The sequence below is a fragment of the Panacibacter microcysteis genome (genome assembly GCF_015831355.1).
GTDB lineage: Bacteria > Bacteroidota > Bacteroidia > Chitinophagales > Chitinophagaceae > Panacibacter > Panacibacter microcysteis.
Genome location: NZ_JADWYR010000001.1, coordinates 749,728 through 807,398, shown reverse-complemented (window position 1 = coordinate 807,398; position 57,671 = coordinate 749,728). Strand labels below are relative to the sequence as shown.

Genomic DNA, 57,671 nt, shown 5'->3' with positions numbered 1-57,671 from the left:
CGGCTTTTGGAACAATATATCATTCTTTTTGAATTGATAAAATTATATTCTTAAAGTATCCACAATTAATGCACAACCTGCATAAGAGAGCGAAAACCAACTGTTTTATCACCCCATTTATCTGCTACCGCCTGCCTCAGTCTGGCTGCATAAATACTGGTATACCGGTTATATGCTGCTTTACTGTCCGCGTAGTACTGTACAGCGTAAGTTATTCCTTCTGTTTCATCCGTTTCCAGCAGCTTTACAAGCTGGTGATTGGTGAAACAGCCTGTATTTAACACTTCAGGAATATGCTCTTCCTGCATCCACTTTAGCCATGCATCGTGCACCGAATGGTCTACGTGGGTTGTAACGTTGTAAATAATCATGCTTCATTTTTTATTTCAGCAAAAACAGGGCAGTGGTCGCTGTGCTTCACATCCGGGTAAATATCTGCAGCCACAATGCTTTTTTCCATGTTTGCTGTCACTGTTATGTAATCAATGCGCCAGCCCTTGTTATTCAGTCTTACAGACGGAAACCGCTGGCTCCACCAGGAGTAGCGGTGCCGCTCATCAGGTCTTATAACCCTGAAAGAGTCTACAAAACCATGTTGCAAAAACTTATCCATCCAGGCTCTTTCTCCGGGCAAAAAACCAGATGAGTTTTTATTGCCCTTTGGGTCGTGAATATCGATCTCTTTGTGTGCAATATTGTAATCGCCTGTTACCACAATTTTTGTGCGTGATTGCTTCAATATTTCAATGTAATCAAGAAACTCATCCAGCCACTGGTATTTATAAGTTTGCCTTATATCTCCGCTTGTGCCCGAAGGAAAGTAAGCGTTGATCAACGTTATATCGCCAAAGTCCAGGCGTATTACCCGGCCTTCTGCATCGCTTTGCATAATACCATTTCCAAACTGCACATTATCCGGTTGCATTTTTGTAAAAACTGCCACACCGCTGTAACCTTTTTTTTCTGCAGAAAACCAATAGGTGCTGTAGCCAAGCGCTTCTATTTTTTTGTAATCCACATCATCTTTCCAGGCTTTTGTTTCCTGCAGGCAAATAACCTCGGCAGGGTCTGTCTGCAACCAATCAATCAAACCTTTTTTTATGGCTGCTCTTATACCGTTTACGTTGTATGAAATAATACGCATCATCAATAATTAGTGGCGCAATTTATCAATAATCGTTAAAGTGCTGCGTGTAATTGTTATGGGCCGGGCAGTTGTATTACTATTTAGCATCGTTGCGTCGCACTCTTGTACAACATAACATTATTCAGCAGTTCAGGGTATGCCGGCGCATGTATCTTACCCACACAAAAAATAATTTATGCAGGAACATGCTGTTGCAACATTTGCCTGTAAAAAATTGTATTTCTATAACACACCTTTTGTTGATATTTAATTTTATTTATTGCATATGGATCAAAGAATAATACCGGCGCACGAACAGGTTTACCTGGATGGCCCAAAGAGCAGAACCTACGAACTGAAGTTTGCATTCCAGGTTTTCAGGCAGTTTATTAAAGGCTTCAGAACATTGCATTTTGTTGGCCCTTGCATTACCGTTTTCGGGTCTGCAAGGTTTAAAGAAGATCATCCTTATTACGAAGCAGCAAGAACTTTTGGTAAACGTATAGCAGGGTTAGGTTTTACAACAATGACAGGCGGAGGCCCCGGCATTATGGAGGCTGCCAACCGTGGCGCTTTCGAAACTGGTGGTACCTCGGTTGGTTGCAATATTGTACTGCCGCACGAGCAAAAGGAGAATCCTTACCTCACCAATTCTGTAACCTTTGACCACTTCTTTGTAAGGAAGGTTTTGCTGGCAAAATATTCTTATGCGTTTATTATAATGCCAGGTGGCTTTGGTACAATGGATGAATTTTATGAGATTCTTACGCTGGTACAAACAAAAACAGTAACACAATTTCCTATTGTAGTGTATGGTACAGCATACTATAAAACGCTTATTGACCAGATCAACTATATGAATGAGCAGGGAACGATCTCTCCCGAAGATTTAAAACTTGTATTGTTTACTGATGATGTGAATGAAGCGATGCTGCATGTAACAAAATATATTGAGACAAACTATAAAATAAAACGCAGAAAAAAAGCCTGGTGGCTGTTTGAAAAACGTTAACTCCAGGCCTTTTGTGAACGATCGCTTTTTGCAATTGTTATTGGAAAACGCTGTTTGTCTTTCGCCGGAAAATCTGCAACAACAATTCTGAGCCTTTTTTGTAAAAAGCCAATGACGGTTTAAGCAAGCTAACAAATAAAGCATGGGCACCTGGTGTGTCTGCTATATGTTTACCGTTACAAACAGCATGTTGTATCTTAAACAATACAGTAACTTCTTCATTGAAACTGACTTTACCAATGCCTTGTAATACGAGGGAGTCTGGAATGTTTTTATTGTAAAAATGCAATTCGCCTGCAAAAGATTGCCACTGTATTTCAGTAACCGGTAAATGTGTTGCTATGAAAGTTATGGAGTCATTATTGCAAAAAGTAAAATGTTTTACTATACCTACCGGAACGCGCTGAGAAGATGTATTGTAACAAAAGAAAACTGCCTGGTCTATTTGTGTTACTTTACTTTGATACGTAGGAACTCTTTCTTTTTGCTGTACGTGGTTTTTCATATTTATCAGGTTTTTGGTTAGGTATTCTTGTTAAAGGTTGGGGTTTGTAATTATCTGGATTTCTGTATACAAGTTATAGAAAAAAGAGTTTGGTTGCTAATAGTATTTAATGATTTACGAGGGAATACATTAGCAGGTTTGCTTCTGATAACATAAGCAAGCAGAAATTTTTACAGGCAGAGTTTGTTGGTTGCACTTAACAGACCATTGTTACTATTATTCAGCTAAAGCGCTTATTTTCGTTAAGCATACATCATTACTTACTTTAATATCTTCATTAATGATTGCGGCACTGGCGAAAGGTTTGGCATTGGGTCTTATATTAAGCATTTCTGTGGGGCCGGTAATCTTTTCTGTGATAAAACAAAGCCTGACCAACGGCCATAAGGGTGGTTTTGCCTTTATTGCCGGGGTTTCTGCAAGTGATATATCGGTCGTGCTGATCTGCAACCTTTTTACCTCCATTTTTGAATCGATCCTCACGCATGAAACCATACTGGGCAGTATTGGAAGCGGCTTTCTTGTATTGATGGGTATTTATACGATTTTTTTTAAAAAGGTAGTTGTGGCTGATGATGGAAAAAACCAGATCAGCGTGATGCGAAAGCGTGATATTATAGGTGTATTTCTCTCGGGTTTTTTTATGAATCTTTTAAACCCGGGTGTACTGTTGTTCTGGATTGGCGCATCTACTGCGGTAATTTCAGGTGCGGCTAAAGAGCGACACCCCGACCAGTATATTCTTGTAGCTTTTTCTGTTTGCCTTTTGCTGAACTTGTTTGCAGATATCTTAAAAGTTATGCTGGCTGGAAAAATACGGGAGAAATTAAACCCGCATAACATTCATATTGTTAACCGCATTGCAGGTATTATTTACATTGTATTTGGGATAGTGCTTGTTTATGGAATTGCCACACATACAATTGTGCATTGATGTTCATTGAATGATGAGATCATCTGGTTATAAGCTGAGTTCACTACGATGTTGCTGAAACTGATCGCTTCAGCCGACATATGAACGGAACGTACAAGTGAGTGACACAACAGGTGATGCCATGAAATACTACTGCCGGCAACATACTTTTAAATCGTTGTTCAGGGAACAGTTAATTTAAGATGTAGCTGTGTTGAAATCGATTACTCTTAGCTGAAGATTTTGCTGCCCGTTCCATTCATTTACATCCAGTGTATATACAATATCGAAAGCGATATCTTTTTTTAGTAATTGAAATTTATAGGCGAGATTGAACCCGATGCCCGTAAGGGTTGTATTGTTTTGCCTGACAACAAACCGTACATGTTTTTCTTTAACGATTTTTGAAAAACCAGTGTCTAACACTCCTTTTGTTAAGAAGACAGGACGCATGTTTTCCGGACCGTAGGGTTCCATTTGTTGTATGATGCTATAGAAGGACGGAGTTATATCTTTGAGCATAATTGATGCGTCGATGATAATCTCTGGTGTGAGTAACTCCGGGTCTATCGTTTGTTGTACGATGTCTTCAAATTTATCAGCAAACTGCTGCACGTTTTCTTCGAGGAGTGTCATACCTGCAGCGGCGAAATGACCGCCATAGCCAAGCAGGGAATCCCTGCATGCGTGTATAGCTTCGTAAAGATTGAAACCCGGAACACTTCTTGCGCTTCCGGCAACGATGTCTCCGCTTTTTGTAAGCACGATGGTTGGCCGGTAAAAATTTTCAATCAACCTTGATGCAACAATACCCACCACACCTTTATGCCAGTGATCTCTGTATATAACGGTGGTTTTACGGTTGATGAGCGTTTGATCGTTCTGGATGATCGACAATGCTTCTTCTGTAATGTTTAAATCTGCTTCTTTCCTGTCTGTATTGTCATTGTGCAGCATTTCTGCATATTCCATTGCTTTTACATAGTCTGTTTCTATAAAAAGCTGTACTGCTTTTCTTGCATCATCCATTCTTCCTGCTGCGTTGATGCGTGGTGCAACGATAAAAACGAGATTGGTGATATGTACTTCTTTTTCCTGTGCGGCAAGCTTTAAAAGAGCTTTTATGCCAATGCACGGGTTTTCATTCACTTTTTTTAATCCGTAGAAGGCGAGAATCCTGTTTTCGCCGGTGAGCGGCACTATGTCTGCTGCAATAGCTGTTGCCACAAGGTCGAGGAACTCCAGGAAATAGGTGTCAGGTAGCTGCCATATCCCGCAAAGCGCCTGGATAAGTTTGAAACCGACACCACATCCACAAAGTTCTTTATAAGGGTAATTGCAGTCTGATTGCTTTGGGTTCAAGATCGCAACGGCAGGCGGTAATTCCTGATCGGGCATGTGATGGTCGCACACGATAAATTCGATGCCCAATGTTTTTGCATATGCAATTAAGTCAATGGACTTGATACCGCAATCCAATGAGATGATCAACGTAAAATTGTTTGAGCAGGCATAATCTATCCCGGCTTTGGATATACCGTATCCTTCGCGATACCGGTGTGGAATATAAAACTCCACATTGGGGTAATGATTTTTAAGAAAACGATACATACAAGCCACAGCAGCTGTGCCGTCAACGTCGTAATCCCCAAATACCAGGATATTTTCTTCCGAAGCAACAGCTTCCTCAATTCTCCTGGTAGCAGCCTTCATGTCCTTCATTAGCCATGGATCATGCAGTTGTGAAAGATCTGGTCTGAAAAAACTTTTTGCTTTTTCGAAAGTATTGTGGCCTCTCTGGATAAGTATTTTGCAAAGTGCGCGATGAATTTTTAAAGCATGGTACAAAACAGTTACTTCATCTTCGTTCGCTGTTAACAGTTTCCATCTTTTTTGCATTGCTATTTCCATTCTTTTCAAACAAAATTTATGCGCTGTTGCTGTTCCTGGTTTTAGGCTGTGATTAAAAACTTCTGTCAGTAGTAAATCTCACAAGGTCTTCCAAGGCGTCCCTGGCTTCAGTTTTTTCAAAAGTGTACAACATTTCAAGGGCTTCGTCTCTGAAAGAGAGCATTTTCTTGTGGGCGTAATCAATGCCGCCCGACTTATATACATTGTCTATAACGAATTTAACTTTTTCCTTATCGGTATTATTGTTTTTTACTATGTATATTATTTTGTTTTTAATGATTTTATCGCAATTGTTAAGCGTATATATTAAAGGTAGGGTTAACTTTTTTTCCTTTATATCATTACCCGTTGGCTTGCCAATGTTTTCATTGCCATAGTCAAACAAATCATCTTTTATCTGGAATGCCATGCCTGTTAATTCACCAAACCGTTTTAATTTTTCTACAGCGTTGTTGTCTTTAAAGGTCGTGCAAGCGCCAGCTCCGCAGGCCGAAGACAACAAAGAAGCAGTTTTACCTTTAATGATATCGTAATAGATGTCTTCACTAATATTCAGGTTTCTTGCCTTTTCAATTTGAAGCAATTCTCCCTCGCTCATCATTTTAACTGCTTCAGACAGGATTTTTAGCACCTCAAAGTCGTTGTTGTCAAGAGAAAGAAGAAGCCCTTTTGAGAGAAGATAGTCGCCCACCAACACGGCAACTTTATTCTTCCAGAGCGCGTTTACCGAAAAAAAACCCCGGCGTTCGTCTGAATCATCTACCACATCATCATGTACAAGAGTGGCTGTATGCAGCAGTTCTACCAGGGAGGCTGCTCTTAAAGTTGAAAGATTTATATCACCGCCAAGCCGGGCGCTCAGTAGAACGAACTTGGGTCGTAACTGTTTACCCTTTCTGTTAACAATATAGCGCATAATGCGGTCCAGCAAAGGAACTCTGCTCTTAACTGCCTCCTTAAAATAATCTTCAAACTGAGCTATTTCGTGCTGAATTACTTGTGTTGCCTTGTCCATTTTTATTACTTGAATGCAAGATTACATCAATTAATATTTATTGTCATGCATCATTTTATTTATAGAAGATGTCTTCAGGAAGGGAGAAAATATATTGTAAAAATTTGGTATTTCATAATCTATCTATAAATTTGTCGGTAGATTTTAAGTGGGAAACATTACAAACAAATCAATTATTACCTATGGCAAGCGGAAAGTTTTTATCAATCTTAGCCCTATCAGGGTTAGTCGCTACTGCTTCATTTGCTCAAAAAAGTGATGCAGATTATGGCTGGGTGCTTGATTCTTCGAAAAGATCAGTGAAGAACATGCCTCAGCAAAATGAGTTTTTAAACAACCAGTATCCTTATCCTTCTAAACCACGCAGCATGTGGGAATTAGGATTAAGTGGCGGTGGTTCTTTTCTTTTTTCTGATATCGACCCTGCATTAGGCTTTGGCGGTGGTATCTCTTTAAGAAAATCTCTGGGACATGTATTATCTGTTAGGGGTAGCTATAATGGTTCTATCAATAAAGGCCTCGACTACCGTTTAAGAAATACAAATGATGGTCTGGCAGGTCCATGGAGAAACAACTACCTCAACAATGGTGACAAATATGTAGCTAACTACAGAACAAAAATTCACCAGCTTTCAGTTGACTTCATCGGAAGCCTTAATACTGCTTCTGGTTACAGAGGTAATCCGAAAACTAACATTTATGTTTTAGCGGGTTATAGCGTTTTAGGCGCTGATATTGATGTTGATGCGCTTAATGGAAATGGTACTCCATATACCTATAGCGGCATTGACTTCACCGGCAAGAGAAGTGATATTAAGAGCGATCTGAAAGATCAACTTGATGGTGAATACGAAACCAACGGCGGTGTTCTCAATGGTAGCAGAGATGCTGTTGGCCGCAGCCAGGATAACTGGTTAATACGCCACGCATTAAACCTTGGTGCTGGTATAGCATTTAAAGTTTCTGAGCGTGTGAACATTGGTCTTGAGCAGAAATTTACTATGCCTTTCGATGATAACCTTGATGGTGTAAATACAGGCCTTGCAAACGATTTCCTTAGTTCAACACAGTTCAGACTGAACTTTAACCTGGGCAATTCTTCTAAAGCAGTTGCTCCTCTTTGGTGGCTTAATCCAAATAACTACGTATACAACGAAGTTAATACTCCAAAACACATGAAGATCCCTACACCAGTATTACCAGATGCTGACGGTGATGGTGTAACTGATCAGTTCGATATGGAGCCTAACACTCCGGCTGGTGCAAAAGTTGACAGCCATGGTGTTAGCGTAGATACTGATGGTGATGGTGTTCCTGATTATAAAGACAAAGAACCTCTTACTGCACGTGACTGCTTCCCTGTAGATACTGATGGTGTTGGTAAATGTCCTGAACCACCATGCTGCACTGAATTGCGTAATGCGATTGATAGCATGAAAACAACATGTGCTATTACTTCATTACCAAGTGTACAGTTTAAATCTGGTAGCCTTACAATCAGCGCGACAACTAAAGCTTTACTGACAAACGTTGCTCAGCAAATGAATGCTAATCCTAATTGTAAAGTAAAACTTACAGGTTACTACAAAGGATCTGACAAGCGTTCTATGCAGCTTGGTTGGGATAGAGTAAGCACTGTGCAGAAATATCTTGTTGAACAGGAAGGTATTGCTGAAAACAGAATCATCTTCAGCTTAAGTGATGGTGGCGATCCTAATACTGTTGACCTTGCGGGTACAACTGAAGAAGGTCCAAACACTATTCCTGCTCCGTTCCCTCAGTTCAAAAAATCTAAATAAGATCTTTATATAAGAGCAGTAAAAAAAGGCCACCATTTTGGTGGCTTTTTTTTGCCTACTTTTTTATTGTTCCAATAACGCGTATACAAACCCATCCACAATTCAGCTGCATTAGTCATTCAGCTGTCATGTTTTACCATGTAGAACAAAGGTTAGTCTTCAATTGTATTAACTTGCATTTTCAAATTCAAAGTAATAATCATGGAAAGTCAGCAATATGATTTTGGTATGATTGGTCTTGGTGTTATGGGGCGTAACCTGCTTCTTAACATGGCTGATCATGGATTTGCGGTAATTGGTTTTGATCTTGATGCACAAAAGGGTGTATCATTAGAAAGTTCGGCAACGAAAGGAACAAGTGTAAAAGGCGTGACAGCGCTGATTGATCTTGTAAACAACCTGAAAGCGCCAAAAAAAATAATGATGTTGGTACCAGCAGGAAAGCCGGTAGATGATGTAATAGAAAGCCTTTTACCACTAATCAGTAAAGGTGATATTATTATTGATGGAGGCAACTCTCATTATACGGATACATTACGTCGTGTAAATTATTTGCATCCTAAGGGCATCCATTTTATGGGTATGGGCGTTAGCGGAGGTGAGCAGGGCGCCAGGAACGGCCCAAGTATTATGCCCGGTGGCGATGCAGAAGCTTACCAGCATGTTAAACCATTACTCGAAGCAATCGCTGCAAAAGTGAACAACGAACCGTGCACAGCTTATATGGGTAAAGATGCGGCGGGTCATTATGTAAAAATGGTACACAACGGTATTGAGTATGCTATTATGCAACTTATAAGTGAGGTGTATGACATTCTCAAAAGAGGCGCTGGATTAAGTAACAGCGAACTTCATGAAGTCTTTAAACAATGGAATGATGGAGAACTGCAATCATTTCTCGTAGAAATTACACGGGATATATTTCTGCAAAAAGATGACCTTACCGGCAACGATTTGCTGGATGTGATTCTTGACAAAGCCGGTTCTAAAGGCACGGGTAAGTGGACAAGCCAGGATGCAATGGATCTGCCTGTTGCTATTCCAACCATAGACATGTCTGTATCACTGCGTACTGTGTCTGCTTATAAAGATGAAAGAGTACTTGCTGCTTCGCTTTATAAGCCCGTAGTCAAGATAATGAAGGGCAACAAAGAAGCAATCATTAAACAACTGCATGACGCATTGTATTTTGCCACAATCATCTGCTATGCGCAGGGCCTGGCAATGCTGCACAAGGCTTCTTATGAACTAAAGATGGATATACCTTTAAAAGATGTGGTAAAAGCATGGCGCGGAGGCTGTATTATCCGTTCCTCTTTACTTGAGGTATTTTACAATGCCTACAATAAAAAAGGTAACAAACTGCCCAATATTTTGTTAGACAAAAGTATAGCAGGCATTATAAAAAAGAAAGACCGGAATATGCGTGCAGCTGTAAAAATAGCATCTCAAAACAAGCTGTCATGTGCATGCCTTATGAGTGCGCTGTCCTATTTTGATGCTTACACAACAGAACGTATGCCAACCAATCTTATACAGGCACAAAGAGATTATTTTGGTGCACATACTTACCAGAGAACAGACAAGGAAGGTACATTTCACACAGTATGGGGCAGTAATGAATAGTTCTTTTATGAGCCAGGCTAAAGAATAACTATGAAGCTTCCGTTGCGTCGCACTCTTGTGCGTTTAGCACTATATGAAGCAAATGCGAAGACCAGTGCAAAGATTTTATTGAAGCCAGCATTCCGGTTATTTGGCCACTTATAATAAACCTGGCTTGTAAGTTTGTCAAGTTGGTGAACATAAGCTTTTAGTATAGCAGTATCGTTGTTGACCATAGCGAAAGCGCACAAGTGAGTGACACAACAGGCGATGAGCAGGGAACCAATTGCCCGTTCCAAAAATATAAACAGATTCAATTTTTAGCAATGTCGAACATCAATAATCATAATCGCCCACCAGCCTCCGTTATCTTCATTTTCGGTGGCAGCGGCGATTTGAATCAACGTAAATTAATACCTGCTTTATACAATCTATTTTTAGATGAATGGCTGCCGGAAAAGTTTGCGGTAGTTGGCCTTGGCCGTACGCCTTACGAAAATGATACTTTCCGCAGCCATCTGTACGAGGCAGTACAGGAATTTTCCAGGAGAAAAGGTGAATTGAATGGTCACTGGAAAGCTTTTTCCAATTTTGTTACTTACCTGCAGATGGATGCAGAAGACCAGGACTCGTACAATAAAATAACGGAGCGTGTAAAAGAGTTTGAAGAAGAGTTTGGAGAACACCCAAATGTTATCTTTTATCTCGCTGTAGCTCCACAACTGGTACCCGATATTGCAACCAAGCTTGGCGCCCTAAATATTTGTAAAGACAGGCGATGTACACGTATTGTTGTTGAAAAGCCCTTTGGGCATGATCTTAAGAGTGCGCAGGAACTAAATGGTTTGCTGGCCAAGCTTTATGACGAAGACCAGATTTATCGCATAGATCATTACCTGGGAAAAGAAACCGTTCAGAATATTCTGGCATTGCGTTTTGCCAATGCACTTTTTGAGCCAATATGGAATAGAAATTACATAGATCATGTACAGATAACCGTTGCCGAGACAGTTGGTGTAGAGGGGCGCGGAGGATATTATGAACAGAGCGGTGCGTTAAGGGATATGGTACAAAACCATATTCTGCAGTTGCTTTGTATGATTGGAATGGAGGCTCCGGTAAGTTTCGATGCCAATGAAATTCGCAACAAGAAAGTTGATGTACTGAATGCTATACGCAAAATAAAGCGTGATGAAGTGCAGGCATATGCCGTGCGTGGTCAGTACGGCGAAGGATGGATGCAGGGAAAAGAAGTTAAGGGATACCGGCAGGAGGAGAAAGTTGATCCGCAGTCTCCCGTGGAGACCTTTGCTGCAGTTAAGTTTTATATAGATAACTGGCGCTGGCAGGATGTGCCATTTTATGTACGTACCGGTAAATCGATGCATCAGAAAACGTCTATTATAACTATCCAGTTTAAGCCGGCACCGCACTATGCTTTTCCACCTGAAGCTGCTGAAACCTGGAGGCCAAACAGGCTTACAATAAGCATACAACCAGAAATGGATATACGCCTGCGTTTCCAGGCTAAACGCCCGGGCCAAACCATGACGCTTAACCCTGTTGACATGATCTTTAGTTACCAGGATGCTTACGAGGCTGGCCATGAGCCGGAGGCTTACGAAACTTTACTGCTCGATGTAATGGAAGGAAATGCTACACAGTTTATGCGTGCAGACCAGGTAGATGCTGCATGGAAAGTGGTAATGCCAATTATTGAAACATGGGAGCAAAGGCCACCGGTTGATTTTCCCAATTATGCACCCGGAAGCTGGGGACCCGAGGATGCTGAGGCACTAATTGCAAGGGATGGGCATAACTGGATAACATTGCCCGCACCGCACAAAGAATAAGAAGGATAGAGTAAAATATATTTAGACGCAAAGAAAATTACTCTTTGCGTCTTTGTTTAAATAACTTAATCATCATGAATCAATTTCATATATCAGAGGATGCGGCGGCTTTCAGTAAAACCGTGGCGGACTGGATGGTAGCTTACATTAGTAAAAGATTGGAAACGCAGGATAGATTTACGTTGGTATTAAGCGGTGGCAGCACGCCTAAAAAGCTACACGAACTACTGGCCGGCGAACCTTACAAAAGTAAAATCGATTGGAGGAGAATACACTTCTTTTGGGGCGATGATCGGTTTGTACCTTTTAATGATGACCGAAATAATGCCAAGATGGCTTTTGAAACATTGCTTGATCATGTGCCGGTGGTGAAAGGCCAAATACATGTAATGCAGACGGAAAACATTACGGCCCCCGATTCTGCCAAAGCATACGAGGCGGTATTGAAAGCCTATTTCCCCTCTTTTGATAAGTCCGGCTCAGCAACAACGTTTGATCTTGTGCTACTTGGAATGGGAGATGATGGACATACACTTTCTTTATTTCCCGGGCAAACAAGTGTGATACACGAAACTGAAGTACTTTGTACTTCTTTATGGCTTGAACAGCAGGAAATGCACAGGGTTACTTTAACGCATCCTATAGTAAACCATTCTGCGGCTGTTGCTTTTCTCGTTATCGGGGCCAACAAGGTGCAGGCGTTGCACGAAGTATTGGAAGGCACTTATAATCCCGATAAATATCCGTCACAGATCATCAAACCAGTACAGGGAGAACTACATTGGTTTTTAGACCAGGCCGCTGCGGCAGGCATAAAACATTAGGCAAATGGAACAGCAGATCAATACTATCATTTTTGACCTTGGTGCAGTATTAATTGACTGGAACCCAAGGTATATGTACAGAAAGCTTTTTAAAACCGAGCAGGAAATAGAATGGTTCCTGGAAAACATTGCTACCAATGATTGGAACGAAAACCAGGATGCGGGTTACCCGCTTGCGCAGGCAACACAAGACCTTATTACAAAACATCCGGAATGGGAGAATGAAATAGCGGCATATTATGGACGATGGATTGAAATGTTGGGAGACCAGTTACACGAAACGGTTGAGATTTTCCAGGCGTTAAAGAATATGGCGCAATTCAAGATATATGCTCTTACTAACTGGAGCGCTGAAACATTTCCAAGGGCACTTGAAAAATTTGCCTTTTTACAATGGTTTGATGGCATTGTTGTAAGTGGCGAAGAGAAAACACGCAAACCATATCCTGAGTTTTTTCAAATATTGCTTAACAGGTACCAAATTTCTCCATCCCGCGCAGTATTGATCGATGATAACCTTCGTAATATAAAAGGTGCGGAAGCTGTAGGTATCAATGGCATTCATTTTCTTGATGCAGGGCAATTAAAAACCGATCTAAAAGACCGGTTTGGTATTCATCTATAGAAAAAATATGTCTTATTTGCAGGGCCTAATTATTTACTGCGTTTACTGAACTCACAGGCTGTGCCGTTGTGTTTGAAAGCAAAAGTTGCACGCTCTCATACAAGATCTGTTGTCTCTTTGCTTTAAACAATTCCAGTTTTTCTTTCGGCAGCTTTAAAGAGTAAGTTTTTCCTTCAGAAAGCGTTTTGTCAAAATACGGATTCAATTCATTGAACTCATCTATGCTCATCAGGACCATGTTTGCTGTAACAACAGAATTGTATTTTCCCGTAATGTCGTAAGCCGGAACGTTTAAGTTTTTGCCCGTGTCAGCTTTGCTTAATATAAAAGCGAGGTTTTCCTTTTTCTCGCTGGTCTCTTTTGCGGTAAGCGTTGTCCACCCACCTGCTCCTTCAAAAAAATAATGTGTAGCAATATACTTCTTTACATGACCACGTGTTTCTTCAGGCAAAAACATTTGTAATTCGTAGAAATTTTTAGAACCTGCTTTTGCTATGGCTTTATTTACGCCACCTTTACCGCAGTTATAAGCAGCAATTACCAAAAGCCAATCATTATAATCTTCGTATAATTCTTTTAAAAGTTTTGCGGCAGCTTCCGTGCTTTTGTAAAAGTTAGTCCGTTCGTCGTAGCCACGGGAAACCTTTAGTCCAAATCTCCTTGCCTCATCTGGCATCAACTGCCAGGGGCCTACGGCGCCGGCATAAGAAACGCAGCCACCTTTCAGATTGCTTTCCACAACGGAAAGGTATTTTAGCTCGACAGGTAAATTATTGGCGCTTAAAATACGCTCGTAGATGGCGAAATAAGGCTCGCCCCAGGTCTTCATTTTTTCCAGGCCGTGGCCATGTTTCTTTACATATTCCGTTACAAACGGAACCATACGGGCATTTAATTCAAATTGAACGGTAGTATTTGAACTGTTGATGTTCTTTGTCAGAAGGCTTCTGAAACCTTTAGTGCTATCTTTTTCACCCTCACCATAGTAAGCGTTGCGGCCGTTAGCCAGGGATTTGTTGGAAAAAGAAAATAAACTGAGTGATGCAGCAACAATAACACAGCTAAATGATAACTGTTTTCTCAGCCTTTGTAAATAAGAGCCTTTTTGCATAGCTGTAATGCTTTTAAATATGATGAATTACCAGCCTTGTTTCTTAAGCCTTACTGTTGTTGTACTGTAGAAAAACCTTCCTGTTGTTATATTTCCGTCATAACCCTGTGGGAGAATTGCAGCAATGTTAATTCGTCTTCACGGGGGCACTGCGCCTGAATACCAAAAGGCATGCCAGAGCTGTGTTTAAATAAAGGTAAAGATATCCCCGGAATACCAACCAAATTTGCGTAGACTGTATAGATGTCTGCGAGGAACATTTCGATAGGGTTGTTGCTTTTTTCTCCAAATTTAAAAGCAGGAGATGGTACAGTTGGACTGATCAATATGTCATATGAACTAAAAATTTCTGCTGTTTTCTCTACCAATATCTGCCTTACTTGTTGCGCTTTGGTAAAATAGGCATCGAAATAACCAGCGCTCAGCACAAACGTGCCAAGCATAATTCTTCTTTTTACTTCTTTGCCAAAACCGTGGCTCCTGCTTTTCTTATAAAAATCTGTCAGGTCGGTAAAGCCGGCTTTCGCCGAATAGCCATACTTTACTCCATCAAACCTTGAAAGGTTGCTGGAGGCTTCAGCAGTTGTTAAAACATAATATGCAGGAACAATATAATCGGTAAAATCAAAAGGTACAGGCTCTACCACATGCCCTTTTTCCCGGAGCCTGGTGATCATCTGCCTTATCGCAGTGCCAATTTCAGGGTCAAGGCTAGGGTGCTCTAATGCTTCTTTAAAATAGGCAATTTTGTAAGAAGGTTTTCCTTCTGAGAGTTTTGCAGAATATGGCAACACAGGTTCATTGCCGGCAGTGCTGTCAAATTCGTCTGCCCCGGCAATAACTTCGAGTGTAAGGGCTGCATCGGCCACACTGTTGGCAAATACACCAATCTGGTCAAAAGAAGAGGCATACGCTATCAGTCCATATCTTGATACCTTTCCGTAACCCGGTTTTAAGCCCACAATGCCACAGAAATCTGCCGGCTGTCTTACAGATCCTCCTGTATCACTCCCCAGGCTTATCATACACAAACCTGCCTGTACAGCTACTGCTGAACCGCCGCTTGAGCCCCCCGGTACACGTTGATTATCTAAAGCGTTTAATACTTTTCCAAATGAAGAGTTTTCGTTGCTGCTGCCCATTGCAAATTCATCACAGTTGTTTCTGCCAATGATAATTGCACCCTCTGCCAGTAGTTTTGCCACCGCAGTAGCATGATAGATAGCCGTGTAATTTTCCAATATGCGGGAGGCAGCAGATGCCTTGTGATCTTTATAGCAAATAACGTCTTTAAGGGCAATAACAACACCATGCATCTTCCCGGGCTTTTTGCCAGCGGCGAGTAATGCATCTAGCTCTTCGGCACGTTTCAGTGCCTCTTCATCATAAACTTCAAGAAAAGCATTCAGGTGGCTATTCAATCTTATATGCTCCAGATAAAAAGAAACGGCCTCAACACACGAAGTTTGGCCGTTAAGCAAATGAGATTGATAGTCTTTGATAGATCTAAAACTAAACAAAGGCTGATCTGATTTTAAGAAAAGGAAAAATTACTGTTGAGTAGTGGTACTTGTAGTAGTGCTTTTTTCGTTCATGCCATCTTCCAGTTCTTTCTTCACATTATTCTTCGCATCGTTAAATTCACGTATGCCTTTTCCCAAGCCCCTCATAAATTCAGGAATTTTTCTGCCGCCAAAAAGAATCAACACTGCAATTATTATTACAATAATTTCCGGCATACCTAAACTACCCATAAGATTATTTTTTAGAAGTGAAAAACAAAGTTATAATTAATTTATTCGCAAAAGCAATAATTATTGTTAACGAAAGGCATAGATAAGGAATTTTTTTGGAACCCGGCGTCAGTTAAGCAATGAGACTTCCGTTGCGTCGCACTCTTGTACTGCAGCAAGATAATGAGCAAAAGCGAAGACCATAGCAACAATGCGGCTGATGATCTTAAAAGATATTGCACTGCTACCTGGCTGAAGCATTTATAAAAGGGCGCTGACAGCATATTGCCGGGAAATGGACAAGGCGTACAAGAGTGCGACGCAACGATGCCACATAGCAGCACAAAAGACCGGCCCATAAATTTAATCTTCGTCATTCCCGTCATATTTTTTCGCATTTAATAACTCCTATCTTCGTAAACATTAAACATGATTGCCGCCATGTACTTCGACAGAAAAAATCTAACGGATGATGAACTGATTGCACTCTACAAGCAGTTGCTGCTTCCAAGGTTGATAGAAGAGAAAATGCTTGTATTGCTGCGCCAGGGAAAAATAAGTAAATGGTTCAGCGGTATTGGCCAGGAAGCAATAGCGGTAGGCTGCACCGCGGCTCTCCAGGCAGATGAATGGATAATGCCGCTGCACAGAAACCTCGGCGTTTTTACTACACGTAATATGCCGTTGCAGAAACTTTTTAAACAATGGCAGGGCAGTAAAGATGGGTACAGTAAAGGCAGGGAAAGAAGTTTTCATTTTGGATCGTCTGAGCATTTTATTTGTGGCATGATCTCTCACCTTGGTCCGCAACTTGCGCTGGCAGACGGTGTAGCGCTTGCATATAAATTAAAGCACGAAAAAAAAGTATCACTTGCGTTTACCGGTGAAGGCGGCACAAGTGAAGGCGATTTTCACGAGGCATTAAATGTTGCAGCAGTATGGGATTTACCCGTCATTTTTATTATAGAAAACAACGGTTATGGGCTTAGTACACCCACCCATGAACAATACCGGTGCGCAAATCTTGTGGACAGGGCAAAGGGTTACGGAATGGAGGGCGTACAAATAGATGGTAATAATATTCTGACTGTTTACGATACCATTAAGGGCATCAGGGAATACTGTATAAGAGAACAAAAGCCCTACCTGGTAGAATGCATGACCTTTCGTATGCGTGGTCATGAAGAAGCAAGTGGAACAAAATATGTGCCCCAGGAGTTATTTGAATACTGGGGGCAGAAAGACCCGGTGAACAATTATGAATTATTCCTGCAGCAGCAGCACATCCTGAGTGATTCGTCTGTTAGTCATATACACCAGGAAATAAAACAGACGATCGATGAGGAATTGAAAAGTGCATTTGAAAGCGCCGTAATTATAGCTGATACGCTTACTGAACTTTCTGACGTGTATGCACCAAAAAAGACTTTTATCGCTGCACAGGGCGAGGCGAAGGAAAGGCATGAAAAAGATGCACCCGGCACACAGGAAAAAAGATTTATAGATGCCATTAGTGAAGGATTGTACCAATCAATGGAGCAGCATGAAAATCTTGTATTAATGGGCCAGGATATTGCAGAATATGGCGGTGCATTTAAGATTACAGAAGGTTTTGTAAAGACATTTGGAAAAGAGCGGGTACGCAATACACCAATTTGTGAAAGTGCAATAATTGGTGCCGGTCTCGGTCTTGCTTTGGAAAAATGTAAGAGTGTGGTAGAAATGCAGTTTGCAGACTTTGTAAGTGTTGGGTTTAACCAGATCGTTAATAACCTGGCAAAAATGCATTATCGCTGGGGGCAGCAGGCAGATATTGTAATACGAATGCCGGCAGGCGCAGGTGTAGGTGCTGGTCCATTTCATTCACAAAGCAATGAAGCGTGGTTTATGCATGTACCTGGTTTAAAGATTGTTTATCCCGCTACGCCGGCAGATGCAAAAGGCTTGCTGATTGCGGCAATCAATGACCCGAACCCGGTTCTATTTTTTGAACATAAGGCTTTATACAGAAGCATCAGTGGCACGGTGCCCATTGAGTATTATGAAACAGAAATTGGTAAAGCAAGAATTGTAAAAAAAGGGAATGATCTTACCATTATAACTTATGGCAGCGGGGTACATTGGGCCGAAGCCTATGCCGGCAATAATTCTGCACTAAGCGTGTATATTCTTGATCTAAGAACCTTATTACCGCTGGATTTTGATGCCATACGGGAATCTGTTGCCGCTACCGGGAAAGTACTGATACTACATGAAGACACCCTTACCGGCGGTATAGGCGGCGAAATAAGTGCATGGATAAGCGAACATTGTTTTGAAATGCTGGATGCACCGGTTGTCCGTTGTGCATCGTTAGATACACCGGTTCCCTTTAATATAGAACTGGAAAAGAATTTTCTTGCAAAAGCAAGACTAAGCGATGCTGTAAAAAAACTGATGAAGTATTAAACCTGGTCTGTAACAGATCAGATAGAATTAATATTTGTTTTGGTAGCAGCGTATTTTAAAATACTTTCTATTGTTTGAGGTCTCGGAGATTCAAGTTTCATGCGGTCAAGTCTTTCAGCAGATTCTTTAATGACATTAAATTTTTCTCTCAATACCCAATTTTCTTCTAATTCTCTTTCAATCTGCCTGTTGCGGTCGTTGTTAGATTCGTTATACATATAAAGAACCAACTCTTCTATAGTAGAATTTACCATGATATAGGCTGTGTTTTAAGTTATGAATAAATGATATAAGCCGCCATGCTTATATGATCTTTCACAGGAGTTGGTAACACATTAAAACGAGTTCATAGTTTTAATATTGCGTTAAGCCTATTTTTTTAAAGTGTCTGCGGCAGGTACAGCAATAAAAACATCTTCATTATCGCGTTTCATCTGGAAGTGTTCACGGGCATATTTCTCAATGGCAGCGGGGTTATTACTTAAGTCCGATAGTGCTGTTTTTGTTTTATCTATCTCTTTCAGGTAATGCTCTTTACTGGCCTGTAGTTCGCTTAGTTCCTGCTTGCGGCGCATTTGCTCAAAGAAATTATTGCGGTCAAAAAATAACATGATCACAAGAAAAACTGCAATTGCGATCAGGTACTTATTTTTTGCAATGGTTATAATACTGGAAGATAACTGCATAAAAAAATCGTTGGCCTTTGTAAAACTACAAAATAGACCAACGATTTATGAAATAGTGTGAATTTGTTAGTAATTATTTACCAAACTTAATTTTACCCTTCGGATATATACCATTTGAGCCTAAAGCCTCTTCTATACGTATTAGCTGGTTGTATTTTGCCATACGGTCTGTACGGCTTGCAGAACCGGTTTTAATTTGTCCGCAATTCAACGCCACAGCAAGGTCTGCTATAGTAGTATCTTCAGTCTCACCACTGCGGTGGCTCATGATAGTAGTGTAGCCTGCATTTTGTGCCATCTGCACAGCGTTGATTGTTTCTGTAACTGTACCAATCTGGTTTACCTTGATCAAAATGCTGTTTGCCGTGCCGGTATCAATGCCACGTTTTAAGATCTTTGTATTGGTTACGAACAGGTCATCGCCCACAAGCTGCACGCGACTGCCTATGGCATCAGTTAGCTTTTTCCAGCCATCCCAATCTTCTTCAGCCATTCCATCCTCAATAGATACAATAGGATATTTGTTTACCCACTCTGTCCAGTAAGCAACCATCTCATCGCTGCTTATTTCTCTTCCACTGCTTTTATAAAATTTGTACTTGCCGTCTTTAAACATTTCACTGCTTGCAGCATCAAGGGCAATACCAATCTGGCTGCCTACTTTGTAACCCGCCGCTTCAATAGCCTGCAATACTGTTTCAATAGCCTCTTCATTGCTTTGAATATCCGGTGCAAAACCACCTTCATCGCCTACGTTTGTACTGTATCCTTTTTTCTTCAATACACTTTTCAGCTGATGGAAGATCTCAACACCCCAGCGCAAACCTTCACTAAAAGTTTCAGCACCAACAGGTACAATCATGTATTCCTGGTAATCAATTTTGTTATCAGCGTGTACACCACCGTTCAGAATGTTCATCAGTGGCATTGGTAATACAGTGGCATTTACACCACCAAGATAGCGGTACAGTGGCAGGTTGCTTTCAATAGCGGCGGCTTTTGCCACAGCCATAGATACTGCGAGTGTTGCGTTTGCACCCAGTTTGCTTTTGTTTTCAGTACCATCAATTTCAAGTAGTTTGGCATCAATTCCTGCCTGGTCGTTAATGCTCCAGCCAATCAGTTGGTCAGCAATTATATCATTAACGTTTGCCACTGCTTTCAGTACGCCTTTACCAACATATACAGCTTTATCACCATCACGTAATTCAACAGCTTCATGAATACCTGTAGATGCGCCACTTGGCACTGCAGCACGGCCAAGCTCACCATTTTCCGTTAATACGTCAACTTCTACTGTAGGATTACCACGGCTATCCAGAATCTGGCGGGCATGAATGTCGGCAATGTAACTCATAATAAAGTGAGGTTTAAATTTTATGATTTTTTTTGAAGTTAGTTAACCAGCAGCAGAACAGGCATTAAGCATCGTTGTGTCACTCACTTGTGCACCATTGCATGGAGCAACAGCGATGCTGAGACAATACCATACATGCGGTTCTTTGCGCTGCAAAGAAACAATCTTTGCATGAAGATTGGGCATGGCCATAAAAGGAAATTTGAAAAGAATTTGCTGACGTTAGTTAGGTACACAACCCGGATGAGATCGAAAGGTCTGTAAAAAATAATTGCCTCGTAGAGGCAAAATATTTCGAGCATAGCTTGCCATCTCACCTAAAGTGAAGCAGGCTATATGGTTCGCAGCACATAAATGTGTGCTTGAAGTTTACTTTATATGGTATTGGATTTATCTGCTGCGTTTTCAAAAAAAGTACAAGTCAAAAACAGGCTCATTGTTTTGTTTTCTGGGCGCTTCTGGAAAACAAGCCTTTTTTCTTAGGCTTTTTATCACTGGCAAAGTCAATAATTACATTATTGTCCCTTTGTACCCAGTCAAGACAGCCGTTTTGAGATTTTACGCTATCCAGGTCTGCCAGGTTCGAACAAAAGTGAAAGGGATGGTCCTGTTTTGGCGGGATGCACATCCACTCGATGGGTATGTCTATGTAACTGATATGCTGAATCTTATCCAGGTTACTCACCGTCGCTTTTTTAATGTAACCTGTAATATGATTTTCTATAAACCTTAATTTAACTGTTGTAACTACCGTCTCGCCCCCCGTACCCAGGTCGGTCTGCTGGTATTCTTCATTCATTTCCGCAATTTCTGTTGGAGACATGTGTTTTAAGCGTGCCACCATCGATGCCGGAATACCCGATTGCTCAAGGCTTGTAATCAATACCGGTCTTTTCACCGATGCTGTATCTGTAGCCTGGGCCGTTACACTGTTAAATAAAAAAATGCTTCCAAGGATCGTTGCACAAAATGAACTCCTTGTTTTCAAAGATGTAATGAACTTCCGCAAATAAATCGTAGAAGTCAATTTCTTCATAAGCATTGTTTATAGCACTAATTGGCTGTTTTGGTACGGATGATTAGAGGTACTTCAAGGGAAATTGGAGTTATACACAGGTGTGAATAGCACAAATGTATTGCAGACACACAAATTTTCCTTGAAACCGACCTTAAAAAATGCGTATAAAATTTAAGGTTTGCCTTTATTACAAGTTGTATGTGCGGGTGAAAAGCATTGCCACTCCCTGGAATATTTTTTTTATTTATCGCGGTCCCTATACAAACGCCGGGTTTTTATTTGCGGGAAGTTATGTATGCAGTACGCTGCAGACGCCATAAAAACGGAACGCCGAACCGAGCGTGGCAACAGGTGATGCCCAATGATACAAAGCTGGCAACATCATTTTCTATCCCGCCCAACCCTCGCGGTCTAAGCTGCGGTATTGAATGGCTTCTGCCAGGTGCTCTGCCTTTATTTCGTTGCTGGCAGCAAGATCTGCTATTGTGCGGCTGACTTTCAAAATCCTGTCGTAGGCACGGGCCGATAAATTAAGCCTTTCCATGGCTTTCTTAAGCAGTGCTTCACCGGCCTGGTTTATGGTACAAATGTCGCGCAGTTGTTTACTGCTCATCTGCGCATTTGCATACATGCCGGGTGCGTCTTTGTAACGTGCGGCCTGTATCTCACGGGCTTTTATTACACGTTGTCTTATTGACGCAGATGATTCACCTTTATGACTGCTGCTTAATTCAGAAAAAGCCACTGGTGTAACTTCAACATGAAGATCTATCCTGTCTAGTAAAGGACCGGAGATTTTGTTGAGGTATTTTTGTACCGCACCGGCAGGACAGGTACATTCTTTTTCCGGGTGGTTATAAAACCCGCACGGGCAGGGGTTCATAGAGGCGATCAACATAAAGTTGGCAGGAAAATCAAGTGCCACTTTTGCCCTGGAAATAGTAACCCGTCGTTCTTCCATGGGCTGCCGCATTACTTCCAGTACGGTTCTTTTAAATTCGGGCAGTTCGTCAAGAAATAACACTCCATTATGTGCTAAAGAAATTTCTCCCGGTTGTGGTACGCCGCCACCACCCACCAGCGCAACATCGCTGATGGTATGGTGTGGAGAGCGAAATGGTCGTTTGCTCACCAGAGAACTGTTTTCAGGCAGTTTACCTGCCACGCTATGTATCTTGGTTGTTTCAAGTGCTTCGTACAAGGTCAGTGGTGGTAATATGGTTGGCAGCCGTTTGGCCAGCATAGTTTTGCCTGCACCCGGCGGGCCTATCAGTATGGCATTGTGCCCGCCGGCAGCCGCAATTTCCATAGCGCGTTTAATATTTTCCTGTCCTTTTACATCATTAAAATCAAGTTCGAATTCATATTGGTTTTCAAAAAATTCTTCTCTAGTATTTACTTCAACAGCCTTAAGGGCGGTGGGATCTTTAAAGAACTGCACTACTTCTTTCATATGCGAAACCCCGTAAACTTCAAGGTTGTTTACCATGCCCGCTTCTCTCACATTTTGGTGTGGAACAATAAGACCTTTAAAACCTTCTTTTCTTGCCTGTATGGCAATTGGTAATGCGCCTTTAATGGGTTGCACAGTACCATCGAGACTCAATTCTCCCATCATTACATAGTCTGCCAAACGCTCTGGTTCTTCAATCTGGCCTGTAGCACCAAGTACGCCAATGGCTATCGGAAGGTCAAATGCAGAGCCCGTTTTCTTAATATCTGCAGGCGCAAGGTTAACCACCAGTTTGGTCCGCGGCCACATAAAATTGTTGTCTTTTATAGCGCTTTCAATTCTTTGCAGGCTTTCTTTCACCGCATTATCAGGCAGACCAACAATGTAATATTTCAGGTCTCCCGCAAGTACATTTACTTCTGCTGTAATAGTAATGGCCTCTACTCCATAAACTGCACTGCCAAATGTTTTAACAAGCATAAGGGTTTTATTATTTTTTGGTTACCGGCGTTGGTGCATGTGGCATCGCCGGTTGTGTCACTCACTTGTACTGATGGGCATTATGCAACAACGATGTGTATTGGCTAATGCGTCAACAGCAATAAATTTTATACGTGTAAAACTGGTTCAAATAAATAAGCCGACTACCGGTTACTGTTACTTTCTTTCTGTTACTGTGTACGTGCACAAAAGTTTAGTATCGGGGTCCACTACAATTGAAGGAGGAGTATTGTTAATATTATAAGATGCTATGGTTGTTTTCGCAGACACAGCAATTGTTTGTGTTGCAAGTTCATCCACTTTTATTGCCAGCGGAAACGTAAACAGTTGTTCCTGCGTTTGTGTAATGGTAAATGTAACCTGTTTTTTTCGTTTGTTGTATTGCCATTCTATTGACAACGCCGGCTGGCCGGTGGTGTATATCCATTGTGCAAAGAAATCTTTTAAATCCTGCTGGCATACATCTTCAAATATCTCCCTGAGATTATCAGTAGTTGCATTGCTTCCTTTGTACGTGTTGTAATAAACCCGTATACTTTTAAAAAACAGATCATCACCAACTTTATTTCTAAGCATGTGTAGAACCCATCCGCCTTTCTGGTAGCTGTTTACATTCAGTAACTGCATAAGGTTACCGTATGCAGTTGTATCAGAAACAGGTGTTTTTCTTTTTTGGGAAAATGCTACCACTTCGTCGCGATCTGTTTGCAGCCTGTTGTTCATACTGTCTGTTCCATATTTGTCCTGGTGGTACAAATGCGTCATATAAGTAGCAAAGCCTTCGCTCAGCCACAAATGGTTCCAGTCTTGTTCTGAAGCAGAATTACCAAACCACTGGTGTGCTATTTCGTGCACCAGCAATGCTTCCAGGCTTTTGTCTGTAACAGAATTTTCGAAATAGAAAATCGCATTTGCATTTTCCATGCCGCCAAATATGGTTTTTGATTGCACGTTTGCGAGTTTTTTGTACGGGTATGGTGCAATCTTTTGCTCAAACCACGGCAGAATGTCTTTTGCTGCGGCATAGCTGGTAAAACCCTTGTCGCGATCCTGCGGGTATACCCAACTATAAACAGGAATATTACCCGCGTTACCGCTATAGTTAACGGCAAAATCTGCCGCGCCGATCACCATAACTTTTGTTGGCAATGGTGTTTCTTCGCGGTAGCGGGTAAGCTTTAAATGCCCGGGAAGGTTTGTCTCTTCTATCTGTAAGCCATTGGCGATGACCTGGTAATGCTCTGGTGCAGTAATAGCAAATTCTACTGTTGCTTTATCTGACGGATGATCGTTACACGGAAACCAGTTATGGGCTCTGTTTGGCCAGTTATCGCCGAAAAAAGTTCTGTCGCCGTATTTGTTGGTATCAATGATCAAACCGTTTGCAGGTATGCCCTGGTAGCTTATTGTATAAATGTGCTCGTTTGAAGCAACAGCTTTGTCGTCTATGATCAAATGGTCTGCGTCTTGCATGAATTTAAGCGGGCTGTCTTTCTTTGAAACTGCTGTTACGGTCATGCCTTTTCCATCAGCTGTTTTTTGAACAAGATCGAGTATAACCTTGTCCACTGCATTAGTAAACTTAACTGTAACGCCGGCTTTGCCTCGAATGATATTGGTGGAATCGTTTAGATAAAGACTGATATTGTAATGTTGTACATCGAGATGGTTTGCAGGTGGCTGGGCAAATACCTTGCAGGATAATGTAATAACTGAGCAGAAAAAATAAAACTTCAACATAACGCTAAAATAAAAGTAATAAACATCTCTTGTTGCATGTATTTGTAAAAGCTTGCTGCACTGTTGCTGTATAGAAAAAGTGACATGCAGTATGGTGTTACGCCCGGAGCTGTTGACTAATGATTTGCAGTACAAGTGTGCGACGCAACAGGTGATGCCATATGTACTTAAGCAGGGTACATAAAAACCATTCTTCTTTAAGCGGTTTCCGTTCATATAAAAGCGGTTACCATGTTTTCTTTCTTCAAATGTTATTGTATACTTTTCCAATTATAAAATACTACTGCAATGAGTAAAATCTTAACCAGCGCTGCTGCACTGGCGGCGTTTTTCCTGTTGTCAACGCAGGCAAATGCAGCATTCTATCCTAAAGAGCGAAGTGCTTCCCCGGCCGATTCTACTAAAAAAGATTCAGCAAAATATGCTGAATTTAAGAGCCTGCCGCTGAAGCCAGCGAGAAGGATAAACTTTAATACCACAGAAGGTTCATGGATGAGCCTGGATGTTAGTCCCGATGGGAAGACCGTTGTGTTTGACCTCATGGGCGACCTTTACACGATGCCTGTAGAAGGTGGCAAAGCAACAGCCATTACAAAAGGTCTTGCGTACGATGTGCATCCACGATACAGCCCCGATGGAAAAAAATTATTGTTTGTATCTGACCGCAGCGGTGCAGACAATGTGTGGTACATAGATATGGAGAAAAAAGATACCATGCAGGTTACCAGCGATCAGAACCAATACTTTCCCGATGCATGCTGGACACCGGATGGAGACTACATCGTGTTCAGCAAAGGGCGGCGCAACATGAAACTGTACATGGTACACCGCAGGGGTGGTAGTGGTATACAGTTGCTTGATGGCCCGGCCAGCCTTAAAGCAATTGATCCTGCTATCAGTGCAGATGGACGATATATCTATTTCTCGGCAAGAAACAGCGCATGGCGCTATAATGCTATTCTGCCACAGTATGAAATAGGTATGTACGATCGTGAGAAAGGCAACACTACCTACGTTACGTCTCGGTATGGATCTGGTTTCACACCCGTACTTTCCAAAGATGGCAAATGGATGGTGTACGGTTCAAGGTTTGAAGACAAAACAGGGCTGGTGATACGAGACCTGAAAAGTGGCGACGAAAAATGGCTGGCTTATCCTGTACAGCGCGATGAACAGGAGTCTATTGCCCCGTTGGGTGTATTGCCTGCTATGTGTTTTACGCCAGACAGCAAAGCATTGATTGCATCTTATGGAGGCAGGTTTTACAGGATACCTATCGATGGCAGTAAAATAACCGAAATACCTTTCAGTGCAGATGTAAACCTGGAACTTGGCCCAAAGCTGGCTTTTAAATATGGTGTTTCAGATACGGCATACCAGCAATCCACGCAAATAAGAGATGCGGTTCCTTCACCCGATGGTAAGCGTTTGGCTTTTACTATTTTGAACAGGCTGTATGTAATGGATTATCCTTCCGGTATACCAAAACGGGTAACAAACAACGACTTTACCGAGGCGCATCCCGCATGGAGCCCCGATGGTAACGCCATTGTTTTTTGTACCTGGAGCGCCGATGGTGGTAACATTTACAAATCGGTACTCGGTACAAAGGGAAATACCTTGGTAAAGCTGAGTACCGAACCAGGCCTTTATCAATACTTGAATTACACACCCAAAGGTGATAAGATTGTTTTCCTGCGAAGTAAAGCCAGGGCTTATAAAGATTCTTACGGGCCGGGTTATGATGGTAGCGAAGATGAACTTTGCTGGATCTCACCGGCTGGTGGGGCAATTACTAAAATTGACAATGCTGCCGGAAGGTATAACCCGCATTTTGTAAAAGGCGATGACAGCCGTATATACCTTAATAACAATAACGGCGATGTAATCTCCGTAAACTGGGAAGGTGTGGACGAAAAGAAAATTGCACACATTACCGGTATTACTTCTTTTGGTTCAATACCTACTATCAATGGCAAGCCAGATGCTTCCAAAATGGGTTGCATCATGTTTGAAGACGACGCCAATGAAAGGGAGATGAACCCACCCGCTGCGGCATCGTGGATCACCATGTCGCCCACGGGTGGAAGGGCACTGGCGCAGATCAACAATAATATTTATGTAGTTACCATACCTAAAACCGGTAAGACGGAAGAAATATCAGTGGCCAGCGCAGAAGATGCAGAGTTTCCTGCACGCAAGCTTACTGATGTTGGCGGAGAATTTCCTTTCTGGCAGGGCGATGGCAAAACGGTGCATTGGAGCCTGGGCAGCACACATTTTACATACGACGTAGAAAAAGCGCAAAATTTTGAAGACAGCCTCAAAGAAGCAAAAAAGGAAGAGGAAAAAAGAAAGACCGATTCTATTGCCAAACTAAATGCTGACTCAACACTAAAGAAAGCAGCAGACTCTTTAAAAAAAATACAGGATTCTGTAAAAGCGAAAGACACAACAGTTAAGAAAGACACAAAGAAAGAAGAACCGGAATACAAGCCACAGGAAGTAGATGTAAAATTTTATTTTAAGAAAGATATTCCGCAAGGCACAGTGTTATTAAAACATGCACGCATCATTACCATGAAAGGCGATGAGGTAATTGAAAACGGCGATGTACTGGTGGAGAACAACCGCATTAAGGCAGTTGGTAAATCAGGGTCGGTCACGGCACCTGAAGGCACTAAAGAAATGGATATGAGCGGCAAAACAATTGTGCCCGGCTTTGTAGATCCTCACGCACATATGTGGCCCAACTGGGGTATTCACAAAAACCAGGTATGGATCTATGCCGCCAATCTTGCTTATGGTGTAACAACTACCAGAGACCCGCAAACTGCCACTACAGATGTGCTTACTTACAGCGATATGGTTGATGCAGGCATGATGATCGGGCCACGCGTTTACTCCACAGGTCCGGGTGTAGGTTTCTGGTTTTACAATGTAAAAGATTCAACCCAGGCAGAAGATATTTTGCGCCAGTACAGCAAATACTTCCATACCAAATACATCAAAATGTATCTCACCGGCAACCGCAGGCAACGGCAGTGGATCATTAATGCCGCCCGTAACCAGGAGTTGATGCCCACCACCGAAGGCGGTCTCGATTTTAAACTCAATATGACCAACCTGCTCGATGGTTATCCTGGTCACGAGCACGCCCTGCCTATCTATCCTTTATACAGCGATGTGTGGAAGTCTATTGCACAGGCAGGCATGATTGTTACGCCCACACTGCTTGTTTCTTACGGCGGGCCATGGGCAGAGAATTATTTCTGGGCAAGAGAACTGCCTTACAACGATCCCAAAGTGCAGCACTTCTTTGCTTACGAAGAACTGGCAAGTAAAACAAGAAGACTTGGGGGCACGTTTCCCTACGCAAATGCTGCATGGGCAATGGATGAAGAGCAGATATTCCCCAAGCACGCAAAGAACATGAAAGGACTTGTTGAGACCGGCGGTATGGTTGGTGTAGGCAGCCATGGAGAATTCCAGGGTCTCGGTTACCATTGGGAGCTTTGGGCACTGCAAAGCGGCGGCATGAGAACGATAGATGCATTGAAGTGCGCAACCATTCTTGGTGCACAGGGGCTTGGCTTAGATAAAGACCTTGGCAGTATAGAGCCCGGCAAACTTGCAGATATGGTGATTCTCGATAAAAACCCGCTCGAAAACATCCGCAATACAAACAGTATAAAAATGGTAATGAAAAACGGCAGGTTGTACGATGGAAATACCTGCGATGAAGTGTACCCGCAGCAGCGCAAACTCGATATGAGCGAGTGGAAATTTGAAAAACCGTCGTTCAATACCAATATTAAAGATTAAACTTTGCTACTCTATATAACCGCCGGTAATCACCGGCGGTTTTTTTATGTGCAAAGCTGCAATACTACTATTAAGCTTTGGTTGTGTCACTCACTTGTACGGCAACAAATAAGTCGGCATTTGCTAAGCCGCTCCTTTTTGCATTATTTTATCCTGGTGCTTGGGCAATACCCCGCTGGCAGAACATTATGGAAAGAAACCACACCATTTATGTACAACCTTAAACGCAACGTATCTTCGTTGTAATGAAAGCGTTGGTTTATAAGTCTACCGGTAGCTGGTACGTGGTAAAGAATGATGCCGGTAAAGTAATGAATGCCCGTATAAAAGGTGTATTTAAAATTGATGGCATTACCTCCACCAATCCCATCGCAGTGGGCGACCAGGTAGAGGTAGAAATGGAAAATGAAGTAGAACAAACTGTTACAATCACGCAAATCTACCCACGTGCCAATTATATTGCACGGGCTACACCACATCAAAACAGGGAACGCCACATTGTAGCTTCTAATCTCGACCAGCTGCTGCTTTTTGCAACGTTAAAAGAACCGCGTACCTCGCAAGGGTTTATCGACAGGTTTCTGGTTGCTGCAGAAGCGTACCATGTGCCGCCGGTAATTGTGTTTAATAAAGCAGACCTGTATAAGAAAAAAGAATTACAGGTTTTTGAAGAACGCAAAGCAATATACGAGGCCATCAACTACAAAGTACTCCTTACTAGCATCGCCAATAATACTGGTATAGATGCGTTGAAAGAAACACTTAAAGACAAAACAACGCTGTTAAGCGGCCATAGTGGGGTTGGTAAATCTACTTTTATCAATGCTATTTTTCCAGACCTGGCATTGCGCACAAAAGAAGTAAGTGGCTGGAGTGGTAAAGGCATGCATACCACCACCTTTGCAGAAATGTTTGATCTGCCATTTGGTGGTAAAATCATTGATACACCCGGTATAAGAGAATTTGGTATTACGGATATAGACAAACAGGAACTTTCACACTATTACCCTGAGATGCGGGAAATGCTAAAGAATTGCCAGTTCAACAACTGTATACACATCAACGAACCAGGCTGTGCGGTAAAAGAGGCTGTAGAGGAAGAAAAAATTGCAATCGAACGCTACATCAGTTATTGTAACATTCTCGATTCAATGGAAGACAAGCATTACTGATGCGCGGCCTTACCTTTAAGTTTGCCGGCAAGCTCCATAACCATCTTGGCATCTTTATCCGTGCTGTTTTGCGGCGTAAGTGTAACGCCGGAATAAATACTATAGTTAAGGCTTAACGGGTAGCCACGGTACTTAAAGTTCCATTCAATGTTATCTACCTCATCATGTTTCGAGGTAAAACGCACTTTTCTTATGCGGCTTAGCTCGTTTGTAAGCACATAAAATTGTTGCAGCGTTGCACTGTCGTCAATAATGGTACTGAAAGTGGTGTTGTAATCATTTGGTTTCATAGTTATTCTGTTTGTATATCTTATAATTGTATTACAATTCAACAACGAATTAAGTTCGTTACACTAACAGCTCTTTTATAAAAGAAGTTTGCTGATGGTTAGGGTTCGCAGTAGATATCTCAGGCAGGCAATTAAGAATATTAGCAACGACCCCGGCTTCTCATAATGGCAAATTTCGTGCAAAAAAATAAGGATAACTTCCTTTGAATATTAATATAAAGTAAAAACAAGCAGTTAGTTATGGCTCTTTGGAAATTATCCTTACCAATATTAGACAACGTATTTTTTATTTCGCTGCATTAAAATCAGAAAACCAGGAAGAATATTTTACATAATTATTCGCTATCCGGTCAATTTCTCCATGAATAAGGTCTCTGGAGATGTCTTTTACCTTTTTGGCAGGCACCCCGGCATAAATACTGCCTTCTTCCACAATCGTGCCTTCCAGCACTACTGCTCCGGCGGCAATAATTGAGTTGCTGTGAATTTCACAACGGTCCATTACTATGGCGCCCATTCCAATCAGCACATTGTCGTACACATTACAGCCATGTACAATTGCATTATGGCCTATCGATACATTGTTGCCAATATTCGTCGGGTTCTTCTCATAGGTGCAGTGAATAACAGCCCCATCCTGAACATTGACCTTATTGCCCATTTTTATGTAGTGTACATCACCCCTTATTACAGCGTTAAACCATACACTGCAATCGTCTCCCATTATTACATCACCACAAATAACAGCATTGGGCGCTACAAAGCAGTTGCTGCCAAATTGTGGGTTTTTGCCAAGCACAGGTAATATAATAGCCATACGTAAATCTTTTTTGTAATTTTTTTATGTCCCCGGCTGCAGAACAGGTATGATGCTTTTGTTGCGTCGCACACTTGTACACTAACACTTTATGCAGCTGCACCGGGTGTATCTGCGTGTGTTTACGTTGCGGCACCAGCTTTTAAGGCCAGGTGTCTTATAGCAGGCCCGCCGTTCATTGCGAATTTAACCTGATCGGCGAACTTCAGCTAACTTCGTTGCTGATTTTTCCCAACAATCATTTAAATGAATTATCGTCAGTTATTCCTGCAACATGTTGCCCAAACCTCTCCCGGGCCAATAGCATTGGAAATGGTAAAGGCCTCGGGCATTTACCAGTATGATGTAAATGGAAAAGAATATGTTGATCTTATTGCAGGGTTTAGTGTTGCCAATATCGGGCATTCAAACCAGCGCGTGGTAGAAGCCGTGCAAAAGCAGGCTGCCGAATTTATGCACCTGATTGTATACGGCGAATTTATTGAAGCGCCACAGGTAGCTTATGCAAAAATGCTCACTGATTACCTGCCGCCGGCGCTTAACAGCGTTTACTTTACCAACAGCGGCGCAGAAGCCACAGAAGGCGCCATGAAACTTGCCAAGCGAGCTACCGGGCGGTCAAAGATTATTGCATTCAACAAAAGTTATCATGGCAGCACGCAGGGTGCACTAAGCCTTATGGGCGATGAATATTTTAAAAATGCCTTCCGGCCGCTGCTGCCCGATGTGTACCATTTTGATTATGGCAGCAGCGCGGCCATTCATGCCATCGACAACCATACAGCTTGCATAATATTGGAAACTGTACAGGCAGAAAGTGGAATAACAAAATCTCCGCCGGGTTGGTTACAGCTTATCAGGCAGCGATGTATTGAGACCGGTACTTTATTGATACTTGATGAAATACAGGCCGGCTTTGGCAGAACGGGTTCTTTGTGGGCCTTTGAGCAATATGGCGTAGTGCCCGACATACTTTTGTTGGGCAAAGCGCTTGGTGGCGGTATGCCATTGGGTGCGTTTATAGCCGGCCGGCAGCTTATGCAGTTGTTAACCCATGATCCCGTACTGGGCCACATTACCACATTTGGTGGTCACCCGGTATCTTGTGCAGCCGGTAAAGCGGCGTTGGAAGTACTGCTGGACAATAAAATGTGCGAAGATGTTTTACAAAAAGAAGCTATACTGAAGCAGCACCTGGTACACACTGACATTATAAATGTAACTACCGCGGGTTTATGGGCGGCAGTGGAATTTGACAGTTTTGAAACCAATAGAAAAGTTATTCACCAATGTATTGCAAGAGGGCTGATTACCGACTGGTTTTTGTTTGCACCAAACAGGTTGCGCATTGCCCCACCGCTACTTATTACAGAAAAACAATTGGTTGAAGCCTGTAACAAGATCATTGAAGCGATCGATGAGGTGTGCAGCGCATAAACCATGCTTTGACAGGTGCTATTGCCGGTAAAAACCTGCCAAAGCTTTATAACGTTGTTGCACCCGGAGCAGCTGAATAAAGTGATACAGTACAAGAGTGCGACGCAACGGAAGCTTAATACATAACTTACAGCCTGGCTCATAATATTTACTCCTTACATTTCTGCGGTATGATCAATGCTTTAGAGGACAAACTCGAAACAATGCGCAGCTTTTACAACAGCGGCGCCACCAAAACATTTGCGTTCAGGAAACAGCAGTTGCTGCAACTGAAAAATATCGTTTTGCAGCACGAAGATGCGTTGTACGAAGCACTGTATACAGATCTTAAGAAAAGCAGGGAAGAAACCTGGGTTACAGAAACAGGTTTTTTTATAACCGAGCTAAATGATGCTATACGTAATCTTTCCCGGTGGATGAAGCCTGAAAAGGTATCTACCAACCTGCTCAATATGCCGTCTTCGAGTTATGTCATGAACGAACCGCTTGGTGTTGTATTAATCATCGGGCCGTGGAATTACCCGTTTCAGCTCTTGTTTACCCCGTTAATTGGCGCTATAGCAGCAGGCAATTGTGTGGTGCTGAAACCAAGCGAATTTGCGCCTGCCACCGCAAGGGTAATGAAAGATATTGTGGCCAGAGCATTTGATGAAAAATATGTGTTGTATGTAGAAGGAGACGGGGCGGCTGTTGTTCCGGCAATGATGAACAGTTTCGTGTTTGATCACGTATTTTATACCGGTAGCACAACGGTTGGTAAAATTATTTATGGCATGGCGGCTAAAAACCTGGTGCCCGTAACATTGGAGCTGGGTGGCAAAAGCCCCTGTATTGTAGAGGCAGACGCCAATATACAGGTAGCTGCCAAAAGAATAGCCATGACAAAGTTTTCCAATTGCGGGCAGATGTGTGTGGCGCCGGATTACATTTTGGTACATGCATCCGTAAAAGCACAACTTACTGCAGCATTGCAGCAGGCCATTGAACAATTTTATACAGGCAATGCTGCCGCTGCCGCGGGTTATGGAAAGATCATCAACGAAAAACAATTTGACCGGCTAACCGGTTATCTCGCAAACGAAAAAATCATTTACGGTGGCAGTTTTGACCGCGCTGGTCTTTTTATAGCACCAACCTTGCTGGATGAGCCTGCTTTAACGGCACCCGTAATGCAGGAGGAGATTTTTGGTCCCATTTTGCCAATAATTGCTTTTACATCCAAAGCAGCGGCGTTGAATATTGTGGCACAACACAAAAACCCACTGGCTTTTTATGTGTTTACAGAAAGTGATCAAACAGCGCAGGAGTGGGTTTCCGGGGTTGCATTTGGCGGTGGCTGTATCAACAATGCAAGCCTGCATTTAACCAATTATAACCTGCCTTTTGGCGGAAGAGGTTTTAGTGGTACAGGCCACTACCATGGCAGGTTTTCATTCAATACCTTCAGTCATAAAAAGGCCGTTATGAAAACACCCACATGGTTCGACCCGGCTATAAAATATCCGCCGTTCCAGGGAAAGCTGAAGTTGCTGAAGTGGATAATCCGGTAAAGGCAATGATGTACCCGGCAGTTGTATTGCATGGCATCGTTCCTTGCGTCGCACTCTTGTACTATATAACTTTTGGCAGCAACGCCGGCACAACTTTCGTTTGTTACACACAACCGGCCTGGTATTTTCTTTACAACAAAACAGTATAATGAAAAAGCTTGTTGTAGTTGTTGGTATAATTGCTGTTGTTTTAGTAACCGTTAAAAAAGAAGATATGACTTTCAGGCAATCGCTGATGCGGGTATTTTACCCGGTATTAATGAAATTAGGTAAACCAAAAAAAGTAAATAATAATACAACCGTTATGCAACCTGCCATTTCATTTTATTCCCTGAGTGCAAAAAACAATAAAGGAGAAGCAATGAGTTTTGAACAGTTCCGTGGTAAAAAAGTTTTACTGGTAAATACGGCAAGTGACTGCGGCTATACGCCACAATATGCAGACCTTGAAAAGCTGTACACGCAATACAAAGACAAGCTTGTAATACTGGGTTTTCCCGCAAATGATTTTGGTGAGCAGGAAAAGGGCAGTAATGAAGAAATAGCCAGTTTTTGCCAGGTTAATTATGGTGTTACTTTCCCTTTAATGGCAAAAAGCACGGTTATTAAAAAGCCCGGGCAAAACGATGTTTTCAAGTGGCTTTCAGACAAAACGAAGAATGGCTGGAACGACCAGGAGCCCACATGGAACTTTTGTAAATACCTGGTAAATGAAGATGGTGAGCTGGTAAATTTTTACAGCAGTGCCGTAGCACCGGTTGAGCTGGCAGATGTAATTGAATAGTTTACATGTAAAGATTTATCTTTATAAAAACTGCCGGGGCATGTTTACCAAAACCGATATTGAAAAATATTTTATTGCAGAAAAGCAGGAAAGCCTTTTATTCATCTTACTTGGTATAGCCGCTATCAGCATAGCTTTGGTTGGCTTGCTTTACTGGAAAACACCGTTCTGGAAAGGTGCTGCAATACCGTTGATTTTGATTGCGCTTATACAGGTGATTGTAGGTTATACTGTTTTTGCAAGAAGTGATAAACAGCGGACAGATATGGTGTATGCCTTTGAAACAGATCCATTAAAAGTGCAACAACAGGAATTGCCCCGGATGGAAGAAGTAAACAAAAATTTCGTTACCTACCGGTGGACAGAAATCATTCTGCTGGTGGCAGGTGTTGTATTGGCACTTGTTTATAGAAGCAACCCTGAAAAGCAGTTAATAACGGGCATTGGCGTGGCGCTTGCTATAGAGGCAGCCATAATGCTCGGGGCAGATTTTATTGCTGAGAAAAGGGCACACGACTATACAAATGGCATAAAAACCTTCCTGCAGAAAATGAAGATGTGAGTGCAATGCCCACACATGAACAGAATGTACAAGTGAGTGACACAACGGAAGCTCAATAGTAGCAATGCAGCCGGCAGCACATATTTACAAAGGGCATTTTTCGTGGTAGTTGATCAGTTCTATCGGTGTTTTCTCAAACTCGAAGCCTTCGTATTTACCGGCTATTTCTGCCAGTACCTCATCAATTTCTTCTACTGTTTTAAGAATAACAAGCCTGTTGCGGTATTCTTTTATACCAGGCATACCTTTCAGGTAATTGGCGTAATGGCGGCGCATTTCGTTAATGCCGACGATAGGGCCTTTCCATTGTACAGATTTATGGAGATGTTTACTGATGACCTGTATGCGCTGTTGCAATGATGGTGCGGGTAAATGGCTGCCGGTAGCCATGTAATGCTTTATCTCATTAAATATCCAGGGGTAGCCAATAGCGGCACGGCCAATCATGATACCATCTACACCGTAACGGTTTTTGTATGCCAGTGCTTTCTCGGGGCTATCTATATCACCATTGCCAAAAATGGGTATTTTGATGCGGGGGTTTTCTTTTACTTTGGCAATCAGCGTCCAATCTGCTTCGCCTTTATACATCTGGGTTCTTGTGCGGCCATGAATTGCCAGTGCCTGTATGCCAACATCCTGCAAGCGCTCTGCCACCTCTTCTATATTTCTGGAATGATCATCCCACCCCAAACGAGTTTTCACCGTAACGGGAAGTAAGGTACTTTTTACCACGGCTTCTGTAAGCCTTGTCATTAATGGCAGGTCTTTCAGCACGCCTGCCCCGGCACCTTTACTTACTACTTTTTTTACGGGGCAACCAAAATTAATATCGACAAGATCTGGCTGAACTGTTTCCACGATCCTTGCGCTAAGGGCCATGGCTTCTTCATCGCCGCCAAAAATCTGTATGCCGATGGGTTTTTCGTAATCGAAAATGTCGAGCTTATGGCGGCTTTTTATAGCATCGCGAATAAGACCTTCACTGCTGATAAATTCAGTGTACATAAGGTCTGCACCATTGTCTTTACACACCGCACGAAAAGGCGGATCGCTTACATCTTCCATCGGCGCCAGCAGTAGTGGAAATGTTGGAAGCTCAATATTGCCAATTTTAACCATTCAAATAAATTTCAATAAGAGTGCAGCTAAAACCTGCTACTCTCAAAAATGAGTTGCAAATTTACAGCCTTATAAACAAATGGTATGCTCAGTAATCAAAAGTTGAATTCTATTGGCCAGTTTGCCTTATTGATTGGTTTTGTTGGTGTGGGCATGGTACTGCTTTCTTTGATAATGGGGTTACTGGCAAGGTATGCACTGAATATACCACTGGAGGATTTATCTACAGCGATGTTTGAACCCAGGAACATAGATTTTATAAGGGTGCTGCAGATCTTTTCTTCCTTTCTTATGTGGGGTGTACCTGCACTGGCGGTGGCTGCCATCAGCGGTCCCAAACCTGTAGAACAACTTGGCTACAATGAGACCATGAGTGGCAAGCAGGTTTTCCTGGTAGTGCTGATGATCGTAGCAGGTATAGCGCTTGGCGGCGCTTTGGGAGAATTGAACAGGATGATACCATTAACTGAAGAACTTAACCAAAAATTCAAAGTTTGGGAAGAAAATTACAGCAAGCAGGTAATGAGTATTGCCAACATGAAAAATGTAAACGACTACCTCTTTACACTGCTGATACTCGCAATAACACCGGCTTTATTTGAAGAAATGTTTTTCCGCGGTTGTATGCAACAAATACTGGTAAAAGGAACAGGAAGTGCTTTTGCCGGTATACTTATTACCAGCATTATTTTTAGTGCAGTACACTTGTCTTTTTTTGGCTTTTTACCACGGCTGTTCCTTGGTTTTTTACTGGGCTATATTTTTCATTACAGCAAAAATTTATGGCTGCCGGTAATAGCGCATTTTCTGAACAATGCATTTGGTGTAACGGTCTTGTACAGCCTCAGCCGTTCCGGCAAACTTACCCCTGATGCCATGGATGATACCTACCCTTATTATTACGGCGTGATTGCTGCTATGGCGATTATAGTCATTTTTATTGCATTTAAAAAGGAAAGTACACAGTTACTGAAGCAGCAATAATACATTCCTATGAAGGGTTGGTTTAAATTATACAGCACACGCAATTATGCAGAGGCCAGTATCATCAAGGGGATGCTGGAAGAAAACAGCATAGAGGTATTTGTGCTTAACAGGATGGACAGCAGTTACCTGAGCTTTGGTGAGATTGAATTGTATGTGCCGGTACATTTTAAAGAGGTTGCACAGCAGTTGCTGAATAAGTCTTTAATGAACTGATTTTATAGTTGAGATTTGCTACGAGCTAATATAGTATGCGCTGCCGGGCAATGCTATGCAGTACAAGAGTGCGACGCAACGAAAGCTTCATGCATGTACTGTAGCCTGGCTCATAAAAAACCTTCTGCTTTCATATTTTGACGGCAACCGCATTTAATTTATTTTCGAAGTATGTCTACCGCATCTATTTTATTGATCTTTATAGTGCTGGCACTGATTTTCGTGGCAATTTTTTCGGGTATTGAGATCGCTTTTATCAGTGCAAACAGGCTGGGTATTGAGCTAAAGAAAAAACAGGGAAGATCAGGTGGTGTAATTATGTCTCGTCTGATGGAGCAGCAATCGAAATTTTTGGGAGGCAACCTGGTAGGTTACAATCTGTTCCTCATTATTTACGGGCTATTGGTAAGCGAACTGATCCGGAACGTGCTGCTGATACCCCTGCATACCAATAACCCATACCTTAAGCTGGGCGTAGATATTATTATTGTATGGATCGTTACCATCTTCTTCGCAAAACTTTATCCAAGGGCTATTTTTAAAGCAAAGAGTGACACATATCTTACCGCTTTTGCAGGTTTCAGCGATTTTTTTCATAGTTTTTTTGCACCGGTTTCCGCACTTTTTGTAAGCTTGTCTGAGAGTATTCTCAAATATCTTTTCAATGTGCGGGTTAGAAAATCAGAAGATACTTTTTCAATGGTAGACCTGGACCATTTTTTACAGGAAACCAGTGAGCAGAATGACAACAATACAGAACTAAACAGGGAATTGCTGCAAAACGCTTTGTCGTTGCCTGCGGTAAGAATACGCCAATGCCTGGTGCCCCGCACAGAAATTGAAGCCGTTGAGCTGAATACAGACATCGCCACCCTGCGGAAAAAATTTGAAGACACAAAGTTGAGCAAGATCATTGTTTACGACGGCAATATTGACAATATCTCAGGCTATGTGCACCAGTTAGATCTGTTCAAAAAACCAACAAACATTTCCGCAGTGGTATTGCCTATACCGGTTGTACCTGAAAGTATGAACGCTACAGACCTTATTAACAAACTCTCGAGGGAGCGTAAAAGCATTGCCTGGGTAATAGATGAATTTGGTGGTACTGCCGGCATCATAACCATGGAAGATGTGCTGGAAGAGATCTTTGGAGATATTAAAGATGAGTATGATATAGAAGAGTTTGTAGAAAAACAGATTGCGGAACATGAATATATCTTTTCAGGCAGGCTCGAGCTCGATTACCTCAATGAAAAGTACCACCTCGATTTTCCGAGAAGCGAATATGAAACGTTATCTGGCTACATCATCAACGAACATGAAAAAATTCCCAAACCTAAAGAGCGCATTATTATAGATAAGTATGAATTTGATGTGCTGAATGTAAGCGATACACGTATCGAAATGGTAAAAATGAAAGTGCTCAGGTAATATCTGGAAATATGCGCTCGTTTTATTTTCACATTTTTCACAATTACATATTTCTTCCTAAGCGCAGTATCAACCCATCACACTACCTTTGCCACCTTTAAACAAGCAACGTATATATGGCAAGTGGTTTTTTTGAACGCAGGAGCAAAGGCAGGGCAGAAATGTCGTTTATTGATCACCTCGAAGAATTACGCTGGCATATAATACGTAGTATTCTTGCCATTCTCATACTGGCGGTTGTCATCTTTCTCAATATTCAGTGGGTGTTCGATAATGTTATTGCCGGCCCCGTAAACCCAGATTTTGTAAGCTATAGTGCCTTGTGCAACTTCAGCCATTTTCTTCGCCTGGGAGATGCGCTGTGTTTAAAGCCAATCGATGTTTCTATGCAAACAACCACGTTTGGCGGGCAGTTTTTCAGCAGCTTCAGCATAGCCTTTATCGGTGGTTTCATTGGAGCATTTCCCTATATATTCTGGGAGTTCTGGCGTTTTGTAAAGCCTGCCCTTAAACCAAAAGAATTAAAAAATACAAGGTTCATTATATTCTTCGTATCGTTCTTTTTCTTCCTTGGTGCGGCTTTCGGTTATTTTATTCTCGGTCCGTTTACGTTTAATTTCTTAACCAACTTCCAGATAAGTGCTGCCAATCTTGTACAGGTAAAACCAACCATCAACGATTATCTTGATAACCTTACAAACCTCATTCTTGGTTGCGGTATCGCTTTCGAATTACCGGTGCTTGCATTCGCCCTTACCAAAATCGGTCTTATTACGCCCAATTTTTTAAGACGTTCCAGGAAATATGCGGTGGTAATTATACTGGTTGTTTCAGCCGTAATTACGCCAAGCCCGGACTGGATAAGCCAGGCCATTGTGTTTATTCCTTTGTACACATTGTACGAGTTCGGTGTTATCGTTTCTTCAAGGGCATATAAAGCAGAGCAAAAGAAAGAATTGGAAGAGTGGAGTTAGGTAGCCGGCGGTAGTATTTTATGGCATCGCCTGTTGTGTCACTCACTTGTACTGCATATCATGTGGCAACAACGATGCTGCTGTTCATGCAGGTTATAATGCAGCGTAGAAATACAACACTATATAATTTTCAATAGTTCATTTTTTTAAACAACACTCATGTCTGCCGTATTTGATTTAAATAAACCCATAGCTATCGGCTGCGATCATGCGGGTTACGAATACAAGGAAGCAATCAGCAAATGGTTGCAGGAAAAAGGTTACACCGTCAAGGATTTTGGAACCTCTTCACCAACTTCTGTAGATTACCCTGATTTTGCACATCCGACAGCTTCTTTTGTTGAAAGTGGCGATGCTGCATTTGGCATCTTAATCTGCGGCTCAGCCAATGGAGTAGCTATGACGGCAAATAAACATCAACAAATACGTGCCGGTATTTGCTGGCAAAATGAAGTAGCAAAATTGATCAGGCTGCACAATGATGCGAATATCATTTGTATTCCTGCACGGTTTGTAGCTTTACCACTAGCAGCAGATATGATCGAAACTTTTATGCATACCGCCTTCGAAGGTGGGCGTCATGGGCGCAGGGTTGAAAAGATGGCTTGCAGCTAGACACATAATCTATATAAATAGAAAAAGCGTGGTTGTATAGCCACGCTTTTTTTATTGCATAATATTATTAAACTAAAAATCTTTTACAAAATCAGGAACCAGGCTAGGGTAAGATTCATACGTTTCAGAATATGTCATACGGGTTAACGTTTTAATATTTTCAACTTTCGTTATAAATATCTCCCGGTTATTGTTTTCGTTATCAGAAACAAATACAAGTGCAGAATTATTAATGTCACGTAACTGATCAATTCTTACGCCGGGTATCGTCCATCCTGCAGAAAAATCAGTGTGTTGTTTAAAATCTTTGCCATCATAATCAGAAGAACAAATTTCTGAGGAAAGTTTTCCCCCTGCAAACATGTGATGTAGAAAATAAAGCCTGTCACCGGTAGCAGCTATGCTGGAAAATTCTGCATCCTGCGGCGCCGTGATTAACTTCAATGCTTCTCCGCCATTTGAATTGATTTTGAAAATTGAACAACCGCCTGCGCCACGCGCAGTAAAAAACAGGTAAGCCCCGTCATTACTAAATTCAGGTTCGCCCAATTCATCAAATGTTGTATAGATTACCTTTTGATTTCCCATTGTATCCAGCACAATTAGTTGATAACCTGCAGCTGACTTATCAACAACAGATATCAGCCGCGCATCAAGAGATAAACTGGGGTACATAGGTGCAGTAAGATCTGCAAGAAACTTCGATACACCATTTAGCCTTGCATAACCAACTGTTTTGCCGGACTTTATATAAACCAATCTTTGGTTGGCCACATATGGCATTGTTGCATTGGCTACTAATAAAGAAGAATCGCCGGTTTTGAGGCTTTTGGAAAAAATGCCTTTGTTAGATCCGGCATTGTTTACCTGGTAAATAATTAAGCTGTCGTACACTACACGCGGAACCGGTGGTTCAATAGTAACGTCTTTCTGGCATGAACAAAAGCCAAGAATGACGGCAGTTAGCAGAAGAATTTTTGTCATAAGTATAGATTTGAGAACTATATATTAGAAAATAGTGCCAATAAACTTTTCTTGTTAGTACGCAGTTAAACAATTGGCTGACTGCTTATATAAGTGCATCTTTATACGACTTTTGTAACCAGTTGGTTTTATAATAAGTTGATATGAGAGTTTATTTGCTGTTATCACTAGTCCTTGTTGCTACAACTGCTGTTGATGCACAATTCCGCAAGATTCCCGCCGATGTTACAGATGCGTTCAAGGCCCGCTACCCGCATGCAGAAAGGGTTTCATGGAAAGATCAGCTTAATGCTTTCGAAGCACAGTTTACGTTGAACGAGCACGAAATGAGCGCTCATTTCAATAGTGACGGGGAATGGTTAAGAAGTGAACGTAGGCTGAAATTTGAAGACCTGCCACAGGCAATAAAGGATGGCTTTTCTAAAAGTAAATATACTGATTGGGAAAAAGTGACGGTTTATGAAATAGCGCGTAACCTCGAATCTCTGCAGTACCGTATTCTTGTAAAAAAAAGTGGTGTTCAAAAAAAGTATCTTTTTTTTGACATCAACGGAAGGTTGAATAAAGAGAGCTACACACTATAAATCACCTCTTTATCTTTATTGCCCTGCTTATGTAAAATGACATTTGCAGGGTATATTTTTTTATATCTTCATTTCTATAAATTGGCAGCATGAGTAAATACGTTTTTATTGTTGTATGTTTTTTTATGTGTATGCAGTTAGCAGCTCAGCCAGACCGGTGGCAGCAGAAGATCAAATACCAGATCTCAGTTGATATGAATGTTGAGAACAATCGTTTCAAAGGCAAAGAAAAGATCGACTACTGGAACAATTCTCCAGATACACTTACACGAATCTTTTTCCATTTGTACTGGAACGCTTTTCAGCCTGGCAGTATGATGGATGTACGCAGCCGTGAATTAGGTAAAACCTTACTGGGAACTAATAAAAAGGGAGATCCCGTTTATGATTGGGATGACCGTGTAAGAGACCGCATCAGTAAACTGCAGCCAGACGAAATCGGCTATCAAAACATACAATCAATAACTATTAACGGGCTGGCCCAAAAACTGGTATTACACGAAACAATTCTTGAGGTAGATCTTACAAAGCCGGTACTGCCACATAGTAAAATAACGATGGACGTCGCCTTCGAAGCCCAGGTTCCATTACAAATCCGCAGAAGTGGAAGAGATAATAAGGAAGGTATTCGTTACAGCATGAGTCAATGGTATCCAAAAGTTGTAGAGTACGATTACCAGGGTTGGAACGCAAATCAATATATAGCCAGGGAGTTCTACGGTGTATGGGGAGACTACGATGTAAGTATTACGATCGATAAAAATTACCTCGTTGCTGCCAGCGGAACAATTCAAAACCCCAATGAGGTGGGTTTTGGTTACCAGGCAGACAATGTTAAGCTGAAAGCCTCGGCCGGTAAAACAATTACCTGGAACTTCAGTGCACAAAACGTACACGACTTTGTCTGGGCCGCAGATCCAAACTATGTAATGCAAAAGAGACAGATTAAAAACGGGCCACTGATATACGTAATATATAAGCAGGTGGATTCTCTGGAAAGCAAATGGACTGCCGTAGCAGATACAGCGGTTGCAGCTTACCCTTTCATCGCTAATACTTTTGGTGCATACCCATATAAAAACTATTCTTTCATCCAGGGTGGAGACGGTGGTATGGAATACCCCATGGCCACACTTATTAAAAATGCAAGTGTAGGCACAGCTATTCACGAATGGATGCATAGCTGGTACCAGGGTATGATGGGCACAAATGAAAGTTTATTCGCGTGGATGGATGAAGGCTTTACAACTTATGCGGAGCTTCGTGTAAGTGCGTGGTTAAAAAAGGATACCGCTTTTGCTTACAAAGAAGCTTATAACTCCTATTTCCGCCTGGTGAAAAGTGGCAGGGAAGAGCCTATGACCACGCATGCAGATCACTTTAATACCAATGCAGCCTATTCAACAGAATCGTATGCTAAAGGTGCTATCTTTTTGGCGCAGCTCGGTTATATTGTCGGCAACCAGGTGTTAGACAAAATCCTGCTGGATTACTACAATGAATGGCGCTTCAAACATCCCAATGCAAATGATTTTATACGTGTGGCAGAAAAGGCAAGCGGTATGGAGCTGGACTGGTATAAAGAATATTGGGTATATACCACTAAGAATATCGATTATGCTTTGGGCGATATCTCAGATAGTAGCGGTAAGGCGGCCATTACTATCAAAAGAATTGGCCTTATGCCCATGCCTATAGATATATTGGTAACTTACAAAGATGGTACAAAGGAAATGCACTACATACCGCTTGGTTTAACGCTCGGCAATAAACCTGCTGAAGATAATACTACCCGAATCATCCATACAGAATGGCAGTGGGTAAGTCCTGAATATAGTTTCGCAACATCACGGCCTGTAGGCGATATTAAAGAAATTGAAATAGATCCTAGTATGCGCATGGCAGATATAAGCAGAACAAACAATAAAATAGTGGTACCGTAAATTATTTATGGGCCAGGCTGCAGAACACCTGTTGAGCTTCCGTTGCGTCGCACTCTTGTACTGTAGAAGCAATATGCAGCAGGCGCGTAGATTTAAGCGTAGATCAGCTATATAAACATAGCCACATACATGCTAAAAGCAAACCACCTTTATACAAGGTGGTTTTTTTGTGTACATCGTAAATACACCAGCGCCCGAAACCGCCATTAGGCTTTTGGATATACATTAAGGAAAGTACCGTCTGCATAATAATTAGCTTCCCATTGCTGAGAACCTATATAAAAAGTTGCGCTGTAAACAGGCAGGCCGTAATACACCGGAACATATTCCCATTCTACCTGTGTAGCTGTAGGGTACATCATTTTAAAATTCCTTTTTACCGGTTTAGGAACCTGGCTCGCCGGAATGCTGTTACTGTTACCACCAGACTTTGCATAAACCTGCTGGCTTGTTACACCAACAAGCGTTACTGACGCTGCAATAAGAAATACTGCAAGAAAGACTTTTTTCATTTTTTAGATTTTTGGTTTGTTATAAAGGTTTGCCTTACGTTATCAAAGATCTTGGTAGATAGTATAAGACAACTAATAGTCTACATATGCGTAAAAAATGTAACCTGTGTGCAGAGGATTTTATAAAATAATTTAAAAAGCTGCATACACGTTATTCGTAGCTTAGCCTTTATGAAGACATTTTTTTGTTTTGCACTATTCATTTTAGTTGCTTGTTATACCAAGGCACAACAGGCAGCAGGCAATGTGCTGTTTTCACCTGTAACAACTAAAAAGGCAAAGGAGGAAAGATTAAAATATCTCGTTGATACAACCATCAGGCAATACTTGCGGGAGCCGCTTTCAGAAGATAATGAAGGTCTTTGGAACGATGCTTTGTGGTCGCTGGAATTACTGCAGTACAAAGACGCGTTTACAAAAGCTAAATTGCACGAGGCATGGAGCAAAGCTTTTTTATTGAGCGAATATTTTCAAAAGAATTTACTTGAAACAACCTATTCTTTATACAAATCAGAATTCAAAACGCCTGTATACCGGTTGATGCAGCAAACGAAATCTTTGCCCGTTTTCCTGCGCTGCGCAGAATATGTACTTAGGGCTGATTCTGCAATAGCCACCACAAAGATCCGTACACTTATAAAAACCAAATTCCCGTCAGAAGACCATATTGGTTTAAATATCCTGGAAGACAGGCTTTCCCAAAAGCACGAGGAATTACCACCGTTATTAGATCTTTTTAGCCGCAATTTTCTAAAAGGCGAGACTGTTATTTACAGCCTGCAAAGAAGCAACAGGGATTATCCCGGCATTGTGGTTATACGAAAGCCTGATGGTAGTTTTGCTAAAGATTCTGCCGGTAATATTTTTCATACAACGCAACTGGCAAGGGCCATTACCGCCTACCCGTTTTACATTACCAACGGAAATACACCACAGGGAATCTTAAGATGGACAGGTTTTGGAAGATCGCGGCTGTTATATATTGGCCCCACAACAAACCTGCAGATGGTAATGCCCTTCGAATCGAAGCCTGCCGTATTTTTTGCTGACAGTACAATGCCCGACATGCAATGGCAAAAGGAAATGTATACGTCTATGTTGCCGGATACCTGGAAAGATTACAGCGGCATATACGAAAGCTTCTACGCAGGCGCAATGGGCCGGTACGATGTTATTATGCATGGTACTACTATAGATCCTGCTTTTTATAAAAACCAGACTTACTTTCCGCAAACGCCATCACTTGGTTGTTTATGCAGTTATGAGGCGTGGGATGAAAATGGCAACCGCATAAGCAGCAACCAGCAGCAGATAGCAGATGCTTTGCAGGCAACCGCCTCCGGCAGTGGATACGTGGTTGTGATCAATCTAGACAATAAGCAGGCCCCTGTAAACATCAACGAAATTAGTAACGTTATTGGCATGGCACAAAATGTGGAATGACCGTGTGCAGTCAATTCATTGGCGTTAGAAGTAACTGCAAATTTTTTTTAATCTTTGCTTCGGTCTTCGCATTGCTGAATAGTGACCTGAAAGTACAAGTGAGTGACACAACGAAAGCTCAATAGCAGTAATGCAGCCGGAAACAAAATAAACGGTTCTAAACAAGTAACATAATGGCAAATACACCACTGGCAGAGCGTATGCGTCCGCAAACTTTGGATGAACTGGCCGGGCAGGAGCACCTGGTAAGCCATGGAAGCATTTTGCGTACGGCAATAGAAAGCGGCAATATTCCTTCTATGATTTTTTGGGGTCCGCCGGGCGTAGGTAAAACGACCATTGCCAATATTATAGCCAATACCTTGCATGTGCCCTTTTACCAGCTTAGTGCTATCAGCAGTGGTGTTAAAGAGGTAAGGGAAGTGATAGAACAGGCAAAGCAGCAGGCAAAGGCCATCCTTTTTATAGACGAAATACACCGGTTCAATAAATCGCAGCAGGACGCATTGCTAGGCGCTGTTGAAAAGGGTATCATTACACTGATTGGCGCAACAACTGAAAATCCTTCATTCGAAGTTAATTCAGCGTTATTAAGCCGTAGCCAGGTATATGTTTTAAAAGCATTGGGTGAGAATGACCTGGTAAAACTGCTAAAGCATGCTTTACAAAAAGATGAAATATTACAGCATTATCGTGCAGAGTTAAAAGAAACTGCTGCGCTGATCAACATATCCGGAGGTGATGCAAGAAAATTGCTGAACCTGCTCGAACTGGTAGTAACGGCAAACAACAAAAAGGAACTTGTAATTACAGATGAATATGTAATGGAAGTGGCACAAAAACGTATTGCCATTTACGACAAGCAGGGCGAGCAACATTATGATATTATTTCAGCGTTTATAAAAAGTATACGGGGAAGCGATCCTAATGCGGCAGTGTACTGGCTTGCGAGAATGATTGATGCCGGTGAAGATGTAAAGTTTATTGCCCGCCGGTTACTTATACTGGCCAGTGAAGATATTGGTAACGCAAACCCGAATGCGTTACTGCTTGCTAACGCCACTTTTGATGCAGTTAACAAGATCGGCTTTCCGGAGTCTTCACTTATACTTTCGCAATGCACTATTTACCTGGCTTCAAGCGCCAAGAGTAATGCTGCAACAACCGCAATTGGCGCGGCAATGAATGCTGTGGCGCAGCATGGAGATTTGCCGGTGCCACTGCATTTGCGTAATGCACCTACAAAGCTTATGAAAGATCTGGGTTACAAGAAGGGCTATCAATACAGTCACGACTACGATAACAATTTTTCGGCGCAGGAATATTTGCCTGAAAAAATTTCTGGTAGCGCTTTTTTTGAACCCGGTAAAAATGCAAGGGAAGAAGAATTAAGAAAATTTCTTAAAACCCGCTGGAAGGATAAGTATAATTATTAAGCCGGCTGCAGTATTACTATTAAGCTTTCGTTGTGTCACTCACTTGTACGTTCATATCATTATTCAGCAATGCGAAGACAATAAAATAGCCGGTGAAAACCTGATTAGCCGTGCTCCTGCGGGGTACTCTTTGTTGCATGCATTACAATTCAATGCGGTACGTTGTACGCGTTACGAATAAACAAAATAAGGAAAGGTTGCCCTAAAGGGCAACCTCCATTGATCATAAGGCTGACGATGCCATGAAGATCAAACACCTCATTTGTTTGTTAACCTATTACTATTAAAATGTTTCGCTGGCTTTCTTGAATACTAGTTGTCTTGAAGAGCCGCTTTTTGTTTTCCGCTGGATACAGACTACGGAAGGGTGGTTTTTCAATAATCAGTTTTCAGTCATTGTTTCTCATCCGGTTAACTTTCTTTCGTTTGATGATGCAAAAGTAATATCCAGATTACCGGCTTGCAGGTCGTATTCGCCATCTTATGCTATAAAAACGCCGAATGCCAGAAAAATACCGTTGAGCCCACCATTTGCTTTTCTAAAAGTATAACCATTGGGAGCTGGATAAAAAAAGAGGGGCTATTCGGAAGAATGCCCCTGAAATTAATAATTGGCTGACGAGGCCAATAATTGAACCAGCAAATCACTACGACAAGAATGTCCGTGATTTTTCCCCTTCAAGTGTAAATTCTAATATTTTAACCTAAAACAATGTTTTAGCTTTTACAGACATTATGGCTTTCAAAAAGGTGTAGCAAGGGCCTTTGGTTTTAACCTGCAGGTTAGCGTGCTACTGCGTAGATCTGTTGTATTAGTCCCACAAGTATCTTGACAGCTCAAAAGTAAATTTTGGGATATACAATGAATTATTAATTCGCCGAAAACCCGTTTAAAACCGCTGAAGCGGGTTAAACGGTCTGTGAGGGTAAAATTAATGTATATAAATAATATATAATAATATGTTTTACAACATTTAAAATAATCTTATAAAAATTGATATGTTTAAAGTTGCTCAAGCATTTTTACAACTCCTTCATTTACAAGAATTAGATAACCAAGCCGATCATTACTGATTCCTTCTTTTAACTGGTAATTAAAAGTAAGTTGCCCTTCTTCAGCTTTCGTTTCAAAGAAACGAAACTGGATATTCCCGTATTTTTTCAGGTCTTCACCTATTTCGTAAAGGTGGGTGGAAAGAATAAACAGGGTATTTTTCATTTTGCGCAAACCTTCTATTACAACAGTACTGCACTTCATAGCGTCCTGTACATTGGTGCCTTTAAAAAGTTCATCAATCAGGATCAGCCATTTACGTCCGTCTGAAATTTTCTCCAGTGTTTTGTGTATGCGCTGCACTTCGTTGAAGAAATAGCTTTCACCTTTTATAATATTGTCTGCGACTTGTATATTGCTTAACAAGCCATCAAAAAACGTTAGGTGCATACGTTTTGCCGGAACGCCCATACCAACATGAGCCAGGTAAACGGAAACACCGACAGCTTTTATGAATGTACTTTTCCCCGCCATGTTGGCGCCCGTAAGGAATAAGAAATTTTCTTTTTGGGTAAGGTCAATATCATAGGCTACAGGCGTTGGAAGCAACGGGTGATAAAGCTGTGTAGCAGATAGCTCGGGCCTGGCCGCTTCTTCAAAATGGGGAAACACGAAATTAAATTTGCTGCATGCCTTTGCCATACTGTAAAACGCATCCAGCCTGCTGTAAAGTTCAATCATCTCAAGGCACTGGCTCTTGAATTCGTACTTAAGGAAATGACCCAGGATTAGTACTGTCCTTCGTTTTAATTTCTTCGAAGCGTCATGTTCCGCTATGTGTTGAAATATTGGTCGTTTAAGCAGTGCATCAATTCTTTCCAGAATTGTGGCCAGCTCTGCCGGGTTTTGTTCTTCCCACAGCAAATTCCTTATTTGCGTAATGCCTTTAATAAAATTTATAAAATGGCCAACTGTATAGGTTATGAGTGAGTAATCGGGTGCACTGATAAGTCTGTACATCATTGCGCTTACCGGGTCTGGAGATTTTGGTATACTGTCAACAGCAGATTCGAAATACTTTTCGATAACCATTACAGTACCATTATTAATTGTTTCCGGCCACAGGTCTATGACGTTGATGATTCGTTGAACAAGTTCTTGCCGGTTATGGATCAGTTGTATGCTTTCAAGTGGTCTTTCTATATAAAATCTGAGCCAGGCTCTGCCACCAATAGTTCTTGTAAAATCAAGCCGGTAAAATACTGAAAGTTCTTCTTCATGGGCAAAAATGGACAAATCGTTAAGCGTGGTATTGTCTACATTCATTGTAAATCATTCTGGGAATATGGTAAAAAATGGCAAACACTGTTTTAGAGAAACTGTAGTCATGCAACAGATTACCTGTCAAATTTCATGCGCATACCCGTATATGATTCATCAAACATGTTATTTCCATAAACCATGTGGCCGTTTACAAAAGTATTGGTAACAGAAGCCGGAAAAGTAAAACCCTCAAGCGGGCTCCAGCCACATTTGTACAATATATTTTCTTTCTTTACCGTGCTGCCTTTATCCATATCAACCAAAACAAGGTCTGCATAGTAACCTTCCCTTATAAACCCCCGCTCTTTAATCTGAAAGCATTTGGCCACCGCATGGCTCATTTTTTCTACCATTTTTTCGAGTGTCAGTTTGCCCTGCTTTACATAGTACAACATTAAAGGCAATGAATGCTGTACCAACGGCAGACCTGCATGCGCTTTTTCATAAGGTTCATTTTTTTCTTCCCAGGTGTGCGGGGCGTGATCTGTGGCAATTATATCAAGGCGGTCATCCAGCAAAGCGGGCCATAGAGCTTCTCTGTTAAACGGGGCCTTGATAGCAGGATTACATTTTATTTTGTTGCCAAGTGATGAATAGTCGTCTGCTGTAAAATGCAGGTGATGCACACACACTTCTGCGGTTATTCGTTTTTCTTCAAGCGGGATCATGTTGGTAAAAAGCTGTAATTCCCTTGCTGTGCTAATGTGCAGAATATGCAGCCTTGAACCATGTTTCTTGGCAAATTGGATAGCTTTAAATGAGGAGGAGAAGCAGTTCTCTTCATCTCTTATTACCGGGTGGTCTGCGGGCTCCAGCACTGCTTTTTCAGCCTTTAAATTTGCAAGATTTGCTTTTATTATTTCCTCGTCCTCGCAATGGGTGGCAATCAATATTTCAACACCACCAAAAATATTATCAAGTACCAGGGTATTATCTACCAGCAGGTTGCCGGTAGACGAGCCCATAAATATTTTTACACCGCATACATCCTTTTTTTTATTGTTGGTTTTAAGCACTTCCTCCAGGTTATCATTTGAGGTACCCATAAAAAATGAATAGTTTGCAAGCGAAGTTTTGGAGGCTATGGCGTATTTGTCTTCCAGTAGTTCATGTGTAAATGCGGGTGGTTGTGTGTTGGGCATTTCCATAAAGCTCGTTACGCCACCGGCTACTGCTGCTTTTGCCTCTGTGTAGATGGTTGCTTTGTGTGTTAAACCGGGCTCCCTGAAATGAACCTGGTCATCAATAACACCGGGCAGCAGGTGCTTGCCTGTGGCATCTATTTCGGTTACTGCAAAACCTGTTTGAATGGCCGGTGCAATTTGTTCTATTCGTCCGTTTTTTATTAACACATCTCCATGGTTAACGGAGCCTTCATTAACTATTGCTGCATTTTTTATAAGGTAGTTCATATTGTAAGGTTACTTACTTTTTAGTAAATAAAAAACCCGTTTGATTTTGTATCTAACGGGTTTTATAACACAATTGAAGTTATGTAAAACTGTTGGATTATTTGTTGCTGCCGATGACGCAAAATAGTATGCGCTGTGGTACCTGCGGAGCTGCTGCAAAAAGACTTACCGTACAAGTGAGTGACACAACAGGCGATGCCACATGCACCGCTGCCGGCGGCCAAATACTATAAATGACTATCGTCTGATAATATTTCGTGACCCAGTTTATCTCTCTTTGTCTGCAGGTATTTTTCGTTGTGCGGATTTGGCTTAATGTGCATGGGCACAATATCGATTATCTCAAGTCCGTAGCCTTTTAAACCTGCACGTTTTTTGGGGTTATTGCTCATGAGGCGCAATTTGGTAATACCCAGCTGGCGGAGTATTTGTGCACCTACACCGTAATCACGATCATCCATGCCAAAGCCCAGTTTCAGGTTGGCTTCTACGGTATCAAGACCTTCTTCCTGCAGTTTGTAGGCACGCAGTTTATTCATAAGGCCGATACCGCGGCCTTCCTGGTTCATATACAATATGGCACCTTTGCCTTCATCCTGTACCATCTGCATGGCTTTGTGCAGTTGTTCCCCGCAATCGCAGCGGAAACTTCCCAAAATATCGCCGGTAAAACAGCTGGAATGTACCCGGGTGAGAACAGGCTCATGCTCTTTCCATTCACCTTTTATCAATGCCAGGTGCTCGCCGCCGGAAATCTTTTCTTTGAAAGCAACCAATTTAAAATCCCCGTATTTGGTTGGCATATCTACACGCACCACTTCCTCAATGAGCGAGTCTGACTGAAGCCGGTATTCAATAAGGTCTTTGATACTGATAATCCTGAGGTCAAACTTTTTAGCGATTTCCATCAGTTCGGGCAGCCTTGCCATGCTTCCATCTTCATTCATGATTTCTACCAGTACGCCTGCCGGCTGCATGCCTGCAAGACGTGCAAGATCTACGGTGGCTTCGGTATGTCCTGTTCTGCGCAGTACACCGCCATCTTTGGCCCTTAACGGAAAAATATGCCCTGGCCTGCCAAGGTCGGCTGGTTTTATAGACGGGTTGATAAGTGCCTGCACTGTTTTAGATCTGTCATGTGCACTGATGCCTGTGGTACATCCGAAACCAATAAGGTCCACACTAACGGTAAACGGTGTTTCGTGAATGGCGGTGTTATTATGTACCATCAGTTCAAGCTGCAATTCATCTGCACGCTGTTGTGTAATGGGAGCACAAATAAGGCCGCGGCCATATTTGCTCATGAAATTGATTATTTCGGGAGTAGCATTTTCCGCCGATGTTACAAAGTCGCCTTCGTTCTCACGATCCTCATCATCTACGACTATCAGTAGCTTACCTTTCTTAATATCCTCAATCGCACTTTCGATGGTATCAAGCATAGCAAAAATTTAGACAGCAAAATTACAGCTAATATCAATCAACACACACATGTTAGGTTTTCGAATGCAGTAATAAATGAAAAACCGTTATGTGTTATTATTGCCCGCCGGCACAGTCAGCGGTTTAATATGGTTACCAGCTGCAGTTTTTCATAGCATCACCTGTTGTGTCACTCACTTCAGCGGTTGAAACAATATTGGGCAACACGATGCATGGTTGCAAGCCTGTTACTATCTCTAAAAGCTGCCGGTGCTGACGGTATTCTATATTATCCGTTAAAAAAATTACTGCTGCGCAATGTTTTTGCAAAGCCGTTACAAACAACATTTCTTACGCTTATCTTCGTCAGCGCACAAACCGGCCATTGAATATGAAGCAACTTTTACCACTGCTAATACTGTCAGTAATTTCATGCTATAGTTTTCCAGCCCATGCACAAACACCACCCGCTTATAACAGTGCAGATATTTACCTGCAGCTCAAAAAGCTCAATGTGCTTGGCAGGGTATTGTATATAGCTGCCCACCCCGATGATGAAAATACCCGTTTGCTGGCGTACCTGGCAAAGGAAAAGCAATACAGAACCGGTTACCTCAGCCTCACAAGAGGCGATGGAGGGCAAAACCTCATTGGCGATGAACAAGGCATTGAGCTCGGCCTCATACGCACACAGGAACTACTGGCGGCGCGCAGAACAGACGGAGCCGAACAATTTTTTAGCAGGGCCTATGATTTTGGCTTCAGCAAATCATCGCAGGAAGCGATGGAAATATGGGGGCACGACAAAATCCTGAGTGATGTGGTATGGGTGATCCGCAACTTTAAACCAGATGTTATCATAACCAGGTTTCCCGGAGACGAAAGAGCGGGGCACGGCCATCATGCGGCTTCAGCCATACTGGCTAATGAAGCTTTCAAAGCAGCCGCAGATGCTACCATGTTTACGGAACAGTTTAAGTATGGCGTACAGCCCTGGCAGGCCAGGCGCATATTGTGGAATACCTTCAATTTTGGCACAACCAATACAACCGCAGAAGACCAGTTTAAGCTGGATGTGGGCACTTACAGCAGCCTGCTGGGCAAAAGTTTTGGAGAAATTGCAAGTGAAAGCCGCAGCCAGCACAAAAGCCAAGGTTTTGGTGTGCCCAGGCAAAGAGGACAGGCATTCGAATATTTTCTTACCACCGGCGGTGATGCCCCAAAGACTGATTTACTGGATGGTGTAAATGTAAGTTGGAACGCTGTTCAGTTTGGTGAAGGTATTGAGAGAATGGTGAATAATATTATTGCGGGTTATAGCTTTGATCACCCTGAAAAATCGATAGATAGCTTGCTGGTTTTGTACAACCTGTTACAACGTGGCGGCAACAGCAACGGTGCAAAATCGCAGGCAGAACACCAGGAAAGTATGTATTGGTACAAACGTAAAGCGGAAGACGTAAAACAAATTATGCTTGCATGCAGCGGGCTGTTTGCAGAAGCCACCACCAAAAATGAGTATGCAATTTTGGGAGATAGCATTAAAGTGGATTTTAGTGTAAACAAGAGATCTGCTTCGGGTATAAACCTGGTGGGTATCAGATTGAATAAGTTCGACACAACGTTGAACAATGCTTTGCCTGTTAATCAGAATATATCATTAACCAAAGCATTTTTTGTTCCGGTAAATGATACAGCTACCCAGCCATACTGGCTTGTAAACCCAATGCAGAAAGGAAGTTTTACGGTTAACGATCAAACGTTGATTGGTAAAGCTGAAAATGATGGTAACTATATTGCAACATTTATATTCGATATAAAAGGAACAAGGCTGTTTGTAGATAAAAAGGTGCAGTATAAATATACAGATCCTATAAAAGGAGAACTATATGAACCTCTTGTTATAATACCACCCGTTATCGTTGCTGTAAACCCACCGGTGGTACTTACCAATATAAAAAATGAAAGCAAGGTTGGTACAAGCCCTGTAATAAATATTCAATACAAAGCAACTATTACGGCACCTGCAGTTCCGGTTACGATAAACGTTAACAAGGGCGCGGATATTCTTTTTAACAAAGACACTACGGTCAATTTTACGGCAGGGTCTGCTTACAATTTCAAAATGCCTTTAGATGCAAAAACCGGCCGCTTAAATGGTGATAACATCAACGTTGATGTGTTTGCAGGCGTTAATGGAAAGAAAACCTTATACAAAGATTACCTGCGTACCATACAGTATGATCATATTCCGCATATACATTATTTCTACCGTGACAATGTAAAAGCCATTAACGAAGAAATAAAAATTGTTGGCAAAAACATTGGCTATATTGTTGGGGCAGGAGATAAGGTGCCGCAGGCATTGCAGCAAATGGGCTACAATGTTACTTTTCTTGCAGAGTCTGCCATTACAGATGAGAACCTGAAACGGTTCGATGCGGTTATTGCCGGTGTGCGTGTTTACAACACACAACCATGGATCAACAGTAAGTACGATGTATTGATGCGCTATATACAAAATGGCGGCAACTACATTGTGCAGTATAATACTGCGAATTTCATCAGCAGTGTTGCCGATAAAATAGGGCCTTACCCTTTTACGGTAAGCCGTACAAGAGTAACAGACGAAAACGCAGAAGTAACAATAACACAGCCAGGCAGCAGCGTGCTCAACTATCCTAATAAAATAACGCCTGCAGATTTTAAAGACTGGATACAGGAGCGAAGCATTTACCAGGCAGAAAAGCAGGACGCGCACTATGAAGCGCCGCTAACCATGCATGATGCAAACGAAACGACAACAAACGGAAGCCTTATTATAACAAAGTATGGCAAAGGCAACTTTGCTTACACAGGGCTGGTATTTTTCAGGGAGTTGCCCGCAGGCGTTGCCGGGGCATACAGGCTAATGGCTAACCTGATTGCATTGCCACAAAACAACTAGATATGGATGATAAAACAAAAACAGGCAGAAGACGGGTAAGTATCTTGTTTCTTGTTGTGGTGGGCGTTGCTATTGGCCTTGTCATTAAAAATGTACGTGCCGGTTTAATCATCGGGTTGGCTATTGGCTTACTAGCCGGCCGGCTTGCCATAAAAAGAAGTAAATAATGGGCCGGGCAAAAGTACTGCTATTGAGCTTTGTTGCGTCGCACTCTTGTACGTCTGCAGCAATGGGCGGCAGTGCGAAGATCTCAGCAAAGTTTGGGTTCATATTTAGAATATGTTGTACACTTTGTTATGAACCGGATCAGAAAAAAAGAACGCCACAGTTGCCATAAAAGACAGGCGTACAAGTGAGTGACACAACAGGCGATGCCACAAAGCGCTATTGCCGGTTAACAAAAAAACTTGCCATACACATGCAGCAAAAAGAAAAAGCACCTTTACTGGGCTCCTGGAAGCGGTGGTACCTGTTGCTGGTAATGGTATTGGTGCTACTCATCATTTTTTTTAGCTGGTTTACCAAATACTTTTCATGAAGAGTTTCGATTGGATAGTACTTATTCTAACGCTTGCCGGTATTGTGCTGTATGGGTTATATAAAAGCCGTACAAGCAAAAACCTGGAAGGTTATTTTCTCAGTAACCGCAATATGAACTGGGGCCTGGTGCTGCTGAGCATTATGGGGACACAGGCCAGTGCCATAACTTTTCTTTCTGCACCGGGACAGGCCTTTACCGATGGCATGCGTTTCGTGCAGTACTATTTTGGCTTACCCATCGCTATGATCGTAATATCGGTAAGCTTTGTGCCTATTTTTAATAAGCTTAAAGTCTTCACTGCCTATGAATATCTTGAACAGCGCTTTGATCTGAAGACCAGGACGTTTACCGCTGCCATGTTTCTTTTGTCGAGAGGCTTTAGTACCGGTATAAGTGTGTATGCACCTTCTATTATTCTTTCTTCTTTATTTGGTTGGGATATTTTCTGGACGAACATTTTTATGGGCGGGCTGCTGATCATTTATACCGTAAGCGGTGGTGCAAGAGCTGTTGCTTATACACAGCAGCTGCAGATGATCATCATTTTTGCTGCCATGTTTATTGCGGGCTATTATATAGTACATAATATGCCTGATACAATAAGCTTTACCGACGCACTGAGTGTTAGCGGCGCATCAGGAAAGCTGAACGTAATAACAACCGGCGTTAATGAAAATGGTTTTGAATGGAAGGACAGGTTCAATATTATAAGCGGTTTAATTGGTGGCTTTTTTCTGGCACTCTCTTATTTTGGTACAGATCAAAGCCAGGTAGGCAGGTATCTTACTGCTAAAGACAATACGGAAAGCAAGATTGGTTTATTGATGAACGGGCTGGTAAAAATACCTATGCAGTTTTTAATTTTATTATTGGGTGCATTGTTGTTTACCTACTACCAGTTTAACAGCGGGCCAATATTTTTCAATAACGCGGTTAGCGAGAAGGTCTACCAAACCAGCTATGGCGATAGCCTGAAGCAACTGGAAAGAGAGTTTGCTGTAATTAACCGCAACCAGGCCAGTATATCGGCAGCTTATCTCGACGCTAAAGAGAGTAGTGAGGCCAATACAGGATCTTTAAAAGATAGCCTGGTAAAACTAAATGCCGGTGCCA

At 41.9% G+C, this 57,671-nt stretch carries 49 protein-coding genes (1 of these 49 running past the window's edge); 27 read left to right on the top strand and 22 right to left on the bottom strand.

The window, feature by feature from the left end:
* Positions 1–65 precede the first annotated feature (65 nt).
* Complete coding sequence (locus I5907_RS03280; RefSeq protein WP_196989296.1) at positions 66–371, bottom strand: DUF4286 family protein; 306 nt, start codon at positions 369–371, stop codon at positions 66–68.
* On the bottom strand, positions 368–1,144 hold the full coding sequence (locus tag I5907_RS03275; protein ID WP_196989295.1) for an exodeoxyribonuclease III: 777 nt from the start codon (positions 1,142–1,144) through the stop codon (positions 368–370). Before I5907_RS03275 ends, I5907_RS03280 begins: the two co-directional genes overlap by 4 nt.
* Before the next feature lie 268 nt (positions 1,145–1,412).
* Between I5907_RS03275 and I5907_RS03270 the strand changes: the two genes are divergently transcribed.
* The gene (locus I5907_RS03270; RefSeq protein WP_196989294.1) at positions 1,413–2,138 is read left to right on the top strand and encodes a TIGR00730 family Rossman fold protein; all 726 of its coding nucleotides are present in this window, start codon (positions 1,413–1,415) and stop codon (positions 2,136–2,138) included.
* A 37-nt stretch (positions 2,139–2,175) separates the two neighbouring features.
* Here the strand turns inward: I5907_RS03270 and I5907_RS03265 are convergent, their stop codons facing one another.
* Entirely contained in the window at positions 2,176–2,643 is a 468-nt protein-coding gene (locus I5907_RS03265; RefSeq protein ID WP_196989293.1) for a hypothetical protein, read from the bottom strand.
* Positions 2,644–2,923: 280 nt separating this feature from the next.
* On the opposite strand from I5907_RS03265, the gene I5907_RS03260 reads away from it, so the two are divergent.
* The gene (locus I5907_RS03260; protein WP_196989292.1) at positions 2,924–3,577 is read left to right on the top strand and encodes a LysE family translocator; all 654 of its coding nucleotides are present in this window, start codon (positions 2,924–2,926) and stop codon (positions 3,575–3,577) included.
* A 177-nt stretch (positions 3,578–3,754) separates the two neighbouring features.
* Here I5907_RS03260 and recJ read toward each other — a convergent pair whose 3' ends face one another.
* Together recJ and I5907_RS03250 are read right to left on the bottom strand one after the other, a co-directional pair.
* Entirely contained in the window at positions 3,755–5,467 is a 1,713-nt protein-coding gene (recJ, locus tag I5907_RS03255; protein WP_231401952.1) for a single-stranded-DNA-specific exonuclease RecJ, read from the bottom strand.
* A gap of 52 nt (positions 5,468–5,519) precedes the next feature.
* The gene (locus I5907_RS03250) at positions 5,520–6,482 is read right to left on the bottom strand and encodes a polyprenyl synthetase family protein (RefSeq protein WP_196989291.1); all 963 of its coding nucleotides are present in this window, start codon (positions 6,480–6,482) and stop codon (positions 5,520–5,522) included.
* Between the two features lie 68 nt (positions 6,483–6,550).
* On the opposite strand from I5907_RS03250, the gene I5907_RS03245 reads away from it, so the two are divergent.
* The 5 genes from I5907_RS03245 to I5907_RS03225 all read left to right on the top strand — a co-directional run bounded on the left by I5907_RS03245 (position 6,551) and on the right by I5907_RS03225 (position 13,188).
* A complete protein-coding gene (locus I5907_RS03245) occupies positions 6,551–8,281 on the top strand; it encodes an OmpA family protein (protein WP_196989290.1) in 1,731 nt (576 codons plus the stop codon).
* Positions 8,282–8,482: 201 nt separating this feature from the next.
* A complete protein-coding gene (gene gndA, locus I5907_RS03240; protein ID WP_196989289.1) occupies positions 8,483–9,907 on the top strand; it encodes an NADP-dependent phosphogluconate dehydrogenase in 1,425 nt (474 codons plus the stop codon).
* 305 nt (positions 9,908–10,212) lie between these two features.
* A complete protein-coding gene (zwf, locus tag I5907_RS03235; RefSeq protein ID WP_196989288.1) occupies positions 10,213–11,739 on the top strand; it encodes a glucose-6-phosphate dehydrogenase in 1,527 nt (508 codons plus the stop codon).
* A gap of 74 nt (positions 11,740–11,813) precedes the next feature.
* Entirely contained in the window at positions 11,814–12,563 is a 750-nt protein-coding gene (gene pgl / locus I5907_RS03230) for a 6-phosphogluconolactonase (protein WP_196989287.1), read from the top strand.
* Between the two features lie 4 nt (positions 12,564–12,567).
* Positions 12,568–13,188 (top strand): HAD family hydrolase, encoded by a 621-nt coding sequence (locus I5907_RS03225; RefSeq protein ID WP_196989286.1) that lies wholly within the window; start codon positions 12,568–12,570, stop codon positions 13,186–13,188.
* Positions 13,189–13,213: 25 nt separating this feature from the next.
* Here the strand turns inward: I5907_RS03225 and I5907_RS03220 are convergent, their stop codons facing one another.
* The 3 genes from I5907_RS03220 to I5907_RS03210 form a co-directional block, all read right to left on the bottom strand.
* On the bottom strand, positions 13,214–14,299 hold the full coding sequence (locus tag I5907_RS03220; RefSeq protein ID WP_196989285.1) for a lytic transglycosylase domain-containing protein: 1,086 nt from the start codon (positions 14,297–14,299) through the stop codon (positions 13,214–13,216).
* An 86-nt stretch (positions 14,300–14,385) separates the two neighbouring features.
* Positions 14,386–15,819 carry an Asp-tRNA(Asn)/Glu-tRNA(Gln) amidotransferase subunit GatA gene (gene gatA, locus I5907_RS03215; protein ID WP_196989284.1) on the bottom strand — a complete coding sequence of 478 codons (1,434 nt, stop codon included), beginning with the start codon at positions 15,817–15,819 and terminating at the stop codon, positions 14,386–14,388.
* 30 nt (positions 15,820–15,849) lie between these two features.
* Positions 15,850–16,053, bottom strand: coding sequence for a Sec-independent protein translocase subunit TatA/TatB (locus tag I5907_RS03210; protein WP_231401951.1), 204 nt, complete (start codon positions 16,051–16,053; stop codon positions 15,850–15,852).
* A gap of 408 nt (positions 16,054–16,461) precedes the next feature.
* Here I5907_RS03210 and I5907_RS03205 point away from each other — a divergent pair, with 408 nt between their 5' ends.
* The gene (locus I5907_RS03205) at positions 16,462–18,480 is read left to right on the top strand and encodes an alpha-ketoacid dehydrogenase subunit alpha/beta (protein WP_231401950.1); all 2,019 of its coding nucleotides are present in this window, start codon (positions 16,462–16,464) and stop codon (positions 18,478–18,480) included.
* 17 nt (positions 18,481–18,497) lie between these two features.
* Here the strand turns inward: I5907_RS03205 and I5907_RS03200 are convergent, their stop codons facing one another.
* From I5907_RS03200 to I5907_RS03175, 6 genes are all read right to left on the bottom strand, one after another.
* Positions 18,498–18,698: a hypothetical protein gene (locus I5907_RS03200; protein WP_196989283.1), complete on the bottom strand. Its 201-nt coding sequence runs from the start codon at positions 18,696–18,698 to the stop codon at positions 18,498–18,500.
* Positions 18,699–18,851: 153 nt separating this feature from the next.
* Positions 18,852–19,166 (bottom strand): FtsB family cell division protein, encoded by a 315-nt coding sequence (locus I5907_RS03195; protein ID WP_196989282.1) that lies wholly within the window; start codon positions 19,164–19,166, stop codon positions 18,852–18,854.
* A 73-nt stretch (positions 19,167–19,239) separates the two neighbouring features.
* Positions 19,240–20,523, bottom strand: coding sequence for a phosphopyruvate hydratase (eno, locus tag I5907_RS03190; RefSeq protein ID WP_196989281.1), 1,284 nt, complete (start codon positions 20,521–20,523; stop codon positions 19,240–19,242).
* A 433-nt stretch (positions 20,524–20,956) separates the two neighbouring features.
* Positions 20,957–21,559 (bottom strand): hypothetical protein, encoded by a 603-nt coding sequence (locus tag I5907_RS03185; protein ID WP_196989280.1) that lies wholly within the window; start codon positions 21,557–21,559, stop codon positions 20,957–20,959.
* Between the two features lie 370 nt (positions 21,560–21,929).
* A complete protein-coding gene (locus tag I5907_RS03180) occupies positions 21,930–23,474 on the bottom strand; it encodes a YifB family Mg chelatase-like AAA ATPase (protein ID WP_196989279.1) in 1,545 nt (514 codons plus the stop codon).
* Positions 23,475–23,651: 177 nt separating this feature from the next.
* Positions 23,652–25,235, bottom strand: coding sequence for a M1 family metallopeptidase (locus I5907_RS03175; RefSeq protein ID WP_196989278.1), 1,584 nt, complete (start codon positions 25,233–25,235; stop codon positions 23,652–23,654).
* Positions 25,236–25,523: 288 nt separating this feature from the next.
* Between I5907_RS03175 and I5907_RS03170 the strand changes: the two genes are divergently transcribed.
* Both I5907_RS03170 and rsgA read left to right on the top strand, forming a co-directional pair.
* Positions 25,524–29,060 (top strand): amidohydrolase family protein, encoded by a 3,537-nt coding sequence (locus I5907_RS03170; protein ID WP_196989277.1) that lies wholly within the window; start codon positions 25,524–25,526, stop codon positions 29,058–29,060.
* A 245-nt stretch (positions 29,061–29,305) separates the two neighbouring features.
* On the top strand, positions 29,306–30,232 hold the full coding sequence (gene rsgA / locus I5907_RS03165; RefSeq protein WP_196989276.1) for a ribosome small subunit-dependent GTPase A: 927 nt from the start codon (positions 29,306–29,308) through the stop codon (positions 30,230–30,232).
* Here rsgA and I5907_RS03160 read toward each other — a convergent pair.
* Together I5907_RS03160 and I5907_RS03155 are read right to left on the bottom strand one after the other, a co-directional pair.
* The gene (locus tag I5907_RS03160; RefSeq protein ID WP_196989275.1) at positions 30,226–30,522 is read right to left on the bottom strand and encodes a hypothetical protein; all 297 of its coding nucleotides are present in this window, start codon (positions 30,520–30,522) and stop codon (positions 30,226–30,228) included. The genes rsgA and I5907_RS03160 overlap by 7 nt on opposite strands.
* A 286-nt stretch (positions 30,523–30,808) precedes the next feature.
* Positions 30,809–31,339, bottom strand: coding sequence for a gamma carbonic anhydrase family protein (locus I5907_RS03155; RefSeq protein ID WP_196989274.1), 531 nt, complete (start codon positions 31,337–31,339; stop codon positions 30,809–30,811).
* 246 nt (positions 31,340–31,585) lie between these two features.
* Here I5907_RS03155 and I5907_RS03150 point away from each other — a divergent pair, with 246 nt between their 5' ends.
* The 4 genes from I5907_RS03150 to I5907_RS03135 all read left to right on the top strand — a co-directional run bounded on the left by I5907_RS03150 (position 31,586) and on the right by I5907_RS03135 (position 35,672).
* Complete coding sequence (locus I5907_RS03150) at positions 31,586–32,776, top strand: aspartate aminotransferase family protein (protein WP_196989273.1); 1,191 nt, start codon at positions 31,586–31,588, stop codon at positions 32,774–32,776.
* Between the two features lie 170 nt (positions 32,777–32,946).
* The gene (locus I5907_RS03145; RefSeq protein ID WP_196989272.1) at positions 32,947–34,326 is read left to right on the top strand and encodes an aldehyde dehydrogenase; all 1,380 of its coding nucleotides are present in this window, start codon (positions 32,947–32,949) and stop codon (positions 34,324–34,326) included.
* A gap of 148 nt (positions 34,327–34,474) precedes the next feature.
* Entirely contained in the window at positions 34,475–35,110 is a 636-nt protein-coding gene (locus I5907_RS03140; protein WP_231401949.1) for a glutathione peroxidase, read from the top strand.
* Between the two features lie 40 nt (positions 35,111–35,150).
* A complete protein-coding gene (locus I5907_RS03135) occupies positions 35,151–35,672 on the top strand; it encodes a hypothetical protein (protein ID WP_196989271.1) in 522 nt (173 codons plus the stop codon).
* Positions 35,673–35,756: 84 nt separating this feature from the next.
* Here I5907_RS03135 and dusB read toward each other — a convergent pair whose 3' ends face one another.
* Positions 35,757–36,794: a tRNA dihydrouridine synthase DusB gene (gene dusB, locus I5907_RS03130; RefSeq protein WP_196989270.1), complete on the bottom strand. Its 1,038-nt coding sequence runs from the start codon at positions 36,792–36,794 to the stop codon at positions 35,757–35,759.
* Between the two features lie 84 nt (positions 36,795–36,878).
* Between dusB and I5907_RS03125 the strand changes: the two genes are divergently transcribed.
* The 5 genes from I5907_RS03125 (at position 36,879) to rpiB (ending at position 41,017) form a co-directional block, all read left to right on the top strand.
* On the top strand, positions 36,879–37,778 hold the full coding sequence (locus tag I5907_RS03125) for a CPBP family intramembrane glutamic endopeptidase (RefSeq protein ID WP_196989269.1): 900 nt from the start codon (positions 36,879–36,881) through the stop codon (positions 37,776–37,778).
* Between the two features lie 9 nt (positions 37,779–37,787).
* Positions 37,788–37,994: a putative signal transducing protein gene (locus I5907_RS03120; RefSeq protein WP_196989268.1), complete on the top strand. Its 207-nt coding sequence runs from the start codon at positions 37,788–37,790 to the stop codon at positions 37,992–37,994.
* 171 nt (positions 37,995–38,165) lie between these two features.
* On the top strand, positions 38,166–39,428 hold the full coding sequence (locus I5907_RS03115; protein WP_196989267.1) for a hemolysin family protein: 1,263 nt from the start codon (positions 38,166–38,168) through the stop codon (positions 39,426–39,428).
* Positions 39,429–39,544: 116 nt separating this feature from the next.
* Entirely contained in the window at positions 39,545–40,402 is an 858-nt protein-coding gene (tatC, locus tag I5907_RS03110; protein WP_196989266.1) for a twin-arginine translocase subunit TatC, read from the top strand.
* Between the two features lie 159 nt (positions 40,403–40,561).
* Positions 40,562–41,017 carry a ribose 5-phosphate isomerase B gene (gene rpiB / locus I5907_RS03105; protein WP_196989265.1) on the top strand — a complete coding sequence of 152 codons (456 nt, stop codon included), beginning with the start codon at positions 40,562–40,564 and terminating at the stop codon, positions 41,015–41,017.
* 72 nt (positions 41,018–41,089) lie between these two features.
* Here rpiB and I5907_RS03100 read toward each other — a convergent pair whose 3' ends face one another.
* On the bottom strand, positions 41,090–42,001 hold the full coding sequence (locus I5907_RS03100) for a TolB family protein (protein ID WP_196989264.1): 912 nt from the start codon (positions 41,999–42,001) through the stop codon (positions 41,090–41,092).
* A 143-nt stretch (positions 42,002–42,144) separates the two neighbouring features.
* On the opposite strand from I5907_RS03100, the gene I5907_RS03095 reads away from it, so the two are divergent.
* Both I5907_RS03095 and I5907_RS03090 read left to right on the top strand, forming a co-directional pair.
* Entirely contained in the window at positions 42,145–42,585 is a 441-nt protein-coding gene (locus I5907_RS03095) for a PepSY-like domain-containing protein (RefSeq protein WP_196989263.1), read from the top strand.
* Positions 42,586–42,674: 89 nt separating this feature from the next.
* Positions 42,675–44,528 (top strand): M1 family metallopeptidase, encoded by a 1,854-nt coding sequence (locus I5907_RS03090; RefSeq protein ID WP_196989262.1) that lies wholly within the window; start codon positions 42,675–42,677, stop codon positions 44,526–44,528.
* Between the two features lie 206 nt (positions 44,529–44,734).
* Here I5907_RS03090 and I5907_RS03085 read toward each other — a convergent pair whose 3' ends face one another.
* Positions 44,735–45,040, bottom strand: a complete 306-nt coding sequence (locus tag I5907_RS03085) for a hypothetical protein (protein WP_196989261.1) — start codon at positions 45,038–45,040, stop codon at positions 44,735–44,737.
* A 171-nt stretch (positions 45,041–45,211) separates the two neighbouring features.
* Between I5907_RS03085 and I5907_RS03080 the strand changes: the two genes are divergently transcribed.
* Positions 45,212–46,483, top strand: coding sequence for a hypothetical protein (locus tag I5907_RS03080; protein WP_196989260.1), 1,272 nt, complete (start codon positions 45,212–45,214; stop codon positions 46,481–46,483).
* Positions 46,484–46,656: 173 nt separating this feature from the next.
* On the top strand, positions 46,657–47,919 hold the full coding sequence (locus I5907_RS03075) for a replication-associated recombination protein A (protein WP_196989259.1): 1,263 nt from the start codon (positions 46,657–46,659) through the stop codon (positions 47,917–47,919).
* A gap of 1,003 nt (positions 47,920–48,922) precedes the next feature.
* On the opposite strand, the gene I5907_RS03070 is transcribed toward I5907_RS03075, so the two are convergent.
* The 3 genes from I5907_RS03070 to I5907_RS03060 form a co-directional block, all read right to left on the bottom strand.
* Positions 48,923–50,239 carry a MutS-related protein gene (locus I5907_RS03070; protein ID WP_196989258.1) on the bottom strand — a complete coding sequence of 439 codons (1,317 nt, stop codon included), beginning with the start codon at positions 50,237–50,239 and terminating at the stop codon, positions 48,923–48,925.
* A 71-nt stretch (positions 50,240–50,310) separates the two neighbouring features.
* Positions 50,311–51,648: a dihydroorotase gene (locus I5907_RS03065; RefSeq protein ID WP_196989257.1), complete on the bottom strand. Its 1,338-nt coding sequence runs from the start codon at positions 51,646–51,648 to the stop codon at positions 50,311–50,313.
* Between the two features lie 227 nt (positions 51,649–51,875).
* Positions 51,876–53,090 carry a bifunctional 3,4-dihydroxy-2-butanone-4-phosphate synthase/GTP cyclohydrolase II gene (locus I5907_RS03060; protein ID WP_196989256.1) on the bottom strand — a complete coding sequence of 405 codons (1,215 nt, stop codon included), beginning with the start codon at positions 53,088–53,090 and terminating at the stop codon, positions 51,876–51,878.
* Between the two features lie 371 nt (positions 53,091–53,461).
* Here I5907_RS03060 and I5907_RS03055 point away from each other — a divergent pair, with 371 nt between their 5' ends.
* From I5907_RS03055 to I5907_RS03040, 4 genes are all read left to right on the top strand, one after another.
* Positions 53,462–56,017, top strand: a complete 2,556-nt coding sequence (locus I5907_RS03055; protein WP_196989255.1) for a PIG-L family deacetylase — start codon at positions 53,462–53,464, stop codon at positions 56,015–56,017.
* 2 nt (positions 56,018–56,019) lie between these two features.
* Positions 56,020–56,184 (top strand): hypothetical protein, encoded by a 165-nt coding sequence (locus I5907_RS03050; protein ID WP_196989254.1) that lies wholly within the window; start codon positions 56,020–56,022, stop codon positions 56,182–56,184.
* Between the two features lie 185 nt (positions 56,185–56,369).
* The gene (locus I5907_RS03045; RefSeq protein ID WP_196989253.1) at positions 56,370–56,555 is read left to right on the top strand and encodes a hypothetical protein; all 186 of its coding nucleotides are present in this window, start codon (positions 56,370–56,372) and stop codon (positions 56,553–56,555) included.
* On the top strand, positions 56,552–57,671 hold the 5' portion of the coding sequence (locus tag I5907_RS03040) for a sodium:solute symporter family protein (RefSeq protein WP_196989252.1). Its footprint extends 614 nt past the window's final position; 1,120 of the gene's 1,734 nt are visible here — the first part of the coding sequence; the start codon lies at positions 56,552–56,554; its stop codon lies beyond the right edge, outside the window. Before I5907_RS03045 ends, I5907_RS03040 begins: the two co-directional genes overlap by 4 nt.

Excerpts from the sequence above, each read along its gene's own strand:
- I5907_RS03280 (WP_196989296.1), bottom strand. The coding sequence starts at position 371 with ATGATTATTTACAACGTTACAACCCACGTAGACCATTCGGTGCACGAT.
- I5907_RS03275 (WP_196989295.1), bottom strand. The coding sequence starts at position 1,144 with ATGCGTATTATTTCATACAACGTAAACGGTATAAGAGCAGCCATAAAA.
- I5907_RS03270 (WP_196989294.1), top strand. The coding sequence starts at position 1,413 with ATGGATCAAAGAATAATACCGGCGCACGAACAGGTTTACCTGGATGGC.
- I5907_RS03265 (WP_196989293.1), bottom strand. The coding sequence starts at position 2,643 with ATGAAAAACCACGTACAGCAAAAAGAAAGAGTTCCTACGTATCAAAGT.
- I5907_RS03260 (WP_196989292.1), top strand. The coding sequence starts at position 2,924 with ATGATTGCGGCACTGGCGAAAGGTTTGGCATTGGGTCTTATATTAAGC.
- recJ (WP_231401952.1), bottom strand. The coding sequence starts at position 5,467 with ATGGAAATAGCAATGCAAAAAAGATGGAAACTGTTAACAGCGAACGAA.
- I5907_RS03250 (WP_196989291.1), bottom strand. The coding sequence starts at position 6,482 with ATGGACAAGGCAACACAAGTAATTCAGCACGAAATAGCTCAGTTTGAA.
- I5907_RS03245 (WP_196989290.1), top strand. The coding sequence starts at position 6,551 with ATGTCTTCAGGAAGGGAGAAAATATATTGTAAAAATTTGGTATTTCAT.
- gndA (WP_196989289.1), top strand. The coding sequence starts at position 8,483 with ATGGAAAGTCAGCAATATGATTTTGGTATGATTGGTCTTGGTGTTATG.
- zwf (WP_196989288.1), top strand. The coding sequence starts at position 10,213 with ATGTCGAACATCAATAATCATAATCGCCCACCAGCCTCCGTTATCTTC.
- pgl (WP_196989287.1), top strand. The coding sequence starts at position 11,814 with ATGAATCAATTTCATATATCAGAGGATGCGGCGGCTTTCAGTAAAACC.
- I5907_RS03225 (WP_196989286.1), top strand. The coding sequence starts at position 12,568 with ATGGAACAGCAGATCAATACTATCATTTTTGACCTTGGTGCAGTATTA.
- I5907_RS03220 (WP_196989285.1), bottom strand. The coding sequence starts at position 14,299 with ATGCAAAAAGGCTCTTATTTACAAAGGCTGAGAAAACAGTTATCATTT.
- I5907_RS03210 (WP_231401951.1), bottom strand. The coding sequence starts at position 16,053 with ATGGGTAGTTTAGGTATGCCGGAAATTATTGTAATAATAATTGCAGTG.
- I5907_RS03205 (WP_231401950.1), top strand. The coding sequence starts at position 16,462 with ATGATTGCCGCCATGTACTTCGACAGAAAAAATCTAACGGATGATGAA.
- I5907_RS03200 (WP_196989283.1), bottom strand. The coding sequence starts at position 18,698 with ATGTATAACGAATCTAACAACGACCGCAACAGGCAGATTGAAAGAGAA.
- I5907_RS03195 (WP_196989282.1), bottom strand. The coding sequence starts at position 19,166 with ATGCAGTTATCTTCCAGTATTATAACCATTGCAAAAAATAAGTACCTG.
- eno (WP_196989281.1), bottom strand. The coding sequence starts at position 20,523 with ATGAGTTACATTGCCGACATTCATGCCCGCCAGATTCTGGATAGCCGT.
- I5907_RS03185 (WP_196989280.1), bottom strand. The coding sequence starts at position 21,559 with ATGAAGAAATTGACTTCTACGATTTATTTGCGGAAGTTCATTACATCT.
- I5907_RS03180 (WP_196989279.1), bottom strand. The coding sequence starts at position 23,474 with ATGCTTGTTAAAACATTTGGCAGTGCAGTTTATGGAGTAGAGGCCATT.
- I5907_RS03175 (WP_196989278.1), bottom strand. The coding sequence starts at position 25,235 with ATGTTGAAGTTTTATTTTTTCTGCTCAGTTATTACATTATCCTGCAAG.
- I5907_RS03170 (WP_196989277.1), top strand. The coding sequence starts at position 25,524 with ATGAGTAAAATCTTAACCAGCGCTGCTGCACTGGCGGCGTTTTTCCTG.
- rsgA (WP_196989276.1), top strand. The coding sequence starts at position 29,306 with ATGAAAGCGTTGGTTTATAAGTCTACCGGTAGCTGGTACGTGGTAAAG.
- I5907_RS03160 (WP_196989275.1), bottom strand. The coding sequence starts at position 30,522 with ATGAAACCAAATGATTACAACACCACTTTCAGTACCATTATTGACGAC.
- I5907_RS03155 (WP_196989274.1), bottom strand. The coding sequence starts at position 31,339 with ATGGCTATTATATTACCTGTGCTTGGCAAAAACCCACAATTTGGCAGC.
- I5907_RS03150 (WP_196989273.1), top strand. The coding sequence starts at position 31,586 with ATGAATTATCGTCAGTTATTCCTGCAACATGTTGCCCAAACCTCTCCC.
- I5907_RS03145 (WP_196989272.1), top strand. The coding sequence starts at position 32,947 with ATGATCAATGCTTTAGAGGACAAACTCGAAACAATGCGCAGCTTTTAC.
- I5907_RS03140 (WP_231401949.1), top strand. The coding sequence starts at position 34,475 with ATGAAAAAGCTTGTTGTAGTTGTTGGTATAATTGCTGTTGTTTTAGTA.
- I5907_RS03135 (WP_196989271.1), top strand. The coding sequence starts at position 35,151 with ATGTTTACCAAAACCGATATTGAAAAATATTTTATTGCAGAAAAGCAG.
- dusB (WP_196989270.1), bottom strand. The coding sequence starts at position 36,794 with ATGGTTAAAATTGGCAATATTGAGCTTCCAACATTTCCACTACTGCTG.
- I5907_RS03125 (WP_196989269.1), top strand. The coding sequence starts at position 36,879 with ATGCTCAGTAATCAAAAGTTGAATTCTATTGGCCAGTTTGCCTTATTG.
- I5907_RS03120 (WP_196989268.1), top strand. The coding sequence starts at position 37,788 with ATGAAGGGTTGGTTTAAATTATACAGCACACGCAATTATGCAGAGGCC.
- I5907_RS03115 (WP_196989267.1), top strand. The coding sequence starts at position 38,166 with ATGTCTACCGCATCTATTTTATTGATCTTTATAGTGCTGGCACTGATT.
- tatC (WP_196989266.1), top strand. The coding sequence starts at position 39,545 with ATGGCAAGTGGTTTTTTTGAACGCAGGAGCAAAGGCAGGGCAGAAATG.
- rpiB (WP_196989265.1), top strand. The coding sequence starts at position 40,562 with ATGTCTGCCGTATTTGATTTAAATAAACCCATAGCTATCGGCTGCGAT.
- I5907_RS03100 (WP_196989264.1), bottom strand. The coding sequence starts at position 42,001 with ATGACAAAAATTCTTCTGCTAACTGCCGTCATTCTTGGCTTTTGTTCA.
- I5907_RS03095 (WP_196989263.1), top strand. The coding sequence starts at position 42,145 with ATGAGAGTTTATTTGCTGTTATCACTAGTCCTTGTTGCTACAACTGCT.
- I5907_RS03090 (WP_196989262.1), top strand. The coding sequence starts at position 42,675 with ATGAGTAAATACGTTTTTATTGTTGTATGTTTTTTTATGTGTATGCAG.
- I5907_RS03085 (WP_196989261.1), bottom strand. The coding sequence starts at position 45,040 with ATGAAAAAAGTCTTTCTTGCAGTATTTCTTATTGCAGCGTCAGTAACG.
- I5907_RS03080 (WP_196989260.1), top strand. The coding sequence starts at position 45,212 with ATGAAGACATTTTTTTGTTTTGCACTATTCATTTTAGTTGCTTGTTAT.
- I5907_RS03075 (WP_196989259.1), top strand. The coding sequence starts at position 46,657 with ATGGCAAATACACCACTGGCAGAGCGTATGCGTCCGCAAACTTTGGAT.
- I5907_RS03070 (WP_196989258.1), bottom strand. The coding sequence starts at position 50,239 with ATGAATGTAGACAATACCACGCTTAACGATTTGTCCATTTTTGCCCAT.
- I5907_RS03065 (WP_196989257.1), bottom strand. The coding sequence starts at position 51,648 with ATGAACTACCTTATAAAAAATGCAGCAATAGTTAATGAAGGCTCCGTT.
- I5907_RS03060 (WP_196989256.1), bottom strand. The coding sequence starts at position 53,090 with ATGCTTGATACCATCGAAAGTGCGATTGAGGATATTAAGAAAGGTAAG.
- I5907_RS03055 (WP_196989255.1), top strand. The coding sequence starts at position 53,462 with ATGAAGCAACTTTTACCACTGCTAATACTGTCAGTAATTTCATGCTAT.
- I5907_RS03050 (WP_196989254.1), top strand. The coding sequence starts at position 56,020 with ATGGATGATAAAACAAAAACAGGCAGAAGACGGGTAAGTATCTTGTTT.